This is a genomic window from Leptolyngbya sp. NK1-12 (assembly GCF_032598965.1).
Classification (GTDB): domain Bacteria; phylum Cyanobacteriota; class Cyanobacteriia; order Elainellales; family Elainellaceae; genus Elainella.
In genome coordinates, this window is the sequence record NZ_CP053586.1 from 1,666,103 (window position 1) to 1,723,773 (window position 57,671).

At 52.1% G+C, this 57,671-nt stretch carries 40 protein-coding genes (2 of these 40 running past the window's edge); 22 read left to right on the plus strand and 18 right to left on the minus strand.

Features of this window, described 5'->3' with window-relative positions:
* The 6 genes from HJG54_RS06710 to HJG54_RS06735 form a co-directional block, all read left to right on the plus strand.
* Window positions 1-342, plus strand: the 3' portion of a protein-coding gene (locus HJG54_RS06710) for an SWIM zinc finger family protein (RefSeq protein WP_316434069.1). The gene continues 492 nt to the left of window position 1, outside the view; 342 of the gene's 834 nt are visible here — the last part of the coding sequence; the start codon falls outside the window, past its left edge; it ends in the stop codon at window positions 340-342.
* A 111-nt stretch (window positions 343-453) separates the two neighbouring features.
* On the plus strand, window positions 454-1,011 hold the full coding sequence (locus HJG54_RS06715) for a hypothetical protein (protein ID WP_316434071.1): 558 nt from the start codon (window positions 454-456) through the stop codon (window positions 1,009-1,011).
* A gap of 1,185 nt (window positions 1,012-2,196) precedes the next feature.
* Window positions 2,197-3,642: a lipase/acyltransferase domain-containing protein gene (locus HJG54_RS06720; RefSeq protein ID WP_316434072.1), complete on the plus strand. Its 1,446-nt coding sequence runs from the start codon at window positions 2,197-2,199 to the stop codon at window positions 3,640-3,642.
* A 319-nt stretch (window positions 3,643-3,961) separates the two neighbouring features.
* Window positions 3,962-15,106: a hypothetical protein gene (locus HJG54_RS06725; protein ID WP_316434074.1), complete on the plus strand. Its 11,145-nt coding sequence runs from the start codon at window positions 3,962-3,964 to the stop codon at window positions 15,104-15,106.
* Between the two features lie 21 nt (window positions 15,107-15,127).
* Window positions 15,128-24,475, plus strand: a complete 9,348-nt coding sequence (locus HJG54_RS06730) for a LamG domain-containing protein (protein ID WP_316434075.1) — start codon at window positions 15,128-15,130, stop codon at window positions 24,473-24,475.
* A gap of 67 nt (window positions 24,476-24,542) precedes the next feature.
* Window positions 24,543-25,052 carry a hypothetical protein gene (locus HJG54_RS06735; protein WP_316434076.1) on the plus strand — a complete coding sequence of 170 codons (510 nt, stop codon included), beginning with the start codon at window positions 24,543-24,545 and terminating at the stop codon, window positions 25,050-25,052.
* Window positions 25,053-25,068: 16 nt separating this feature from the next.
* On the opposite strand, the gene argJ is transcribed toward HJG54_RS06735, so the two are convergent.
* From argJ to HJG54_RS06760, 5 genes are all read right to left on the minus strand, one after another.
* Window positions 25,069-26,310 carry a bifunctional ornithine acetyltransferase/N-acetylglutamate synthase gene (gene argJ / locus HJG54_RS06740; protein ID WP_316434078.1) on the minus strand — a complete coding sequence of 414 codons (1,242 nt, stop codon included), beginning with the start codon at window positions 26,308-26,310 and terminating at the stop codon, window positions 25,069-25,071.
* Between the two features lie 83 nt (window positions 26,311-26,393).
* On the minus strand, window positions 26,394-26,876 hold the full coding sequence (locus tag HJG54_RS06745; protein WP_316434079.1) for a peptidylprolyl isomerase: 483 nt from the start codon (window positions 26,874-26,876) through the stop codon (window positions 26,394-26,396).
* Window positions 26,877-27,140: 264 nt separating this feature from the next.
* The gene (locus tag HJG54_RS06750) at window positions 27,141-27,338 is read right to left on the minus strand and encodes a hypothetical protein (protein WP_316434081.1); all 198 of its coding nucleotides are present in this window, start codon (window positions 27,336-27,338) and stop codon (window positions 27,141-27,143) included.
* 209 nt (window positions 27,339-27,547) lie between these two features.
* Entirely contained in the window at window positions 27,548-28,114 is a 567-nt protein-coding gene (locus tag HJG54_RS06755) for a Uma2 family endonuclease (protein ID WP_316434083.1), read from the minus strand.
* A gap of 29 nt (window positions 28,115-28,143) precedes the next feature.
* Window positions 28,144-30,315, minus strand: coding sequence for an NAD(P)/FAD-dependent oxidoreductase (locus HJG54_RS06760; protein WP_316434084.1), 2,172 nt, complete (start codon window positions 30,313-30,315; stop codon window positions 28,144-28,146).
* 187 nt (window positions 30,316-30,502) lie between these two features.
* Between HJG54_RS06760 and HJG54_RS06765 the strand changes: the two genes are divergently transcribed.
* The 5 genes from HJG54_RS06765 to HJG54_RS06785 all read left to right on the plus strand — a co-directional run bounded on the left by HJG54_RS06765 (window position 30,503) and on the right by HJG54_RS06785 (window position 33,027).
* Window positions 30,503-30,736 (plus strand): hypothetical protein, encoded by a 234-nt coding sequence (locus HJG54_RS06765; protein WP_036003098.1) that lies wholly within the window; start codon window positions 30,503-30,505, stop codon window positions 30,734-30,736.
* A 290-nt stretch (window positions 30,737-31,026) separates the two neighbouring features.
* Complete coding sequence (dps, locus tag HJG54_RS06770) at window positions 31,027-31,656, plus strand: DNA starvation/stationary phase protection protein Dps (RefSeq protein ID WP_316434085.1); 630 nt, start codon at window positions 31,027-31,029, stop codon at window positions 31,654-31,656.
* Between the two features lie 134 nt (window positions 31,657-31,790).
* Complete coding sequence (locus HJG54_RS06775; RefSeq protein ID WP_036008479.1) at window positions 31,791-32,018, plus strand: DNA-directed RNA polymerase subunit omega; 228 nt, start codon at window positions 31,791-31,793, stop codon at window positions 32,016-32,018.
* A 35-nt stretch (window positions 32,019-32,053) separates the two neighbouring features.
* Window positions 32,054-32,656: a hypothetical protein gene (locus tag HJG54_RS06780; protein WP_316434087.1), complete on the plus strand. Its 603-nt coding sequence runs from the start codon at window positions 32,054-32,056 to the stop codon at window positions 32,654-32,656.
* Entirely contained in the window at window positions 32,656-33,027 is a 372-nt protein-coding gene (locus tag HJG54_RS06785) for a DUF1818 family protein (RefSeq protein WP_316434089.1), read from the plus strand. The genes HJG54_RS06780 and HJG54_RS06785 overlap by 1 nt, the downstream gene beginning before the upstream one ends.
* A gap of 15 nt (window positions 33,028-33,042) precedes the next feature.
* On the opposite strand, the gene HJG54_RS06790 is transcribed toward HJG54_RS06785, so the two are convergent.
* The 4 genes from HJG54_RS06790 to HJG54_RS06805 all read right to left on the minus strand — a co-directional run bounded on the left by HJG54_RS06790 (window position 33,043) and on the right by HJG54_RS06805 (window position 38,712).
* Window positions 33,043-33,663: an L-threonylcarbamoyladenylate synthase gene (locus HJG54_RS06790; RefSeq protein ID WP_316434090.1), complete on the minus strand. Its 621-nt coding sequence runs from the start codon at window positions 33,661-33,663 to the stop codon at window positions 33,043-33,045.
* 604 nt (window positions 33,664-34,267) lie between these two features.
* Window positions 34,268-36,889, minus strand: a complete 2,622-nt coding sequence (gene clpB, locus HJG54_RS06795; protein WP_316434091.1) for an ATP-dependent chaperone ClpB — start codon at window positions 36,887-36,889, stop codon at window positions 34,268-34,270.
* A 198-nt stretch (window positions 36,890-37,087) separates the two neighbouring features.
* Window positions 37,088-37,789 (minus strand): Uma2 family endonuclease, encoded by a 702-nt coding sequence (locus tag HJG54_RS06800; protein WP_316434092.1) that lies wholly within the window; start codon window positions 37,787-37,789, stop codon window positions 37,088-37,090.
* A 77-nt stretch (window positions 37,790-37,866) separates the two neighbouring features.
* Window positions 37,867-38,712 carry a GNAT family N-acetyltransferase gene (locus HJG54_RS06805; protein ID WP_316434093.1) on the minus strand — a complete coding sequence of 282 codons (846 nt, stop codon included), beginning with the start codon at window positions 38,710-38,712 and terminating at the stop codon, window positions 37,867-37,869.
* A 243-nt stretch (window positions 38,713-38,955) separates the two neighbouring features.
* On the opposite strand from HJG54_RS06805, the gene HJG54_RS06810 reads away from it, so the two are divergent.
* Window positions 38,956-39,759, plus strand: a complete 804-nt coding sequence (locus tag HJG54_RS06810; protein ID WP_316434094.1) for a sulfite exporter TauE/SafE family protein — start codon at window positions 38,956-38,958, stop codon at window positions 39,757-39,759.
* A 78-nt stretch (window positions 39,760-39,837) separates the two neighbouring features.
* Window positions 39,838-40,830: an endonuclease/exonuclease/phosphatase family protein gene (locus HJG54_RS06815; protein ID WP_316434095.1), complete on the plus strand. Its 993-nt coding sequence runs from the start codon at window positions 39,838-39,840 to the stop codon at window positions 40,828-40,830.
* A gap of 333 nt (window positions 40,831-41,163) precedes the next feature.
* Here HJG54_RS06815 and HJG54_RS06820 read toward each other — a convergent pair whose 3' ends face one another.
* Window positions 41,164-42,084 carry a ferritin-like domain-containing protein gene (locus HJG54_RS06820; RefSeq protein WP_316434096.1) on the minus strand — a complete coding sequence of 307 codons (921 nt, stop codon included), beginning with the start codon at window positions 42,082-42,084 and terminating at the stop codon, window positions 41,164-41,166.
* Window positions 42,085-42,391: 307 nt separating this feature from the next.
* Between HJG54_RS06820 and cax (HJG54_RS06825) the strand changes: the two genes are divergently transcribed.
* Together cax (HJG54_RS06825) and cax (HJG54_RS06830) are read left to right on the plus strand one after the other, a co-directional pair.
* Window positions 42,392-43,489: a calcium/proton exchanger gene (gene cax, locus HJG54_RS06825; RefSeq protein ID WP_316434097.1), complete on the plus strand. Its 1,098-nt coding sequence runs from the start codon at window positions 42,392-42,394 to the stop codon at window positions 43,487-43,489.
* An 82-nt stretch (window positions 43,490-43,571) separates the two neighbouring features.
* Window positions 43,572-44,654: a calcium/proton exchanger gene (cax, locus tag HJG54_RS06830; RefSeq protein WP_316434098.1), complete on the plus strand. Its 1,083-nt coding sequence runs from the start codon at window positions 43,572-43,574 to the stop codon at window positions 44,652-44,654.
* Between the two features lie 137 nt (window positions 44,655-44,791).
* Here cax (HJG54_RS06830) and HJG54_RS06835 read toward each other — a convergent pair whose 3' ends face one another.
* The 6 genes from HJG54_RS06835 to HJG54_RS06855 form a co-directional block, all read right to left on the minus strand.
* Window positions 44,792-46,165: a GH1 family beta-glucosidase gene (locus HJG54_RS06835; protein ID WP_316434100.1), complete on the minus strand. Its 1,374-nt coding sequence runs from the start codon at window positions 46,163-46,165 to the stop codon at window positions 44,792-44,794.
* Window positions 46,050-46,361 (minus strand): ISAzo13-like element transposase-related protein, encoded by a 312-nt coding sequence (locus HJG54_RS35405; RefSeq protein WP_420717341.1) that lies wholly within the window; start codon window positions 46,359-46,361, stop codon window positions 46,050-46,052. Before HJG54_RS35405 ends, HJG54_RS06835 begins: the two co-directional genes overlap by 116 nt.
* Window positions 46,362-46,597: 236 nt before the next feature.
* Window positions 46,598-46,816: an ISAzo13-like element transposase-related protein gene (locus HJG54_RS06840; protein WP_316434102.1), complete on the minus strand. Its 219-nt coding sequence runs from the start codon at window positions 46,814-46,816 to the stop codon at window positions 46,598-46,600.
* Window positions 46,817-46,870: 54 nt separating this feature from the next.
* Complete coding sequence (locus HJG54_RS06845; protein ID WP_316434104.1) at window positions 46,871-47,197, minus strand: hypothetical protein; 327 nt, start codon at window positions 47,195-47,197, stop codon at window positions 46,871-46,873.
* Between the two features lie 54 nt (window positions 47,198-47,251).
* Window positions 47,252-49,534: a selenide, water dikinase SelD gene (selD, locus tag HJG54_RS06850; RefSeq protein ID WP_316434106.1), complete on the minus strand. Its 2,283-nt coding sequence runs from the start codon at window positions 49,532-49,534 to the stop codon at window positions 47,252-47,254.
* A 109-nt stretch (window positions 49,535-49,643) separates the two neighbouring features.
* Entirely contained in the window at window positions 49,644-50,072 is a 429-nt protein-coding gene (locus tag HJG54_RS06855; RefSeq protein WP_036004162.1) for an FKBP-type peptidyl-prolyl cis-trans isomerase, read from the minus strand.
* Window positions 50,073-50,497: 425 nt separating this feature from the next.
* Here HJG54_RS06855 and speB point away from each other — a divergent pair, with 425 nt between their 5' ends.
* From speB to HJG54_RS06880, 5 genes are all read left to right on the plus strand, one after another.
* Window positions 50,498-51,412, plus strand: a complete 915-nt coding sequence (gene speB / locus HJG54_RS06860; protein ID WP_316434107.1) for an agmatinase — start codon at window positions 50,498-50,500, stop codon at window positions 51,410-51,412.
* A gap of 115 nt (window positions 51,413-51,527) precedes the next feature.
* Entirely contained in the window at window positions 51,528-52,076 is a 549-nt protein-coding gene (locus tag HJG54_RS06865) for a thioredoxin family protein (protein ID WP_316434109.1), read from the plus strand.
* Between the two features lie 194 nt (window positions 52,077-52,270).
* Window positions 52,271-52,999, plus strand: coding sequence for a UMP kinase (pyrH, locus tag HJG54_RS06870; RefSeq protein ID WP_036004158.1), 729 nt, complete (start codon window positions 52,271-52,273; stop codon window positions 52,997-52,999).
* Between the two features lie 13 nt (window positions 53,000-53,012).
* Window positions 53,013-53,534, plus strand: coding sequence for a ribosome recycling factor (gene frr / locus HJG54_RS06875; RefSeq protein ID WP_420717342.1), 522 nt, complete (start codon window positions 53,013-53,015; stop codon window positions 53,532-53,534).
* Between the two features lie 155 nt (window positions 53,535-53,689).
* Window positions 53,690-54,832, plus strand: coding sequence for a geranylgeranyl reductase family protein (locus HJG54_RS06880; RefSeq protein WP_316434110.1), 1,143 nt, complete (start codon window positions 53,690-53,692; stop codon window positions 54,830-54,832).
* A gap of 114 nt (window positions 54,833-54,946) precedes the next feature.
* Here the strand turns inward: HJG54_RS06880 and accB are convergent, their stop codons facing one another.
* Window positions 54,947-55,447, minus strand: a complete 501-nt coding sequence (gene accB, locus HJG54_RS06885; RefSeq protein WP_316434111.1) for an acetyl-CoA carboxylase biotin carboxyl carrier protein — start codon at window positions 55,445-55,447, stop codon at window positions 54,947-54,949.
* Between the two features lie 50 nt (window positions 55,448-55,497).
* Entirely contained in the window at window positions 55,498-56,055 is a 558-nt protein-coding gene (efp, locus tag HJG54_RS06890; protein ID WP_316434112.1) for an elongation factor P, read from the minus strand.
* Between the two features lie 401 nt (window positions 56,056-56,456).
* On the opposite strand from efp, the gene HJG54_RS06895 reads away from it, so the two are divergent.
* Together HJG54_RS06895 and thiL are read left to right on the plus strand one after the other, a co-directional pair.
* Window positions 56,457-57,584: a peptidylprolyl isomerase gene (locus HJG54_RS06895; RefSeq protein WP_316434113.1), complete on the plus strand. Its 1,128-nt coding sequence runs from the start codon at window positions 56,457-56,459 to the stop codon at window positions 57,582-57,584.
* A gap of 3 nt (window positions 57,585-57,587) precedes the next feature.
* Window positions 57,588-57,671, plus strand: partial view of a thiamine-phosphate kinase gene (gene thiL / locus HJG54_RS06900; RefSeq protein ID WP_316434114.1) — the 5' portion only. Its footprint extends 981 nt past the window's final position; the window shows 84 of its 1,065 coding nt (coding positions 1-84); its start codon is at window positions 57,588-57,590; its stop codon lies beyond the right edge, outside the window.

The following is a 57,671-nucleotide window of genomic DNA, read 5'->3' on the forward strand; positions in this document are numbered from 1 at the left end:
CGCGGTCTATCGTGGGAAGACCTACATCGAGAATTGGCCAAATCGCCGCTGGGGCAAGCCCTGTCTGCCGAACTGCAACGCTCTGAGCAACCGCCTCGATCTGTAGCATCCTACTACACTCGTCCCCAACGGCTGCCAGCCCAACCGCCTGAACACCTGCGCGACTTTTGGCAGGGCGCTAAACGGCTGCCCCAAACGATCGAGCCGCTGCCCGAAATCCCCGTTGCCGCTATCCCAGTCAAAAAGCAGGGCGACTTTCCCGCCTTTTGGCAGCGCGACAACTCATTTATCGAAGCAATAGAAACCCTCTATAACCAGGTGAAAACCAAGGGGCCGCTGTAATCGGGATTCGATATTGATGGGAAGATAAGAAAAATATCCACAGGACAGTCCAGAGGACAGTAAAATCAGCGATATTAAAAGTATCCTTAGGACAGTCCAGAGGACAATAGGATGGGTAGGGGACAGGTCGATCGAATTCCGGTAAATCAGTTGGCAGAGCGCTATCAACTGGCTCGCAGTGCTGTATATAAGCGGATCGAGGATCTGGGCATCAAGACTGAGAAAATTGGCAACAAGGCTTACGTCAACGCCGAGCAGTTGCGCCTGCTGGATGAGGTGCACCAATTTATTAAGTCAGGCGGCACGATGCCAGAATTCCTGGATAGTCGCGGCCTCACCCGGTCAAAGGAGCTGTCCTCTGATTTGTCCTCTGGACTGTCTACAGGACAATCCGATCTGGTGCAGGTGGTGACGGCCATCGCGGCGCAGGTGGTGTCTCGCTTTCAGCCCTCTGCTTCTCCACCAGACCGGCTGGCCTACTTTGACAAACTTGAACAAGCAGCTCGAAACGGCTGGCTGCTGCGCACCTCGGAGATTGCCGATTTGCTGGATTTGTCACCGTCCGAGATTCTGCTCTACGGCAATAGCTTCCGCGAAGCCGGGTTTGTGTTTACCCAAGCGGGATACCGAGCGGGCGGCGAGATAGCCTGGAGAGTCTCAAAGCTTTAAAATGAAAAAGCCAGCCTGGGCTGGCCGATTGTTGATTCGATTGTTGATTCGTTTCGTTGATAGTGAGTTCGACGGTGATGTTGGTGTAAGCGCGGTTTGTGTGAGCACTGGCATCACCTCAGCATTTGCCAATCAGCTTGGGCAATTCGCCGCAGCAAAATTCGCAGCCAAAATGACGGGCTGTTAGCCGCTCTGGCTTTTGTGCGCCAGCGGAAGCGATACCCACCAGTGGGAGCGGTTCTTCCTGGACCCTTCAGCCTTTATTTCTCTCTCTACTATATTAACACATCCTGAGGAATTTCCTCAGGACTGTCCTCAGGACAGTTTATTTGCTACTAGAGAATTCCTCTGTTCGGTCGTTATGTCGCCTTCGTCCCCGGTAAAGGCACCCGTTGAGAATTTGAATCTGGACATTCTCTAGAAAAGAACTCGCCTACTCTCGCCTTGAGAAACAGGGAGAAATTTTATGCGGTTTTATGTATTTATACTTTTTTATCTGTAGCTTAATTTTTGCAAGTCATCACATTAAGTTTTCTAAAACCTCTATCTTTTTATAGGAGAGCACATTATTCTACTTTTAGCTAGTTGACAAACATATCCCCCCTATGTAGTTAGAAAAATAAGAATAATGTCACTTTCTAATTGGTTTCCACAATGGAATCCAGCAATATGCCAAAGCGCAAATTCTATACAAGAGGCGCACACGGCTTACCTAAAGCCAGATCGAAGTAGGCATCGGCTGAAGCATGTGAAGAGGCAAGAACCCCTCATTGTCAAGAGATCCAGGATTAATCAGCTGAGTCTAGCATGGTATTGCAAAGCAGCAGTAGCATTTATTGAACTAATCATTAAACTAATCGTCATCATTGATGAATCGATTGACCGCTTTGATCATAACTGGGTGGTTAGGCAAAGCGGTTTGAAAATGATGGATTGCAGGTGGCAGTTGAAGCTGCGGTACAACGAATAATGGCCGCACTAAAGATAGATTCAACACAGGTAGTCCAATACAGCTAGACTCAACTAAACCAGATATTCAACATCTTTGAACTACCAGCGATCGAACTGCTAGCGATCAGTTTCTGCAACGATCACTGACGTTCTATTTGCCTGTGCAGAAATATGCTTTAGATGGAATTGACACTATTAGTAAAGCAATAAGCTTAACGAAACAAGGGATTGACTATGGAAAAAATGAAAGACATGGTCGTGATCGTACCTGGAATTACAGGCAGCGTACTACAAAAAGATGGGAAAGATGTCTGGGGAGTGTCGCTACAAGCAGTGTGGCAGCTAGCCACAAGCTTTGGGCAATCCCTACAAGATCTAAAAATGGATCACGATGATGATGACCCTGAAATCGCTGATTTAGGCGATGGCATCCGCGCCACTCGACTCGTAGAAGATGCTCATATTGTGCCAGGATTGATCAAGATTGACGGCTACACCCGAACCTCTCGCCTGATTACCGATTATTTTGATGTCACTGTTGGCAATATCTATGACGACCCAGATGACAGAGCTGCCAACTTCTATCATTTTCCCTACGACTGGCGACGCAATAATCGCGTCACGGCCCATCTTCTGCAGCAGTTGATCCACAAACGCCTGAAACGATGGCGGGAAGCCAGCGGTGCTCAAGATGCTAAGGTCATCATTTTGGCCCATAGCATGGGTGGAATCATCTCTCGCTATTACCTGGAAGTCTTAGAGGGGTGGCGGGACTGCCGAGCTTTATTCACCTTTGGTACCCCCTATCGGGGCGCACCCAAAATGGCTCAATATTTGGCCGAAGGCTACAAAAAGCTATTTCTTGACGTGACTAATGTGATCCGATCTTTGCCGTCCGTCTATCAACTGCTGCCGATTTACCCCATGCTAGATATTGATGGCGTCGATGTTCGCATTGCAGAAGCTGAGATACCCAATATCGACAAAACCCGTGCCGAGAAGGCATTGAAATTTCATCACGAAATTCAGGAGCATGTTACTGAAAACCTGAAGAATGAGGACTATCGACGCTTGTTTACAACGGTGCCAATCGTTGGGATCCAGCAACCTACCGAACAATCAGCGATGCTTCAAGACGGAAAGTTCACGGTCAGCAAAAATATATTGCCCAAATCGCTCAAAGCCAGACCTGATCTAGAGGGTGGAGACGGTGCAGTGCCTCTTGTGTCTGCGATTCCGATTGAACTCTCGAATAGCTTTAACAACATGTTCATTGCCGAAACCCACGGCATGTTGCAAAACCAAAGCTTGATTTTAGAAGATGTGCAGCATCGTTTAGGAACCAACCAATTTGACCTAGCATCGATTCGTGCACCCCAATCGGCCATTAGTCTAGCCTTGGATGATCTCTATTTGCCCGATGAACCGATCGTTATGCACTCTAGACTAATTGCAACTCCAGGTGTCATGACTGGCTCTTTGCAAGCTGAAATCGTTTCGGTGACAGGTGATTGTCCTGCACTCAATGTCATATTCGAGCAACAACAGGAACAGGACTGGGCAGTGACGCTCGATGCCTTGCCTGCCGGGAAATACCGGGTCAAGGTGCAAACAGAGATTACGAATGCTCAGACCCCCACTCCTGTTCATGAGCTATTCGAAGTGGTGAAGGCGGAATAGCCAACCTGGTGTTGCTGAATTTAGAATGGTTTCGCCTCCCATTTCCCCAGAATTGGGGGGGCGAAAACTCTACAATAGCTAACCGCAATACAAGTAGGCTTCAAAGAGAATTCAAAGAGAGCCATGATTCAAGTTGATGAGCAAGTTGAGAACACAAATGTGTATCTCTAAGAATCTACTAAATATATGTTCAGAACCAATTAAATCGGGCTTTTGATTTTATCAGACTTCGTCGAGAATATTTTAACAGAGTTATTTAAAAAGCACTTACACAAATATTTCTAACAGTTCTGGCAAACGAAGAGGAGCACATTCTTCTATGGGTAGTAATTTTTCTGTAATCTTTGAGGAAATTGGGACGTTAACTTCCTCTGACATGCCAGACAATCTAGAGGAAATCACAAGCACAGCTACCGAAGAAAAAACTTACGAAGGCAGATTAGAGCAGGCATCTTCCTTAGGCTTGCTGCAGCTAGTTGGCAACTTGGGCGGCTTCACCCTACCAGCGGGCATTCCTGATTTAGTGTTGTCCAAACTAGTGATTCAATTGACAACTGCTCCTGAGATTGGGGTCAAATCGTTTGCATTCACAGGGGAATCATCCCTGGAACTGGGCAAGAAGTTTGACTTGCTGGGCCTAACGGTTCAGCCGCCAGAAGGGGCTATTTTCACCTTTGAGCTTAAACGCACGACCTCAGCCCAGTCGGAAAAACCTCAGAACAATGAAAATGCACCGCTTCAGAAAATTACGGCAGGAATGTTTGCGTTGTCATTGACGATGCCCAAGCAAAGCAGCCTGACGCTCTCCAGTGCTCTAGCTTGGCTCCGAGATGTTCCCGGAATTGATCGTGTACGAGAGTTGCAAAACGATGACGAGAGTGACTCGTCGGAGCTAATTGGTTTAGTTTTGACACCGGATCAGCAGCTACCTGGTGACGATATTCAAATTCAGTTGGTGGAAAAGAGTTTGGGCACCAACAGGGCTGCCGAATATCTATCAAACTTCGACTCTAAAAACTGGAATTTAACGTTTGAATTTTTAGGTGAATCGTTCGAAATCTCGAATGATGAATGGTCTGAACCCAATTCTGGCAATACCAACGGGAATGGAAATGAGAATTACAATCAAAAAAAGCATTTTACCTTTCCGTTCCTGAAATCCTCAGGCAAAGAGGACATCAAACCAGCTCCTAAGCCAGCTCAAGTGCAGTCAGTCACCGGTGGAACTACGCCCCCTGCATCTGGTCCCCGGTCAGCTGATGCGTCTAATGAGCAGCCAGATGCTGCATCCGATTCAGAAGATACCAACGACGCTCAATCTTCCGGCTCAAAGTTAAGTCAGGCGATTTCGTTAGGAGTGCCGACTGTCAAAGGTCCAGAAACAGATGATGACGGCACCTTCATTAGCATTGTCTTTCCAGCCACGATTACAGTCGGCAGCCTCAGATTTAATACCAAGCTGCCAGTGAAGTTTATCTTGGGCAGTTTTGCAATTGCTATTGACCATTCTGAAGGGATCAAAATTCTTTCTCCTGAACCCGAATTAAAACCGATTGGTAGCGATGGCGAACCAAAGGACGGACCGTTTGAATTATTTGGTCTGGAGTGGCGTTTCTTTGGCGCAGAAGTAACGGAAACGGCAGAAACCGAAACAGAGAATACAGAGAATAACGCCGAAACAGATATAGAAGCAGATATAGAAGCAGATGAAGAGGATGCAGGAGCAGAAATAAGAGACGAAACAGCATCAGCAGCTGAGACCGAAACAGACGAGACTGAAACAGACGAGACTGAAACAGACGAGACCGAAACAGACGGTAAAGAATACCATCATTTCACCCTAGTCACCAAAGACTTTAATTATCAAATTCAGCAGGCTCCGGGTGCCCGCATCGAGGTGGCTTATACCAAGGCCAGCCGTGACCCGATTGTGTTTATCGTAGAGGACTTTGTGATTTCGGCTAAGGGCATCAGCATTACCGCAACGGTGAGCGATCGTCCGGCTCAGCTTAACGGCATTGACACCCAATATCGCTTCCACGGCAGTCAGCTCCGGATTGTCGAAAATGAAATTCTCGACTTTACCCTGAGCGGTTCCGGTCCGTTGCCACCTAAGCTAGTTGGCGATGCGATGGCCGACATTTCGCTGCAATTTCAGCAAGTAGAAGGCAGCCTCAAGCTAGTGGCCGGAGCAGCCAAAATTCAAGGCGATAAATTGCTCGACTGTAAAGGTACTCGTTTTCGCTTCTCCGTTGACTCAATGGGGTTGCAGTTCGTTAACGACGATCGATTCCATATTTTCTTTACCATCACTGGCACCGCCCGATTCGTTTTACAAGAAGGTGACGATCGGAAAAACGGCGCACTCTCCATGCTGCCCAACATCCAGATTGATCTGGTGGACTGCCCGCTGACCGGAGATGCCAGCGTCATTGCGAAACACGTTCAGTTCCTGGTTGAGCTACCCAAGCCCGTTTCGTTTCCGTTCCTGGGAGCCTACGAATTCGAGCTACGGGCCATTGGCTTTTTGCCTCAGTTCGACGCCTTTGGGAACGATGTGGCCATGCAGCTCAGTGGTCAGATCAAATTTGCCCAGGGGAAGGGGGATGCGGCGAACGATCAGCCCGATCTACATTCGCTCTATATTGGGCTGCCCGGACCGAAAGATTTCTTCCCTCGGCTTTATATGGATCAGTTACCGCTGGATATCAACGCGGGCGAAGCCTTCAAGCTCAATGGTGTCGTTGAGTTCAAGGATGATGAGACAATTAAGGGCTTTGAAGGAGAGGGTGTCCTGGAGATTCAAGGGATGCCGCCGATGGCTGCCAGCTTCGGCTTCTACCGCGTTCGTAACAGTGAAGATCAACCCTGGGTCAGGGCCTGGTTCATCTATCTAGAAGTTCGCCAGATTAGCTTCCGGATTCCGGTGGTCGAATTCTTCATTCGGGAAGTGGGGCTGGGCTTTGGCTACCGCTACACGCTAGTGGGCATCAGACGGGCCGACGAGGCTGCAAGCCTGACGGAACTGTTAAAAGAACTGAAAGTGTTGTCTCGCACCCAAGGTGATTTATCCAAACGCGATCGCTGGGCCTTGGATGTCGAAGATCCGGGTCAAGATCCACGTTGGACGATTGTGCTGCGAGCCATGATCGCCCAGCTTTCTGCCGCTGCTTCACCGCTGGTTTGGAATGCCGAACGAGAAGAAAAGCTAGCCTGCGTGTATCTATTCGATGCCGTAATTGCCTTCCGCAGCGACCTGACCTTCTTTATGAATGTGCGAGGTTGGATCAACACCAGCTACGGCATGTATGTGAAAGAGCGCAACGAAGGTAACGAGCTAGAGCCACTATTCAGTGGATTTGTCTTCCTTTGGCCTCGCCAGAAGCGATTTCTGGCCCATCTTGCCTCAAATCCCAATGGACATTTAGGGAGTAATCCACCGCTGCCCGACTTTGTGCAATCGGCCATTCGTAGCGCTCAGTTTTCGGCCACGCTGCTGATCGAGCCAGGGTTAACGCATTTTGAGCTGGGCTGGCCCAATATGCTGCGCTGGAGCAACAACATCGGTCCGCTTCAGGCCGACATTCGGGGTGGCTTCATCTTTCGGGTCAGCAGTCGCGAAATGGTAATTGGCATCAGCTTTTTGGCCCGCGCCAGTTTAGAGATTTCGACCAGCATAGACTTGGGGCTGGTAGGGGCTAGTGTGGAAGCGAAGGCGAATGCCGCATTTGGGGCACGCTACATTGGCTTAGTCGAATTTGACACCAACCGCCCGACGCTTTATGGAGCCATTGGCCTAGAGTTGCGGATTCAACTGTTTGTCGCCCTTTGGATTCGGATTCCGCTGCTGTTTAAGACCATTCGACTAACCTATCGTTTTACCCTGACCATCAACTTTACTGCCGGATTAGAGTTTGCCTTCAACGGTGTCAAAGATGCTGGATTACGCGGTTCAGGTACATTGGCAATTTCGGCGATGGGGCACCAATTGCAGTTCAATGTCCGGCTGAGTTCAAACCCAGATGCTGTCACTCAGGCGCGAGCGCGGACCGAAAAATATCTGAACCTGGGGTTGGAAGCCACCGAAGTGGAAGCCACTCTCCCTGGCGTCGAGGCCGCTTCTCGATCGCGGATGGCTTTTGTTGCAGAAGCCGCAGAAACATCTGCATCAATGGAGGTGGAGGCATTGGAGGTGGAAGCATTTACTCGATCGACGGCTCAGCCATCATTTGGTACACCCAATTATTCAGTGTTTGTGATTCGGGATACGCCAGATCGAATTTCGGATACACCGAATGAAGAACCGAATGAAGATACCTATGCCTACTTTGTTCTGTTTCCTCGCTCAATCCGTGATCAGGGAGAAGAGCAAGCAACAGAGCGCCATGCTGGTTTTTTGCCGGTTCCTCCAAATGTACTGGCAGATGTACCAAACAATCAGCTACGCGATTTTCAAATTGTCTTTCCAGAAACCCTCCAACTGCCGCAGGACACTTTAGAGTGGTTTAACCCTCAACCCATCGCAACCGGTGAGGCCGCCGGTCAGTCCATTGGCTTCCGGCCCTTGAGCCAACATGACCCAGACTGGCTGACGCTGACAGACACAATCATGAGTTGGCGTGCCAATTGGGATCAACCCATTTTTGAGAACACAGAAGCGTTTGCTCCTGATAACAAGCCGCTATCTCCAGAATCCATTAAGTTACGAGACTACTTGACCCATGCCTATATCACCGCTGATCAAGCTGGTTTGCCTATACCCATAGCCGATCCAGATCCGTTAGCAACCAAGGAAGAAGTCATCACAGATGAACGGGTTCAGAATCCTTCAGATGATGCGTTTGAAGCGGCAGTGCGGGGAGCAACCGAGCAGTTCCGTAGCTCGCCTTTCTTCAAGCACAATCCCAACTGCCTCTATGAACAGCAGCTAGAAGCAGCCTTTAGGCCAGACACCACCATCTACGCCGATCAAGACCCCGACAAGCCCCAACCCTTGAATGAACACCAGCAAGCCCATCAGGTCCGCAGTATGGTGATTAACGATCTGATGGGCGATCTGCGTAAGTATGTGGACGGAACCGAGCAAGAGCGCAACCAATTGACTCAGCGCTCAGTCGCCTTTCAGATGGGGCTAGTCTTTCGAGTACCGAAGCGTGTTCTGAATACAGATAGTGCTCTAGCTTGGCTAAACTACAACTCACAAACAGCCCCTACTCTCCATCAACGAACTCAGCTCAATAGCCAGCAACCGGACAGCGACCAACGTTGGTTACGTACCTTCAATGTTCTCGCTACCGACTTTTCCAAGTATCCGCCCCAATTCCAGCAGGTACGACACTTTACCGATGCCAATACGATCGCAATCGCCTGGGATCTCCAGCAGGCCAATATTCCAGAGAACGAGAAGAAGCACCTAACTGAGTTGCAACAAGATCCTGAACACAACTTGATGTACTACGAAGTGCGTCGCCGTTCCTTGAATGCCCAAACGCCAGAAGTCGTCTATCAAGTGAAAGGTGCTTCAGTGCTGCATGAAGAGAAAACCGGCTCACAGAAAATCCTGAACATTCTCAAACCGCGTTTTCAGGTGGTCGATCACTTCACGAACGAAAGCCTGGATGATGTGATTCGCCTGCCTGCTACTGGCCTTAGCTATCTTTACACGATTACCCCCTACGACTTTGGTGGCAATGCCGGACATCCGCTCATCCTGGTTGCGACCCGTTATCCTAACGAACCTCCTGCCGTACCTGTGGACAGTCAGTTTACTGTCTCCTATACGATTAGCGATCAGCGCGAAGAACCAGTGGACGATCAGTCCCAACTGCCTCTCGCTGACCTGGAAACACACTGCACCGTCACCTGGACAGAACCCACCGTCAATGGTCCCAGGGTTCCTGTTGATAACTACTACTTGGTTTTCCGGAAAGAAACGACGCTGCCGATTGGGAGCTACGGTCTTGATAGTTCAACCCAGCGTCCTCGCAACAAGCTGTTGCCCACCAGCAACTCCCGCGCCCTGCCCACCGACATCAAAATTCGGCTAGAGGACCCTGGAAAGGTGGAAGGAGAGCCACGCAAGCGCATTGCTAACGTCTCTCTAGACAGTCTACGCCAGAAAGGAATTTTACCCGCCTACTGGCAACCTGAAGCCTGGAAGCTGTTTATTCAGACGGAGTCAGTGAATCGAGTCTGCTCGGCTCTGGCTCCGGTGCAGGTTCTGCTCAAGTTCAAGTCTTCAACCAGTGGCGAAAAGACCGAAGAACGGCAACCTGCCGAACTGGAGTGGCTACCCAAACCGCTTGCTCTGCCGCTGTTACCTCCTGAAGATCAGCGAGCAATTGTCGGTAATGCTCATGTCCCCATGCCAAAACCAGGTAGCTACCAATTGGAGAGCAACACCAGTTCCCTCCGCTATCAGCCCCATCCGGCAGGGATACGCTGCATTCGCTTCCGCTGGAATCAGGGACCAAGTCGGGTTAAGAGTTATCCCTTGGCGCTTACAGCCAGCTACGATTTGCTAGAACTGGATATCGACGCCCACACGACCGCTACGTTTGCCGACCCGGATCGCTTAGCTGATGTTTTGCGCCTGCGGCAAACCGTGCAGATGCTTTCTCCTGCTGACCTGCCGCTCACTCCTGGTGATACCCTTTCCACCAATCAATGGGAAGCCTGGTACCCCAGTCAGGTCGAAAGACGGGCGCTATACCAACCAATTCCGGGTGCTCAAATTAAAGAGAGTTCCTGGTATTCCTGGCGCGAGTCGATTCTGGTATGGCCTGAGTGGCCCGGACTAACCAACGGCAACGGCAACCGAGACACTGCTTTGCATCCCTTCCTGGAAGAGCTAATTCAGGTGCTGCAAGCGCAAACGGCAGACGACAGCACGACTGCCCTGCCCAAATATCGCGTATCTCTACAAACCAGCCCTCCGATTCAACCCCAGACGCTGACCACTTTCTTAAACTCCACTGCTGAGACCGCCGATCCGTATGGTTGGGGTATTTTACAGCGATTCGGCTTGACCACTGCGTTCACGCTGCAAGATGCCAGCACTGGCGATTATATTACGGGGGATGATCTTCTGAAGACGGTTCAGAGTATACTTACTGATCTCAAGCAGAAATACAATGACATATATCCCCATCTCCATATAGAGCTACTGTTCCAAGCGGCAAAGAGCATCGGTCTAGAACCTGGAGCTGTATCTCCTGCAGGAATGTTGGCCCTAATCCAAATCAGCCTCCGACCGACCATTCTCCAACTACAACGATATTATCGGCTGGAAATTAAGGGCGATAGTAACAGCCAGATTAAGCTGCGGTTTGAGTTGAATGCTCCATCGAGTTTAATTGACCAATCTGCGCCCGGCAGCGGTCAAACTGATTTTGATCTAGACGCGAATCAAGTAGCGAATCAGGCAGTGGAATACACCGTTACAGTACCTTTGAATGGAGTCGTGAATCTGCTGCTGCGCACCACTCAGCCACCGATTGTTAAGCAGATCAAAGCATCTGGGGAAGAATCGATTCCTCTCGACGCTGTGCCGATTCACAGTCCGCTCACGGCTTACTTCACGGCTAACCCCGAACAGCTTGCAGTTGACTTTGCCAAACCCGATAGTGAAGATGACCAACCGCTTAACTGGCGACGCTTCAAGCGCTATGCCGAATCTCTCAATAGCAGCATCAAGTCAGATATCAGCATTGAGATACCAACAGAAGCTAAGGCCCTGGCGGCTACGTTGCCTGACATCATGCTCTGGTCGTTGCGCTTCTTCAACGCGGCAGCAGTACCCACAATCACCGACAATTTGGGCAAAACGGCAGATGGGCCTTGGTTGGCAACGGCTTACCCCCGCGTAGATACCCCGGCCCCCACAACCCCCGATGAGAGCGGCAGGCTGACCTACGATCATCTGATCATTGACAAGTGGGCACATACTTACCGCTACTACATTCGTCCCAATCATCGCTATCAGCTGCTGTGGGAAAGTCTGCTCACTTCACCCGTGCTATTTCCAACGCAAACAAACCAGCAACGTGAGGCAATTCGTGCCCAAAGTCAAACGAAGCCTGATCCCAAACAGGGTAGTTTAGATGTGGTACTGGATCGGATTCAGCCAGTGACGATGCCGGTAATTCTTAGCTCTGCTCGGCTTGACCCACCTGCATTACCAGGCCAGTCCGTTCCTCCCGGTCGCACTTGGGAAGTGATTATTGCCCAACACCCAGAACAAACCCTGATAGAGCGCAACCAAACTCTGGCTCGCCAACTCCAGTTCCGGCAGGTAGCCTTTACACTGCTGCGTCGCTTTGCCTACACCACAGCCACGGGTGACGATTGGGTCAAACGGATTAACAAACTGGCTACTCTGGGCCAGATCAAACCTAATCCGCCTGAGTTAAAGCTAAGGCTAAACACAGCAGGTTTTCTGTCAGCGGGGTTGCCAGGGAAAATTACCAGTCCTGACCATCTTGACCTGAAGCGAATTCCAACCAACGACACCGACCTCGATCAGTTAAGTGCCGAAGATATTTTGCAAATCGAAGCGGATGTGCGTAGCCTTGACCTACCGATCCGGTTGGGTAATTTCCAGCAGGGCGCGTTGGTGTTGCAGTGGGATACGCTGCCGTTTTTCTATCAGCATCAGCTATTGGTGATTGCCCAGAGCGACCACCAAGTCTCGGAGATCAATCGCGTGATCCACAAGGATTTTGAGTATCGCTCACCGTTGCCGACCGCCGCAATGTCGGGTCAGACCGTCCCCAATTTGGCGTTACCCAAAAATCAACCGTTTGGAGCGACCATAAACGCTGAGTTAGCGGCTCTGCGGGTTAGCATTCCCCTGAAGTTGCTTTGGGATAGCCTACCCGAAACGGTCAGACAGCAGTGGCCCAGTGAGGCTCCTGTTATGGATTGGGAGGAATCGAAACATTGGCGATCGCCCAGTGCCTTACCTGATCTGGAAGTAGTTTATCAGATCGCCCAGCTTTTTGAAGGCAACCTGGAGGTGCAGGTCGAAACCCTACTGGAGCAGCCCGAAGGTAACCCTGAGCAATACCAACTGCGGCAATTAGGTAAATATTTCCTGGGTAGCTTCGACGCAATTTCACCACCTGCACTTTCAACATCAGAGAAGCAAGGTTCCAGCGACTATGTCTTGAATCTATTTTTGACTCAGGTGAGTACGGTACCGCTGATGCACCGTTATATGTTTTCACGAATGGGCAACCGCCTCTTTTTCGATGCAGAAACACAACAACTGAAATGGCTGGGAGTTTTAAGCGCTGGCGATCGGAATGCTCTACAGCAGGTGATGGCTCAGGACATTGCTGAACTGCGGCTTCTGGAACAGATAGGGATAGTTCCGACAGATCAGGCAGATCAGAACATTTTAGAGCAATGGTATGTCAGCCGTTTGGTGCGAGGGGATGCCAATGCATTTGACGACCAACCTGTGCCGCTGCCCAACATTCCTGGACTGAGCTATGTCAACGTGCCGTTTACGCTGCTGTTGCTTGACACTTCAGAAGGCGTCAATAGCGAGGAGATCACCCATTTTGCAAATCAGTGCGATGCCAAACTGAGGGATGTTTTGCTGGCGTTACTGCCTGGAGCCGCGCCAAGCAATTCAGTCGTCCGTGAAACTGACTTTGCGCTCGGTGCAGCAGCCTTACTCAGCCAATCTGATCTACCCAATTTACCGGCTGCCAAAATCCAAGTTAATCCTCAAACTAATCCTCCAAAGTCCCAACTGACTTGGCTTGGCTCGTTGAATCCCGCACAGGCAGAAACCATGCAGCAATCGTTGTTTGATGCCGCCATTACTCGCCTACGCACTCGGCTACAGGACACTCAGGTCAGTCATCCCTATGCCCCCCCTGTGCCCATAACAGTTCCTCCTGCCCCGCCCAATTCATCGTTTATTACCGTCAATAGTGCTGATGAGTGGACGTTACAGTGGACAGGCGAACTTACGGCTGAGGCAATCCGTGAGATTCACATGTTGGTAGATGATGAACGATATCGAGCGGGTGCAACCGCCCTATTCCGGCAAGTCCTGGCTGGGCAAAAGGCTTACATCGAGCAGTTGCCACGACCAGAAATGCTGCGGTCCCAACTGCAAAGGCTGCAATTTGAGCTGATCAGGATAGACACACGCATTAGAAGCATAGACTTTGGCTTAACGAACCCTCAATTATCATCACCTGATAGAGAACGATTACAGGCTGAACGATCTCAACTAGAGGCTGAAGGAAACCGAGTTAGAGCTGAGGAGAACGCAAAGAGACAAGAGTTACAGAATATTATTGACACTCAAAATCGGCTCAACGCGGCGCTCTCCCAGTTTGAGTCGTTGCCCTCAGCCGGACCAGCCAATGATATTCCTGCCCAACCGGTTGCCAACTTCCCTGCCGCGCCATATCGCAAGACAATTGTTTGGCAAGTGACTGTGCCGTTGCTCCAGAGCCGTCTGCGTAATGCGAATCAACCTACAGCAGCAGACTGGCTGAATCGCCTGACCATTCCCACCGATGCTGGCAACCTGGATTGGCGCAGTCTAGACAGTTTAGATGCCCGTGACCTACAGACGCAGGTGCAGCAAGTGCTCGATGGTGATCGTGACTCGCAGGCAGTCCAAACCTTTTTGGGTGCTTTCAACGGCTTAATCGACGCAATCGAAGCAATGCTGTTCACATTCGACTATCGCCCCCTACAGGCAGATATTCCAGAAGAGTTGCGGCATTATCTGATTATTCGAGGAAAGTTGCTGCACGCCTCCCGATCACTCAACCAAGAGGAGCAAACCCAACTGCTCAATCTCTTTACTGACCGGGCGAGCAAAAACTCATTGCAGCGATTCTTTACCGACTTGCAGGATAAAGCTGCAATTGATCGCCTCTACGAACGCTGGCTGGCCCAGGTGTATGTTCCAACAGAGCTAGACCTGACAGGCATATCCGAACCGCTGCGAGCCAAGCTAAAAACCGTGCCGTTGCTTTCCGCAGATGAGTATGCGCTGATCTGGCAAGGCAGGATGAGTGACAGCGATCGCACTACTATTCGGGAGTGGCGATCGGGACTGACTGACCCTGCCCAAATTGACGTGGTGGGCGAACTGTTACGACAAGTACCGCGGGAAAACGACCCGAACGATCAATCAGAAACGGTGATTTTGGCACGGGGGAGTGCTCCGAACCTCAGCGCCTCAACGCTAGAACCTGTGCGAGCACGGCTCAGACTTGGGAGCGGCACAATTCTGCGCTATCACGGTTTGATGACTCTGGCTGAAGCAGACGAACTCGCACCAAAACTTAACCACAATGCCGTTCTGCAGCAGCTATTCAATGCCAGCCTTACCCAAAGTTTGCAGGGCGGTGAGCTTCGCATCATGACTCGTCGCGGCAGCGCTAAACCCAGTGATTTAGTGCCCATTCTTCCCCATCTGCTCAGCTAATCGTTGCTCAAGGAGTTTGCCATGCCCCGCATTCCCGACACTGCTATGCACAACGTCACCATCACAGGGCCAATGTGGTCGGCCAAAGTCGATATTTTGAAATTGGCCAACCCAGAGCAAGACTGGGCATTTCGCACCCTGTTTGTTGACCTCACCGCCCGCGACCGCCTCGGCCAATCCACCAGTCTGTTACCCGGCACGATGATTGTGCTTGGGGTAGTGCGGCAGGTCACCATTCAACTCGGTAATCAACCCGGCTCAGGCTATGAGTGGCGGCGGTCAGAGCATTTGCCAGTGCCTCCACTGAACGAGCAATCGCAGACGCAGCTAAGAGAGCTAATCACCACAGGTCAATGTTCTCTGCTGCTGGTGCAGGCAGACCCAGACGGCTGGCCCACTCAGTTTCCCCAAAGACAACCCATGCCGTATTTCCCAACCTCGCTGACCTGTTTAGCAGGGGAAATTTTTCTGGGTCTGGGCGGGCTTGAGGCCCAGGGGCAAGCAGTCGAGCACCTGTACGCCAAGTTATCTCTTCAGCTTGCGGTAGCGGCGTTTGAACAGCGGCACGGCAATGACCGAACCACAGTTCAACCCAGTCGCCTGCTCAGTCAAGTGAGTGTTCACGGCAGTGGGGTATCGCTCTATGGTCAGGTGCAGTTACCCTGGCAGGCTGATCAGATTGCAGCGCCTTTTCTGCTGACTCAAGATTTTCCGCAAAGGTACAATCACCCAATCCTGCGGCTACGGCCTGAGAAGAACCGCTTGACTCAGGAAGAGGTAACGAGCTGGGTATCAGCCTGGAATCAGCTTAGTGGCTATCTCAACCCAAACCATCCTCTCAACAAGCAAGTTAGAGCAGATCAGCTTCCTCAGTGGGTTACGCTCGAACTCACTACTCCTAATCAGGTGCCCGACCTCTTCTGGTTATTTCGATCAGAGAATGCGCTCCCAAAGCTGCGGTTTGAACCCGATGAATTCAGCCTGTTGGTTAGCGACCGACCGCCCTACGATGGGCAGAACCCGCCCGATTCGCTGGCTCGAATTGCTCCGGCTTGGGTTGAGATCGATGGCAACAGCGATAGCCTCACCATCAACTTCGACACCCAACCTGAATCAATCGCCACTGCCTCTTCTGCGCCAGAGATCGATCGACTCAGCTACACCTATCAAGTTACCGAATCCGAAACGGGTACTCAAAGCGAAGAGTTCTTCAGCGCCACTGAGTTAAGAACCGCCTTCAGCCCAGTTGAAGTTCCACAGTTTCTACGCAAAATTCAGGGACGACCTGAATCGGATTATGCCTTAGATGACATAACCATTTCTAAACCGCCCCAAGCAACCGCAGCGCAGCAAGGCTCTGATTCAGATGATCAGCAGAATGGCACCATCAACCCCTGGCTGCTTTGGGGATTTATGCCGCTCCAAAACGGTTGGGCGCATCTGCCCTTTCTCAACCTGACCGAACAACTCTATCTGGATCTCGATTTGGATGGGGCTGCCGCATCCTCTGAAGCTACTCAATCGTTGCTTCAAGGTGCAGTTGCTCTGGGCAATGAGACTGTTTTATCCACCTATCTCGATGAGCAGCCGTGGAATCTGACCTTAACGGACGCCGAACGCATCCATGGCAACTGGAAATATGGCCGTCCTAATGCCCAGACCAACGCCCAAACCAATAACAGCTGGGTGCTGCGAGAGATCAAGCTTGACCTTGAAAACCCCACAACCATTTTTAATGGGCTGCTTTGGCTCAGTACTCAGGCTCCCCGCATTATTGACGCTATCCCTGATCTAGACAACTGGGTCGATGGGTTGCGATCCTTTGCGTTGAGAACTGCTCGACCCGATCGCGATCTGTTCCCGTCGCCGATGCTGATGGCCGTCCAGAACTTACAATTGAAAGCTCGTCCTGCCTCTTCCCGCGTTCAGCCATCTGCCGAACTAGCCAATTGGCAACTCAATTATCGTCTCGATCAACGGCCAGTCGCAAAATTTGGTGGATCTACGGTATACGAGCAAATGCAGCAGAAATTCTTGTCCAGAGGATTCCTTGATCAACAACCCCTGATCTGGCAACGCCATGCTCGTCTGCCCATGATTCAGGCATTGCCGTTAACTCAGTTGCAGTCCCCTGCCAATTATCCCAGTTCAAGCCGTCAACTGGTGCCCTACGAAATACCATTCCTTCAAGCCAATTCGACTCTGCCGCAAGGTCTACAGTTTACAGCCACCGGGTCAACGATGTGGCTTCGCTTGGCTGATGCTAACAGAGACGCACTTGCTCCAGCAACCGAGTGGAAATCACAGCCGGACTTACCGCTGGTTGCGCTCTCATTGCCAGGACTACAGCTAGTCCCTTCTCAGTCCAACCAGGAATTGGTCTGCCAGTATCGCTTCGATCTGCCCTATACCGACGAGATTAATGCCTTTGCCCAGCTTCCTGAACCGCCCCAAAGCCCAAAATTTGTATCACCCCTGCCCGAATCGCCCCCCCCTGAACCACCGTACCCTCTCATCCGCGACACCTACGCAACCCACTGGCAACGGCTGAGTGAACGAGCCAGTCTATCTAGTGCGGATGGCACGCTGGCTCTTGATCTGAATGATTCCACCAACGAACAGGGCAAGCCAGATCTGCGCCACCTGATTGAACCCTATGTTTGGTCCGTACAACCCACCTTTCAGCTGGAGAACTATCCGGGCCATTTAAGTTTGGCAAATGGTTCCACTCTTGAACTGAAGGACAATTCAGCTCTAGAGGGAATTTCTGGACAGTTTTCTGTTAGTGGTAGGCAGCTCACCCGGCTTGAGAATTCAGCACCGCATGACAGCGATACCTTTGTCGTCACTGCCGGTAGTTTAGCCGCCAAACTCACGCCCCAGGGACTGCACGATCAGCGGGGGCTAGTGCGGGGGCTGACTCAGATGGATCAGGATGAATTGTGGCTGCACGATCAGCGGGGGCTAGTGCGGGGGCTGACTCAGATGGATCAGGATGAATTGTGGCTACAAACACCAGTCGTGTTTTATGAGACCGCTGAGCAGGAACTTGCCTATGCCCTGACCACCACAGCTAAACCGATTAGCTTGCAGGTCGGAAATCAGCAGTGGCAGATGTGGTTCCGCGATTTACCGCTGCGGCTAGCTCAGGCAACCCAATCGGAAACAGGGCAATTTTTGAGACAGGCGCGTCTGTCTCCCTACGTTCAGGATGTGAATGATCCGGAGGCACGGTCGCGTGATTTTGACTTTCTGTCGGGGTATGAGTGGCGGCTAGCGGCTCCGAATCCTTCTAAAGGCGATCCTTCTAAGAACACATCTCCTTCTAAGAACACATCACTCTCCTATCTGCCGCTGTTCGGTCTGCATTTTTATCCCCTCACTCTGGAACAGGTAGAGTTGCGCCAGGGAAAACCAGAACGAGTGGTTATGATTGGGCGATTGCAGCTTCCTCTGAGAGACATTAAAGAGCTAGAGGATTTTAGCAACGCTGTGCGGCTAGAATTTTCTGTCGAAGGTGGCAATCAAGATCTGAGTTTAAAGGCAGTCACACTTGTCGGTCTCACTGGCGATCAGAACGCGGCTTCAGAAGGCGCAGAAGGCGAATGGCCTTTAGCTTTAAACCAGGGTGAAGCGTTTGATGCTCCTATGTTGGTATGGCGCACGATAGCGTTGCAGCAAGATGACAGTGGCCCTTTCATTGAAATTAAAGATGCGTTTCTCAAATTTGTGTTGTTTGATTATCTCTGGAGCGTTCCACTAAAGCCAGAGGATAATTTGGAAGGACCTGTTTTACGATTTCCCCAAGAACAGACTTCTCAGGGACAAACAAATCGCTCCCACAAATATTCAATTCCAGTATCCGATCAAGCCTTATATCTCTTACCTAAATTATTAACGCTTGAAATCAATCTTCAAACAAGAAACCATACCGTTGAACTAGACCTGGACATTCAATTAGGCTCTACCGATTCTAATCGCAATAGCTTTGAAGCAAAAGTCCAGTTTCCAATTCTGAAAGACGGAAAACCGGCAGATCCAATCTGGCAAGCTGGGCATCTTTTGGGTGTGATACCGCTTACGGTCGCTAATCACCAATTGACCACAAACCATCAGGCGTTTCAGTTTCACTGGGAAACAGCATCTGTGACGAATGCACCTCAACTGCTGCCTGGAATAACGCTGGATACAGAGCCAGATGGCAAGCCCTCATTGCCCGGATTCGTGGCGCTAACGTTCGACTTACGATCCTCCAAGCAGCCGGAATCGTCCACCGATGAGAGTGACATACCGCTGCTAACATTAACCTCTGCGTTTGTTGAGGCTCTATTGTCTTGCAAATGGGGAGAGTTTTTGCAAACTGATGCACCAAACCAAGCTACCCTCAAGCCAACTGCTAGCATTACCCAGGTTTTCGGCTCATCGGCTGGAGATTTAACCTGTAGCTATACGGCTGATCTGCAAATTAAGCCAACTGAGCGCAGCCAATCGGAACCTGTGTTGGTTTGGCAGGAAACTCTGATTTTCAACGGCATGCTCGAAATCAAAAACTTGATCTCGTGGCCAGAGGAACTCAAGCTCGATCCCCAGGCTCCTACAACCACGGTTCTGCTCCCCTCATTGCCAAAACCTCTTGAGCAGCGAAGCCTAAAGCACCGCCGCCATACTCTGCGGATTTTGCTGAATCAGCACAGGCTGCCCCTAGAGCAAATGACCCAAAACCGCAGCCTCAACCGTGACACCATCTTCCATTTGGCTACCAATGCGGCTTGGGAGTTTTTAGCGGTTGTGGAACATCAGCTGATCGATGTCGAGCTGATTGATGTCGAGCTTCAGCCGTCGTCAAACCCATTGGAAACTGCGAAGATTAAGACCGAGATTAAGACCGATCGCCGCTGGACCGTGACGCAACCTGTTCGCTGGCTCACGCTAGCAAACTTCAAAGCACAATTGGAAAAACTGCATGCCATCTCCACACCTGACCCAGCCACTGGAATTGACAAGAGCGGTTCTGGCTTTTTTGATCCAGTGTTTCGGCAAGCTCTGATCAAAGAGTTAGAGCAACTCCTCAAGCAGTCTCCTTCTCTCTTGCTGGTCGAAGCCAGCGGTCACTTCTGGTTGAACCAAACGCCGTTGACCACCCTCAGCCCCACGACACTCCAGTTTCTTCCAAATGGAGCGCAGCTTGGGATCCTCAGTAGCCCCGACCACTACAGCTCCTCCGACCCAATTCACCCCGACTGGCTGTTGCTCACCCTGCCTTGTTTGGGTCGTTTGCAGTTACCTGGCAGCGATGGGCTAGACCAATCCTCAAGCCAGCCCCAGGTAAGCTCACCGCTCCAGGTTGACCCAATTCTATGCCTCAAGCGCCATCCAGAACCCGCCAAGCTAGCTCTGATGCTGACCACCTGGCAGCCCACCACGAGCGATGGCACCCCGATCCGACTGGCGATCTCCAACGTCGATACAGCCACTGGTCGAACCTGGGCCAGATTGGATCCCCTAGCCCTGCAAGAAAGTTGGTTCCGCCTACAACATCCTGTAGCTGAACCTCCTGCCGAACGCCTCCAAAGCGTGATTGCGGCCCAACCCAACTCTCCGGCCCGCCTCAGCCGCTTGGCAGCGCTCAAGCAAAATATTGCCAGCTACCGACAGGCTGTTCCCCCACTTCCAACCAACCCCTCTGGCTCCCAGCCACCAGAACCAGCTCAAGCGATTAAAACAGAGCCGCTGCGCCGTGCTGGGCTGCCAATTCTTGCTCTGCCTCAGGAGGGCGCGTTGCCCGCAGACCTTCAAGTGCTTTACCTATTTCAGGGCGGTTCTGGCAGCAGGGTGATGGACCGGTCTGGTGTGGGTGAACCACTCGACCTCGACCTCATGGAACGCTCTGGCGGTCAGGAACCCCCTTGGCGATGGGAAGGGGACGGCTTGAGGCTGCTGCGTTCGAGCATTCTCATCGCCAATCGACCAGCCACCAAACTGATCAATGCCTGTAGGTCTACGCAGGAACTGACAATCGAAGTGTGGCTTGAGCTAGATGCAAATCAAACCATGGCCACCAGGCTAGCGCCGATTGTCACCCTGTCCAATGACCCCAACAATCGCTATTTCACCCTAGCCCAGGGCGGAAGGGACAATCAATCGGGCGGTGATCTATTTAGCGTTCGACTCCGCACAGATAGCACCACCCACTCGGATGGCACTCGCGCTGCCGCTGGCACCCCCCTCGACCGCACAGCCCCGATCGCCACAGATCCTGGGTCTGCAAAGGCGGGACTGTCCCATATCGTGTTTACCCGTCAATCCAATGGACTGATGAAGGTGTACATTGATGGGCAAGAGCGAGCCAGCAATACGCTTTTGAATGGTCTCTTCCCGGTTTATCGCGGCCAAAATTCTGACCAGACTTTCCGCCTTGGTTTAGGTAATGAGATTTTGAGCAATAGCCCCTGGCTGGGGAAATACTATGGGGTGGCAATCTACAGTCGGGCCTTAACGGTCGCTGAGGTGCAGTCGCAGTTCTCCCAGGGTCATGTAGTCTGGGCAGCTTCAGGATTGCAAATAGCCACTAGTCAACTTGCCCAAGCCCCTGTAACCCTGAGCCGTTATGCGGCTGCTACGCTGCTAACCACTGCACCCCCATCAGCCCAACTTCAGGCTCAAAGCCTTGCGATCAGCCCTTATCTAGGATTGATGTTTCAGCCCGCCGCTAAAGATTACACCCCATCGCTAGTTTCGGCAGAGCTGTTGTGTCTCAACCAGGCCACCAAAACCTTGCGTCCCATCACCAGTCACCTTTGGGAGGTACCTAGCTCATCAACTCCAGAAGAACTCTTGCAAACCAGTATTGACTGGGCTAAAGAGATTCACGCGCGGCTCTGTCCAGAATCGCCGGTGGCGGTGCTGCGGTTCCGCGAGATTCGCCGCTTAGCTGGCGAGACCGATCCATTTGCTGCACCCATTGTCACAAGCTACAGCTATCAAATTATCAGCGACCTGGCTATCACCGAACTGCCTCTAAAGCGCGTGTTCCAACTGCGATCCCAGCTACCCCAGTTGCGGTTTAGTGAAGGCCAATGGGGAGGCACTAGCTTACCGCCCCAGCTCCAGCCGTCTGAGTTAGCGCCGTCCCAAACCATCCAACCGTTTGAGTTAGCGCCACCCCAAACCATTGGAGTGCAACCCATCTACTTGACGGAAAGACCGGGCCAGGGAGCATGGCCGTGGGGACTCAGCAGCTTAAGGGTCAGCGTTCGCCATGCGGCGCAAGGAGTAACGGGTAGGTTAGATGCCACGAGCAATCACACTCTCTGGTGGCAGGCTCCCCAATATACCGTGCAGTACCGTACCAACGCGAATGGAGTAACCGCAGGACTTCCCGATCTGTTCAGAGCCAGAGCTATCAGCAGCCTGCTCCCCACTGCCCTGAAACCCCAACTGCCGGCTATTGATATGACAGAAACTTTCGCAATCAGGACAGAAACAGTTGATCAGAAGACTGTGGTAAAGTCTAAGGCTGAGAATCATTGGCAGGCCGTTTTACCCAGCATGATGCGCTATTTGCTGATCGGCGATCGCCCTGGTGTTTTCTTCAACCTTCGCAATCAACTCTTGCGTCAAGGTGATCTCAATCCTGTCGGCACAACGCCAGATTCTTTACAAAATTCTGCTGAAAATTTCTCAAATCATTCTGTCTTTGTCTCAGGCAGTGTTCCTGTACAGCACCGCATGCCCCGTCCGGTACCTCTGCCTCCTAACCCTGAACAAGGTCGTCCAGGCTCCTTGGCGCTACAGCCCTGGGCCAGCTACTTCCATCCTACGGAAACCGTATGGGGTGAAGCTTCTCCCGCCGATGAAGCCTTCCTTGCAGCAGATTTAATTCAGAACAAACCCGCTCGCGGGTTGCGGCTGCGGCTGACAGAGCCTAGCAGTGGTGCAATTCCTGCCAACTGGGATGGATACCTGAAGTTCAAATTATCCAGCTATCGCGGAGCCGGAACTCAACCAACTCCGCTTGTAGACTGGGAGGTCAGCGAAATGTCTGCGCTGGTTGGGAACCAAACCTTTACCTTCATTTTCATTCCATACGACCTCAAACTTTGGAAAAACAGCGAAGATATACCCCAAACCGGTCAAGCTTCAGTGAACTTAGTCCAATCACCGAATTCAACATCAACCGCTCCCACTTATCAGGTGCGCATCTTCGATGCCAAGGGAGTTAAAATCATTGATAAGGCTAATATTCCGTCACAGGACTTGATCCCGGCACATTTAAAGCAGCTTCTGGAAGACACATTCAGGGAACTAGCCGGAGTCAACAGCGAAGAAATCAGAACAGTCCAGAATAGCAGACTCAGCCCGGCGGTCCAGGAAGAACTCGTACAAACTATCGTGACTCGCCTGAACTGGGAACTGGAATTCAGGATAAGCAATCTGCCAGCCTTAAAAGATCAGTTAGCGCTGCTGGCGGCTGGCTCTCCGCTCTCGATTCAAGCTCGCGTTAGGCCAAAACCTGACACAAATGGTTTAGACGATGGATTCCAACAATCCCTTTCGTTTGCTTTGAGGTTGACCAGCGACCGCACCCTCCCCCTGCCGCTCAAACCTCAGTTTCTTCAGTTTGAAGACCCTGAATATAATCGTCAGCTCGCTTCTCCTACAGCTCACAGTTCTACCCAAGTTACTGTCCCTAGCCCAGGGGGATTGACCCAATTGATCAGCCTGCGGCTTGCCACCGATCGCAGAGAATACAATCCCGACAGCCTGCTGACTTGGCGTTACGACTGGGCAGATACAGAAGCGAGTCCAGCGTCCAATCTTGGACAAATCGATGCTGTGTTTCCAGCCCGAACGTTGCAGATTAAACGCATTCGAGAAGGCGTCGAGGCGTTGTTGTCCCTTCCCAGCGGTTCGCCAACTAACCTGAATACCGGCGTGGTTTATCAGCTTTCCCTATCTCAGTTGACCCAAAGCGATCGGGGAACTACGCCCGTTGCCTCCGCGGTTCTGCAACCAAACGACATCCTCCAACTGACGCTGCAACTTTTTCAAGATGAGGACGCAACGCAACTCAGCCATCTCTTGGTCCTAGCGGTCAACATCGTGGCAAACCCAGTGCAGCCAGTGCCCAATGCTGCCTACGGCCTCCTGCGGCAGAATCTGGATGGGTCAGTGGAATGTGTTCGCTTCGCTTGGGGGGTCATACCCAACCGTGTAGATTTGGTGAACCCGAATGATCTCAAAACGGAGGTCGTTAGACGGCGTGCCCTCTTCCGCTGGATCGATACTAAACGCCCCCAGCACAACGTTAGATACGGAGTTCAAAAGATCACCCAAACTGGTTCAACAGACTGTAAACTATCCTTCTAATGGCTCATTCACTGAGCTGTTCCTGGTGCAACTGCTTAGATCCAGCAAGATTCGCTCATCAAGGCAAATGAACGAAACAACGAGACGATTCCTATTTGTGCTTCTGTTTGCTGTGGTTTGCTTCCAAACTGGAGCGCATATTAGTCAGGCATTTGTCAACTATCCCGCCTGGGAATTCATCAGTGCTGAAAGTTTTCCAGCCTATCATCGGGTGATGACCAGCGGAGCACTCCGAGTCTTGTTGTTGCCCCGGGTGATTGAATTGGCGCTAGCAGTTGTCGTTCTCTGGTTCTGTCCCCGGGTGCTCAAACGCTGGATGCTGGTATTGGCAATTGCACTGGCCCTATGGGCGTTTCTCTCCACTGTCTTCATTCAGCTGCCGATCCATCGCCAGCTTGGTGCGCTAGGCAATCAACCACAGCTGCTGTTCCAACTGAGAGCCACCGATTGGCTGCGCCAGATCCCAGAGTTACTGAGAGCGGCTCTCTACATTTGGATGATGTCTCTTGTCGTCCGCCCACAGATTAAAGCTGGAGTCACAGAGCCTGAGACCTACGACTACAAAGAGATTGCCTAACATTACCTGCCTAACACTACGTCGTATACTCAGCGTTGATCTTGACGTAGTCATAGCTCAGATCACAGCCCCATGCTGCACCGGTTCCAGAGCCATTGCCGACGCTGACTGAAACCCGCACCGTATCCGATTTCAGGTACTCTCCTGCCGCTGCCTGCTTCATGTAGCGGCTAGCTGCCGCCCGATCAAAGGGCAAAGGCTGTCCATTTTCCATCAGCACAAAGTCACCCAACTGCACTCGCAGGTTTTCCTGATCAAACGGGACTCCCGCCCGTCCTGCTGCCGCCGCAATGCGGCCCCAGTTTGGATCTCGTCCAAACACGGCAGCCTTAAACAGAGCAGAACCCGCAATTGTGCGGGCGATTTGACGTGCCGCGGCATCATCACTCGTGCCAGAAACGCGGATTTCTAGCAGACAGGTCGCTCCTTCTCCATCGCGGGCAATTGCCTTTGCCATCCCCATACAAACCTCGGTCAACATCGCTTCCAGCTTGTCGGCCTCTGGACCGGGTTCGGTAATGGCCGGCGTGCGGGATTCCCCATTGGCAAGCGCAATCAGCGAATCGTTGGTGCTGGTATCACCATCAACAGTGATTTGGTTAAAGCTTTTATCAGCCGCACGACTCACCATTTGCTGCCAGAGGTGGGGGGAAATGGCCGCATCGCAGGTGACAAAGGCCAGCATCGTCGCCATGTTGGGATGGATCATGCCGGAACCTTTACAAATCCCACCAATCCGCACCGGGCGACCATCCATTGTGGTTTCTAGCGCAAAGGACTTGGTGACGAGATCGGTGGTAATGATCGCTTTGGCGGCAGCATCGGAGCCGGTTGGAGAAGCAGCGGCGACCAGTTGGGGAATGCCCGTCCGCAGTTGGTCCATCTTGATGCGCTGCCCGATCACACCCGTTGAAGCCACCAACACCAACTCTGGAGAAATGCCCAGCTCGCGGGCCAGCAGTTCGGCGCTTTCATTGGCATCGGCCCAGCCCTGTGCTCCGGTTGCCGCATTTGCCTGTCCAGCATTACAGAGAATGGCACGCGCAACCGATTTGGCTTGCAAGCGTTGGCGACAGTAATCTACACAGGCTGCCTTCACTTGACTGGTGGTGAATACACCCGCTGCAATCGCATCCACATCGGACACAATCAGCGCTAGATCGGGTGCACCCGATGGTTTAAGACCAGCCGCAATCCCCGCTGCCCGATAGCCTTTGGGGGCCGTGACCCCGCCCGTAATCTCCTGCCAATCTGCCATTCTTTCACCTCTTTTGCAATAGCTTGATTCACCCAATCCGTGTTGTTTTTGTCCTGTCTGGATTTTTAAAACAAATGCTGCCTTTATTCTTCAATGGTTACCGATAGGATTTTGTCGCCAATCCGGATGGCTTGAACCACGGTAATATCTTCTGTTTTGCCAAAGGCGGCATACTGGCCGTCCAGAAATGGGGTGGCATCGAGGGTGATAAAGAACTGACTGGTAGCGCTGTTGGGGTCAGAGGTGCGAGCCATCGAAATCACGCCTGCCGCATCGTGCTTGATCATCGGTTTCTGGCCCGGATTGAGCGGACGCCCGACGGTTGGTTCCGGTGCTCCTTCGGCCCAAATCTCTAGCGGAATCCGTTTGTTGGATCCACCCGTGCCGTTGCCACGCGGATCGCCGCCCTGAATCACAAACCCTGGTTCTACCCGATGGAAGGTCAGGTTGTTGTAGAAACCGCTTTTAGACAGTTCAATGAAGTTCTGCACGGTGGCAGGAGCTTTTTCTTCGTCTAGCTCTAGGTGAATCGTGCCCTTGTCGGTCTCCATGATGGCGCGGATCATACTCACTCCTGAATTGCAATTCAACTAACGTACTTCAACAGACGTGAAGCCTAGTTTACGCTAATCTTCCTGCTTCTGGTCACGGAAACCGGTCAGGAGTAGCCATTAAAAAACGCTCTCGCAGCGGAGAGCGTTCTGTGCATGGAGCGTCATGGAAGTTCGTGACTTGAATGCGTGATTGTTTAACCCAAGCAGGACGATGCAATCTGGCCCATTTTCGATCTACTGAGATTAAAAAGTTTGCTGCTAATTGAGCAGTTCAGCCTAGCTAGGAGAAGCATGGCTGCGGTCATAGTCCGCCTGGACATTGGCTGGAAACTTGCCCTGAATCCGATTGTGGTACTCCACATCTCCATCTAGTCCCACCTCTGCAGCGGCCCGACTCAGCATCGATTGCTGCCGATTCTTGATCATCTGGTGGTGGCGCATCATTAAGGCGCGAGCTTGCTCTTGGGTAGACATAGGTTTTCTCCGTGTGATAGGGTCGCAAATTTCTCTCTAAGAATAACTATACACGAAAATTCTGTATCCAAATTTACAAAATGACCTTAAACACAAAAATTTACAGAAGATTTTGGGATCGGAGTCGAGGTAGTCAATTTTGATGGGTCTGATTTGGGCGCAGACTCACCATTCGTCGCCAGCAATGGGTTCCGCGTCTGGCACTCTTGCTAACGTTGCCCCTTTAGCCAGTTGAATACATTGTTGACCGTGAGAACCAAGTCCACACCAGGTAAAACGGGTAAAACTTCGTCTTCCCTGAATTCGGTTGGAAGCTGAGCAGGACGAAAGACCAGAATTATCCGTTCGTCTGGGTCAATCATCCAGCCCAACTGAGCACCGTAGTTGAGGCAGTGCAAAATATTGCGAATCACTCTGGTGGTTTTCTGCTCTGGCGAAAGAATCTCTACTGTCCAGTCAGGCGGTTGGGCAAAGGTATTGGCGATTTCTCCGGCGGCATCAAAGGGAATCCGTTCCCAAACAAACACAGCCGCATCCGGCACGATTGATCTATTTCCAAATGTACAGCGCAGTTCTGGAAAAGCCATTGCGATTTGGGCTGCTTCGGCAACAGCATTGACCGCATCACAAAATTTCCATTGCAAGCGCGAGTGTTTTCCTTGAGGCATGGGCCTCTGTTCAATGCGGCCCTCTACAAATTCACTAGCAGGCTTAGTTTCTGGCCGCTTGAGGAACTCTTCGAGAGTCAGCGTCGGGAAATTCACAGCGCCGGTCATGGGTCCTCCTTCCTGTGGCATCAAGCGGATCAAGACGGAATCGGTGTTTTGATGCTGGGCGACTTGCCGAGTTTGGGCATCAGATCGGGCCGAGGTTTACCGACTCCATAGGTGACGGCATAGCTTTGGGCCAGTAGCCAGAGCCACAGGGCCGGATAGCGGGGTTCTAGCCAGGGTTGAATCGAGCGAGCGAAACCGGGTAGCCAGCTCAGCAACCAGCTCACCAGAGCCGTGAGGGTGAAATTGACATAGCTGCCCAACCAGCGCAGCAGATCTTTGGGTCCCGCCAGTTCCCAGATCCACAGCAGCAGGGCCGGATTGCGCCACGCGGCTTTCAGCGCCATGCGGTTAAACGGCACCCAACCGGCCCGGTCTTTGACAAACTGGTCGGCTACTTCAGGCGGTTCGCTAGCCAAGATGCCAAAAAAGGTGTTGAGCATGGCGTTCACCCGCTCTGGCGGCAGGAACTTGCCCGTCGGCACCATCATGCCCTTCGAGAACAGCCAGGTAACGGCAATATTGCTTTGAAAGGCGCGGATTTGATTCAGGTGCTCGGCTTTGAGCAGGTCATGGCGCAGGGCCGTATCCAGCAAATCGGTGAGACGCGGTAGGTTGCGCACCAGGGAACCAAAGCCAGTAAACACCAGCGGCGACTGAAGCGAGGCTGCATCGCCAATTGCGACCAGCCGGTCAAATGCGACCTGCCGGTCATTGCCTTTAATGCTGAAATGGCCGGGAATGTAGCCAAAGGTTGGTTTCTTCCAGACCAGATGTTCCGGGTCACAGCGGCGGTATTCCGGCAGAATCGTGAAGAAATCTTCGTACATTTCCAGGAGAGAGCCAGGATTCTGAGGATGCACCTGATGGTAGTGAAATAGATAAAACGTTAACTCATTGCCGCGGCCCGGAAACAGCTCCCAAATCAACTGACGACCCCGCGAAATATCCCCATGGCTGTTGAGCACATCGCCATAGTCTGAGTCCCAAACGCCCGCTGCAAAGCCGCCATCAATCACCGCGCCCACCGTGGGGCAAACGCTATCAAAGGCCCGTCCGCCATTGAGCTGCCAAGCAATCGGGGAAGCGGTTCCCATCGCATCGACTAGCAGGCGACCTTGGACGGATTTAGCTGTCTGGGTGGGCAAATAGTTCGCCAAAACCGTCACCTGTGCCTCGCCCACCTCAGCCCGGACAAATTCGGTCTCATCCCAAATTTCGCCGCCCGCCGCCCGCAGTTTTTCACCGCACAGCTTCAGCAGCTTCTCGGCATCGATCGCCACATTCAGTACAGTAGGGGTGTGCAGGATGGGGGCTTTGGCCTGAGGTGGGTTATTGGCATCAAAAAACTTATGAAATCCGTCTTTATATTCGCAGGCAATCAAGCTTTCAAACTCGGCAGGCGTAAACAACCCCAAATCAATCAAGCCTTGAAACTCGGCTCGCGAAATATTCCATTCCCGATTCATTCGCCCAAACGGTAAGCGCTCCATCAGCAGCACCCGGTAGCCCAATCGCGCCATCACTGCCGCATGGATCACGCCCAACGCGCCGCCGATATAAATCAGATCAAACGGACCAAGAGGCTGGGACGACTCCCCCGTTCCCTTGCTCCCGTTCGGCTGATTTTTCTGGCCCCATGGGGGCAGTGCGCTCACGTCGAAGCCCTGTTCCTTCTGTCTGAACACCACCTGCTTCGGCTGCTGCGGATTGCAGACTCCCTCTCGCCACCGCTGTTCCCACCAGTAGGCGCGGGTCAGATGGGCTTCCCCATCTGACATTTTGCTGAAGTAGTGGACGGTTTTGGGATAGTAGGGTGCTAGGGCTGCAAAGATTGAACTCTGCGACAGATCGATAGCTGGTGGCTCCGGGTAGCGTTGGGGAAACTGCTGCCGCAGGTCTTGGGTTAACTGCTGGAGAATTTCAGCCTCCTGGGGCAACGGTCGATCGGCCCAGCGAAAGGCTTTTAGATAGGTGGTCCGCTGCACCGACCAGGTAAACACAACCAACTCCGGAGGCACCGCATTGTTGTCAGGAGTCCCAGAATTGGAAGAAATTGGCAAAAACACTAGCTTAAATCCGTCAGGTGTGCTATACTTTGCAGCCAAATTTGTCGAAATTGGCGGTACGAATTGCTGTTGCAGCCAAGCTTGAACGGCAGCCGTATCGGGTGTGGGGATTTCTATGTAAAGCAGCTCTTTCATCACCAAAATTTTTATCTCCGATAAATCTTTTTGTTTCGATAAATTTCCTGTAAAAGCGGGGTTGACAGCAGCAAGTTTTGCGCTACACTTCCGAATACGCTGTTTTCTTAAAAAACATTTACAGGGTTCTCATTTTTGCCAGACGCTTTTTCAGACTCATGTTCTTGTTCTACTTCTATAGTTAGCAATGCATTATCCCATCCCGGTCAGTCCCCAAGAAATAGTTGACTTACGGCAAAAGCCAGTAAATGAAGAGTTGATCGCGGCAGCCATTGCGGGTGTCGTTCAAGTTGCTCGCTCCAAGGGGCAAACCTTAGACGACCTGACTGCGGAAGTGCTGGCGGATGACCGCTTACTGGATCGAGATTCCCGCCGCTGGCTGAGTGATATTGTGGCCCAAGCTTGGCAAACCCTGCCCTAGTTCAATTTGAACCTGGTTGGTGACTAGGTTGGTGACTCTGTATAGAATTCGATAAGGGTTCGGTAGGGGTTCGTATTAGTCATTAACGCGATCTGCAACGTTTTCCTGGCAAAATGGCGTTTGCCCCATCAGGATTAAAACAGCCCCGGACAGGCAACATGCCTGTAGCTGTCTATCGAATTTGTTACGGTATTCTTACAAAATTGAATTAAACTGCTCCATGCTCGCCATTTTCGACTATGGTGGGGACTAATTGATGTTGTGATTGGATTCCCCTAGGAAGGTGGTATATGGGTAGCAATGGTCGCAGTCAACTTCTGAGCGATACCCGCATAGATATGCCTGCTAACGTTCGCTCGCAGGTCGTTGCGATATTAAACCAAACACTGGCTTCCACATTAGATCTAAAAACTCAAGTGAAGCAAGCCCATTGGAATGTCAAAGGCATGGATTTCTACCAGCTTCATGAGCTATTCGATGAGCTAGCATCCGAGTTGGAAGAATACATCGATATGGTGGCTGAACGGGTGACAGCCTTGGGCGGTGTGGCAATGGGAACCGCTCGCGTTGCAGCCAGCCAGTCTGAATTGCCGGAATATCCGCTTGATATCTTGGACGGCAAAGACCATGTCACTGCCCTGGCAGACCGCTATGCCGCCTACGCCAAATCCCTGCGGGACAATATCGATGCTACCGATGACTTGGGCGATGCCGATACCGCCGACCTCTACACCGAAATTTCGCGCGGCATTGACAAACGACTCTGGTTCCTGGAAGCCCATCTGCACACCTCGATCGAACCCGTGTCGATCAATGGCAGTGGCAAAGGAGCTGCTAAAGCAACCTCTAAGAGTGCAGCCAAAACGGCAGCCACCGGCAAAACGAGCGCGGTAAAAGCGAAGAAAACCAAAGCTAAATAAGGCGCATCAGTTGAGTAATTGACGGCAAAGGAAGCGAAACCCTGTCGATTTCCGGCGACTGTTTCAGAAGCTTGGTACACTGGAACAGTTCGGTTGCTGTGGGAATTGGATTCACTATCCGCATTAAATTTATGATGATAAAGCGCTCTACTCTGGACACAAGCCAACTCATGCGTCGGGCCGAGGAGTTGATCAATGCTGCCTCTAACCGCTACAAAATTACAGTACTGGTAGCCGCAAGGGCGCAGCGCCGTCGCTATGAGGAATTCGACAACATCGACGACCCTAAAATGAAGCCGGTGATCCGTGCCATTATCGAGATGTCAGATGAGCTGACCCAGCCGGAAATTATTGGTGAGTAGTTGGTGAGTCGTTGGTGAGTCGCTGAGTTGCCGTTATGCCAGCCCTGCGTCGATGCGGTCGGTTTTGCGCTATTGCCTTGATCAGAGCGGGGCTGTTGGTTTGTTTTGCCATCCTGCCGGATCTGCCACCAATCCACCCTCCTGCGGCGGTGGCCCAACGAGTTCGGATTGAAGACATCTGGCAGCAGGTTTATCAGCAGATTCCGGATCTGCCTCTAGAAAATCAGTACGTCAACACCGAAACCGGCGAAGTTTCGACCAACAATACGTTAATCAGCCGCCTGATTCGCTATCACGTTTACACCAAAGGCCGGCCCACCAGCTATCGCCTCGACTGGAAGCTGACCCTGGCCGACTATCTGGATGCCAACGAGCGCATGGAACCCGCCACCTATCCCAGCGGCACTGCCCTGCGAACCAATCCAATGGAAGGTGATAAGGCCGCCATCCAAAGCCTAAACCGTGCCCAACGCGCCGCTCTCGTGAATGCCCTAGTTAGCCTATTCAACCCCAACCCCGAACCCGAACCCTCATCTCCCCCACCTTCCCCCGCTCCCTCATCTTCTCCTTCCCCCTCCCCTCCCTCCCGCTTCCCCCGCCAACCCCAACCCGGCGATGCCCAACTTTTGCAGCCCTGATGGAGAAAGTGCGTCAACTGAAATCAGGAAGTGGCTGGCGGTTAGGTTGGGACCCAAATGCCACAGAATTTCGCGGTTTGGTGGGCACTGATGCATGGGCAATCGAACTCACCGAAGCCGAACTCGACGATTTCTGTCGCTTGGCGTTACAACTCAGCCAGACCATGCAGCAAATGCAGTCCGAGCTGATGGATGAAGAGCGGATTAGCTGCGAAGCCGAGAGCGATTTGATTTGGATGGAGGCAGAAGGATTTTCCCATGCCTATCGGTTGCGATTGATTCTGCTCAACGGACGCCGAGCCGAAGCCGAATGGTCAGAAGCCAGCGTGCCCGGTTTGGTGCAGGCGGCTCAGATGCTGAAGGTGTTTTGAAGACTAGACGCAAATTCACTCTAGCCGCACCTCGCCCTGCCGCAGAATCTGCCACCCGGTGCCGGTCCATTTTGCCACTGTAGACGGCAACCCAGAGCTGGTGAGCTGATTGAGCTGAGTCCCATATTTGCGCTCCAGAGCGGCTAATTCATCCGGGTGCAGGGTCAGCACCTCAGGAAATTGGGCGTTGATTTCGGCCATAGTCAGCAAGGGCGGTTCGCCAGAGCGATTGACGCTAGTGGTTGCTAGAGGTTGGGTTAGGGCCAAGATGTGACGGGCAATCGGATGATTGGGAACCCGAATCCCGATTGTGGTGGGATCGGTAGGGTTCATGGCTTTTGGTAAACGCGGGCTGGCGGGCAACACCAGCGTCAGGGCACCCGGCCAGTGACGAGCAGCCACGGTTTGCCAGACGGCGAATTCAGCCTCGCTGCCTTGCACATAATCCCACAAATCAGTAGCCTCGGCAGCCATGAGAATCAAGGGTTTGGTTTCGCTGCGCTGTTTGGCCGCATAGATCAGGCCAGCAGCATCCGGGCGGGCGGCTAGGGCCGGGACGGTGTCGGTAGGAAAGCTGATCAGGGCCTCGCCGGAACGGGCGGCGGTGACAAATTGGTTGAGGGGAATGGGGGGCATGGGAGGTGGGGGTTTATCAGTTTTGAGTTTTGAGTTTTGAGTTTTGAGTTTTGTAGCTTGCTTCTGCGTGTCGCGCAGCGTTGCCGTAGGCAGTAGCAGTGTTTTGGTGGTGGAGCCTGTGCAGTTGGCGATAGCCTGCCGTTAGGCATAGCACGTAGTTTTGTCGCTTGCTTCTGCGGATCGCGTTGCCGGAGGCAGGGATGTTCTGAATGATGAAAGCTGCTTACCGCAATCTGTTAAATGGTGCAATCTGTAGCTTGACTCAAGGGGAATGGGATTAGAGCTTTATTTTATCAGGGGCTGTTTGGTTGATTGGCGATAGGAAGAGTCTCTCCCTTGGATTGCAGACTGGACCAAGGTTCAGTGCACTTCTAGTGTACTCATACCATGTCCCTTTAATCGGGCTACAGATTACAGCATTCGATGGGTTGCGGTATGCAGCTTCCGTAACTCAAAACTCAAAACTCAAAACTAAGAATTAGTATTACTCAACTAACGCGCCATTGATTTGCGGGCGGAACCGTAGCACTAACCCCAAAAAAGACGACCGCTGCATTGAACGATCGTCTGTGAAATAGCCTATATGAAGTTAATGCCGTGCGGCTTACATCGTCACTAGCTCAGCCGGGAGGCGCTTGAAGGCGAGGCGTTCGTTTTCCACATCGACAAAAATCGTGTCGCCGTCGTGGAATTCGCTGCGCAGAATTGCCTTAGCAATCTGCGTTTCCAGTTCGCGCTGGATGGCTCGCTTCAGTGGACGGGCACCATAGACCGGGTCGTAGCCCACCTCGGCCAGGAAATCAAGGGCTGCATCGGAGAGGCGCAGCGCCATTTTGCGGTCGGCTAAACGCTCGGCTAGGCGTTTGACCTGAAGCTGGACAATTTGCCGCAGTTCGGACTTCTGGAGGCTGTGGAAGATGATGATTTCGTCTACCCGATTGAGGAATTCAGGGCGGAAGCTGGTCCGCATCGCCTCCATCACTCGCGATCTCATCTCTTCGTAGCGCTGATCGTCTCCAGCAATATCCAGGATGTATTGCGATCCGATGTTGCTGGTCATGATGATCACCGTATTCTTAAAGTCCACCGTGCGACCTTGAGAATCGGTAACGCGACCATCATCGAGAATTTGCAGCATGATGTTGAACACATCCGGATGGGCCTTCTCGATCTCGTCGAACAGAATCACCGCATAGGGACGCCGCCGAATCGACTCGGTGAGCTGACCGCCTTCCTCGTATCCCACATAGCCCGGAGGCGCACCAATCAACCGCGAAACCGCGTGCTTCTCCATGTACTCGGACATATCGATCCGCACCATCGCGTCTTCGGTGTCGAACAGGTAGGCGGCTAGGGCTTTAGCCAGCTCGGTTTTACCCACGCCAGTCGGACCGAGGAAGATGAAGCTGGCAATCGGGCGGTTGGGGTCTGCTAGGCCAGCCCGCGAGCGCTGAATTGCGTCGGCCACGGCAGTAACGGCTTCCTCTTGGCCCACAACTCGCCGGTGCAATTCTTCTTCGAGATGCAGCAGCTTTTCCATCTCCGACTCGACCAGCTTGCTAACCGGAATGCCGGTCCACTTCGAGATGATTTCGGCAATATCCGCCTCGGTGACTTCTTCCCGCAGCAGCGACTTACCGCTGGTTTGGGTTTGGGTCAGCTTGGCTTCGGCCTCGTGCAGTTTGCGCTGCAAATCGGTGAGTTTGCCGTACTTCAGCTCAGCGGCCCGGTTGAGGTCATAGTCGCGCTCGGCCTGCTGGATCTCGATGTTGACGCGGTCGATTTCTTCCTTCAGCTTTTGGGTGTGGACGATTACGTCTTTTTCCGCCTGCCACTGAGCATTAAGGCTGCTCTGGATTTCCTTCAGGTCAGCCAACTCTTTCTCTAGCCGCTCCAAGCGCTCCCGCGAGCCAACGCTACTTTCTTTTTGCAGCGACAGCCGCTCCATTTCGAGCTGAAGGATCTTGCGGTCCACTTCGTCTAGCTCTTCCGGCTTGGAGGTGATTTCCATCTTCAGCTTGGCGGCGGCTTCGTCTACCAGGTCAATCGCCTTGTCGGGTAGGAAGCGGTCGCTGATGTAGCGGTTCGACAGGGTGGCAGCGGCAACCAAGGCACTGTCGGAAATGTTTACCCCGTGGTGCAGCTCATAGCGCTCTTTCAAACCGCGCAGAATCGAAATCGTGTCCTCCACGCTGGGCTGATCGACATACACCTGCTGGAAGCGCCGCTCTAGGGCTGCATCTTTTTCCAAGTATTTGCGGTACTCATCTAGCGTCGTGGCCCCGATACAGCGCAGCTCACCTCTAGCCAGCATCGGCTTCAGCAGGTTGCCGGCATCCATCGCGCCTTGGGTAGCACCCGCGCCCACCACAGTATGAATCTCATCGATGAACAGGATAATCTGCCCCTTGGAATCAGTGACTTCTTTCAGCACCGCCTTTAACCGCTCCTCAAACTCACCGCGATATTTGGCCCCGGCAATCAGGGCACCCATATCGAGGGCGATCAGCTTGCGATCCTTGAGGGATTGGGGCACATCGCCGCTGACGATCCGCTGAGCCAGACCTTCGGCAATTGCGGTTTTACCCACACCGGGTTCACCAATCAGCACGGGGTTGTTCTTCGTCCGGCGGGACAGGATCTGAATCGTGCGGCGAATTTCGTCATCCCGGCCAATCACCGGATCGAGTTTACCTTGCCGAGCCGACTCGGTCAGGTCGCGGCCATATTTCTCCAGAGCTTCGTACTTGCCTTCTGGATTTTGATCGGTAACTTTTTGACTACCTCTGACTTGTTCCACTGCGTCCTTTAGTTTATTGGCATCGAGTTTAAATTCTTGCAGCAAGGCTCTCCCAAATCGATCGTCCTTGGGATAGCCCAGCAATAAATGTTCTACCGAAATAAAATCATCGCCCATCTCTTTGCGAGAGGCTTCAGCTCGGTCTAGTAGCGTATCGAGCGAGCGACCTAGGTACACCGAACTGCCTGCACCCGATACCTTGGGCTGGCGCTGCATGAACTGTTCCGTGTAGTCGCGCACGCCCTGTACGTTCACCCCCAGCTTATTCAGGATGCTGGTCGCCAAACCCTCTGGCTGCTCCAACAGGGCCAACATCAGGTGCTCGGATTCAATTTGCTGGTGCTGAGCTTGCTTAGCAATATCAGTGGTGCGGACAATCGCTTCCCAGGCTTTTTCGGTAAATTGGTTGGGATTAGTTGGTTGCATAAGCCACTTAATAGAAGTTCTAAGTTTTAAGTGTTGAGTTTTGAGTTTAAAGCCACTAATTCAAAACTTAAAACTTAGCACTCAAAACTCTTTTAGGGATTGCCTTTATTGTATTGAGTTTGGATGCCTTGCCGAGATCGGTGTTCACGCCTTTGGGATACGCTTCCCCGAAAATTCCAGATGTAGGCAGCCTAGTCGCTATACCGAGTTAGGATCAATTCCTAGTTCCCGTAACCGGGCTGCTAGCCGTTCTGCTTTATCTTCTGCGGCTTGTCGGGCAGCTTCTGCGGCTTGTCGGGCAGCTTCTGCTTCCGCATGGGTCAACAGTTTCTCATCCGTTGCCGGATTGTAGAAACGCAGTTCTCCTTGTTCTAGATGCAGTTCTAGCCCCAAAACTGTACTAGTAATAGATAAATCACCATTCGGTAAAGTGGTTGTGGGCAACGGGAAGTAATTTCCATCAACGAGTTGGTAACCCTGTAGTGGTGGATCTAGATAATCAGCGCTGGGATCATATTGAAAATATTCCGATACGCCCCAGAAGGCATACAGACCCCGTTTAATACCCTGATCTTCAGTAACCGTAGATTTAGACGTAATTTCTAAAATGAAGTCAGGATACTGATTGTTCTCTTGCCAAACTTTGTAAGATCGACGTTTGCCCTTAGGTCGATTGAGAACCACGAATACATCCGGAGACACGCTGGCCTTAGGGTTGCCTTCTTCGTAGTAAATCAGGATATTGCCGGAGACATAAACATTAGGCTGATCGGCGAAGTAGATATTTAGAATTTCAGTGCCATAGGCTATGTAAGGACGTTGGTAATCGCTTTCAGCCATCGGCTTACCATCAGATTCAGGATAGTCAATATCTGTGTTTAGGTAGGCAGCACTCGTCATGACAGCCTCTCTCCAGCATGCGCCAAATTCAATTTAGCATGGGAACTGCAATTCCGTTTCGCAGCCGAAATGCGGACTCACATCTCTGAGTGAAAGGCAAAGTCATGCCAGTCACAAACGGGACGATAGCCAATTTGTTGATAAATATGGTTCGAGGTTGGATTCGCCAAGTCTGTAAACAGGAAACAGTGCTCGCATCCCTGATCAAGAAGTTTTTGGCTCAGCGCTGCAACACAAGCCGTAGCATAGCCTTTGCGCCGATACTGCGGCGGTGTATAAACTGGACCAATCCGCGCGGCGGTCGGTAAAGATTGGCTGCCGCTAGCCCATGAGACAGGCATACCATCGTCCCAGAGGTAAATACTTTGCCGTTTCAACCCGCCATCCACCATTTTTTCGGGCACATCAATCACGACCTCCCCGATCTCAGAGGCAAAGGCAGTACACCACTCTACCAGCAAGGAACGATCGGCTTCTGTGGCGAGCCGCAAATGACCACCAGCCGTCGCAACCGATTCGACCTGAGTTAACTGATGAATTCGCATTTCCATCACTCGCCGATAGGATTGCCCAGTCAGCGCCTGCCATGCCTGCAAAAATACGGCCACCTCGGCCACCAACCCACTCACGCCAGGAAGTGACTCTCCAAGGTCCTGCAAATTCTGAGCAATCAACTGGATTGCAGCTAGATTCAGCGCTTTCGACAATACGAGCTTGTAGGGAGGCGTGCGGATTGCCACAGCCAAAATCTTGCCACTAGTTTCGACCACTGCCAGATAGGGCAGCTCCGGATAACGCTCTGGATAATGTAGAAGAGTATGCAAAATGCCAAGCAATAAATTATGCTCTGCTTCAGATTGCAGCAAGTAATCTTGAACAATGGAATGAAATGCTTTGATATTATCAAATCGACGCAATCGCATGGTTGATCTCCTGAGTTCACCCTTCTTCTAAAGTCGCCCCATCCTCGATTTACCTAGGGAAAAATACTTGACCGCTCCTCCGAGTTGCAAAATGCGCATACTACAATATACTACAAGTGCAATTAGATGATTCCAGGATCCTAGCCGAGCTACTTCAGCTGCTATAAAGACTTTTCAAGTATTAAAACCCAGCTAAAGATATATTGGACATCTATAAATCCAGTTTTTACCGTAGAGGAAGCATTGTTTCTTCTCAACATGGTGGAGTTTGTGGATTCTGGCTTCTCTCTCGTTTTGTTGTTTGGAGTAGCGCTACTGGGTGGCGTGATCAACGGTGTGGCGGGTGGTGGCGGTTTGATTGTGTTCCCCACGCTGCTGTTTACCGGCATGCCTGCAATCGAAGCCAATGCCACGAATACCGCTTCGCTTTGGGTAGGCACCGTAGCCAGCACGGTTGCCTATCGAAAAGAGCTGATCAGTTTACGACGAGAACTGCTGCTGCTGACCATCACCAGCGTTACCGGCGGCATTTTGGGAGCACAGATCCTGCTGCATACGCCTCAGGCTACCTTTACCGCGCTGCTTCCCTACCTGATGCTGACGGCCACTGTCGTGTTTGCCTTTGGTCAACCCCTGATTCGCTGGCTGCGTCGTCATTCCTCGGCTCGTTCGTCCACTCAAACAGAGTATCATTTGCCCTTGGTTCTAGCCCTGCTGCTGCAATTTGGGATAGCAATTTACATTGGTTTTTTTGGCGGTGGTGCTGGCATCGTGATTTTGGCAATTTTGGAGTTGATGGGATTGAGAAACATCCATACAATGAACGCGATGAAAACCTGGCTAGCTGCCTGCACCAATGGAGTCGCAGTGATTACCTTTATTGCGGCTCATGCCGTGCTTTGGTGGCAGGCAACGCTGATGGCTAGTGCAGCTCTGATTGGCGGCTACAGTAGTGCTCGTTTTGCACAGCGGCTGCATCCAATCTGGGTCCGGAGTTTTGTGATTAGTGTAGGATGTGCGATTACTATCTACTTTTTTGTTCATTAGTTGTTTGAAGAGCAGCAGACGTTGCTTCATCGCGTAGCTCCGCTTAAAGTAATAGCGGTTTGTTTTTGCAATGACACTATGAGCCGTAGAACCATCCGGATTGGTACCTTCAACCTGCTGAATCTTGCCCTGCCGAATCGCGTGTTTTATCATCACGAGTACTACAGTCCCGATACCTACGCTAAAAAGATTCGCTGGATCGGCGGCCAATTAGACCGAATACGGCCAGACCTGATTGGGTTTCAGGAAGTTTTCCACCACGAGGCATTACAGCAAGCATTACAGCAGAGCGATTCCTGTCGAGACTTCCATTTAGTTGCCATTTCACCTACCGGAGACACACCAGCAGTGGCGCTGGCCTCCCGCTTTCCCATTCTGTACCACCGCTATATTCAAGACTTTCCAATTAGCGCCCAACTCGACATTCAAGGTGCCGCCATTCCGCTGACTCATTTTTCACGACCCGTACTGTCAGTACAGGTGCAGATCAGTGATACGGTGGAGTGTACGGTATTTGTGGTTCACCTCAAGTCGAAACGGGCGATTATTCCGGATCACGTAGATCGTCAAGATCCGATTGAACAGGCCAAAGGGCAGGTACGGTCTCTGATGCTGCGGGCAGCTGAATCAATTGCGCTCAGGGTATTGCTGATGCAGGTGTTGCAGAACCGCAACTATCCGGTCATTGTGCTTGGCGATATGAACGATGGTGGAGCTGCCGTTACCTCACAAATTATTTCAGGAGAAGTGCCGCACCGCAAACTCGATTCAAAACGCAAACGTGAACTTTGGGATATACTGCTTTATCACGTCAAAGATATTCAAGCGCGACAGAGCTACGGCGATTTCTATTACACCCACATTCACAATGGTCATTATGAAAGTCTAGATCACATTATGGTAAGTCAGGAATTTGTGGTGCAAAACCCAGACCGAATTGGACGAGTAGTATACGTATCAGTCTTTAACGACCATCTGATCGACGAAACGCTCACCACTGAAGAAATTCCAAACTGGCAGTCAGATCACGGGCAAGTTGTGGCGTCAATAGAGCTAGAGCGTTCGCGTTAGGATTCAGCGATTACCAAGCAGCATTATACCAATTCTTAGTTTTAAGTTTTGGCTTCCGGTGAGTCAGCCGAACCGAGTTTTGAATTACGGAAGCTGCATACCGCAACCCATCGAATGCTGTAATCTGTAGCCCGATTAAAGGGACATGGTATTACTCACAATTACAATCTTATGTGTTTCTTGACAGATCGTTCGCAAGCAAAAGAGGAGCAGAAAAGGGCTATGCCCTCTGCTCCTGCTAAACAGAATCTCCAATTTCCATTCAGGCGGCTGAATAACAGGGTCGGCTGTCAGCTGTCATTGGTAGTTGGGTAACTCCTGACTCCTGACTCCTCAAGCCTTTGTCCCCCCTTCCGGCTTAGACAGCTTAGTTTGGTTGCGGGTTAAGCCACTGAGGAACATCGGCACAAACCGTTCCATAAAGGCTTGCGGATCCCGTTGCCAAGCTCGTTGCACCGCCGTGATTCGAGTTTGCTGCAAATCGGGAGCTAACAGAGTTTGCGGTAGGCGCTCTAGCAGGTATTGTGGGCGTTGCCAAAGGGGAAGCGTGTCGGCAATATCGAGCAGATTGCCAACGCGGCGCAGTTCGGCTCCCAGCGTAATGTCCATCCCGGATACAAAGGCAGCCTGTTCAATCGCGGCGTACTTGCGCTTGGCCTGATCTACTTTCTGCGCATGTTCCGGGCTTTTGCGGGCCAGTCCGGCTAGCCAACGGTTGCCCCAGCGCACATGGCCCGCTTCTTCCGGCAAAATGCGTTCAATGGTTTCGCGAATTTTGATATTTTCTTCGGTTTGGGGCGCTTGCTTGAGGGCATAAATATGCGCCGAGAAGTATTCACAGCCACGCTTTTCGGTCACATTGATTGCCGCTAACGTCGAAATCAGGAAATCATCCAGGCTTTCGTCCGGATTGGCATATTCTCGATCTAGCAGGCGTTCAAACTCATCGATGTAGGAAGAACCCATCGGCGTTCCCACGTTGGCTCCCAACTCTACTAACAAATCCGTTAACCACATGGCATGGCGAGCTTCGTCAGAAATATGGCGAGACAGGTCTCTAACTAGCTCTGGAGATTTGCCATTCAACTGTTCAATTAGTTCGGTCAGGTCTTTGCAGCTCCGCTGCTCACTATAGCGATAGCGGTTGAGCGTCATCAAATGAATCTCACGGTCGCGTACCACTTGCTTTAGCACATCACGAGCGCTTAGGGTGCCAAAGGAGCTTTCCAGTTTGCGAGGATATACAACGGTCATAGGTTCTGCTCAATCAAAACGTTTGGGTCAGGGAAAACGAGCTTTCTCTAGCGATAGACAGGATCACTGTAGGAAGAATCAGAATCTGTTAATTAGTGTAACGAAGAACGATAGACTTGTCTGACCGGCGACAGGGAATACTGACATCGCCGATTTGGATTGATAGACAGGTTGATAAACCAAGTTGATAGACAACGTTGATAGACAAAACCCTAACCTAACAAGATGCGCTTGACTGAAGGAGGGAGTTGGCAATTGAAATGACCGCCCGAGAGGCGTTCACCCATCCAGTAAATTAAAAGGAAACATGTCAAGAAACTTACCGATCAAAGACCTGATTTTTGCCGCATTGCTCATCTTTGTGCCGATTTCGCTGCTGGCAGAAGGGTTGCACTGGGGCGCATTGACCGTCTTCATTACAGCCTGTTTAGCTGTACTGCCACTGGCCGCCTGGATGGGAACGGCAACTGAAGAAATTGCGATTGTGGTGGGTCCCTCCTTGGGTGGATTGCTCAACGCCACCTTTGGCAACGCGACTGAATTGATTATTGCCCTGGTGGCCCTGAAGGCAGGGGCTGTGAATGTGGTCAAAGCCAGTCTCGCAGGTTCGATTATCGGCAATCTGCTGCTGGTGTTGGGGTTTTCCATGTTTCTAGGCGGATTGCGGTACAAGGAGCAGGAATTTCAGCCAACGGTGGCCCGCATCAATGCCTCGACGATGAATTTGGCCGTGATTGCGATTCTGATGCCAACGGCAGTCAACTATACCTCCACCGGCGTCGATGAACCGATTATGCAGCGTTTGTCTCTAGTTGTAGCAGCGGTACTGATTGGGGTTTACCTGCTGACCTTGTTTTTCTCGATGAAAACCCACAGTTATCTCTATGATGTGGGCGTCGAGGCAGAGCAGGGAGGCGGCTTCACCGAAGCAGGCGAGAAACCGAATCTCTGGCTCTGGGTAGGGGTGTTGTTGATGGTGACACTGCTGGTAGCAATTGAGTCGGAACTACTGGTAGGAGCGCTAGAAGAAGCAACTCAACAACTCGGTCTAACAAAACTGTTCACTGGGGTAATTTTGCTGCCGATTATTGGCAACGCGGCAGAGCACGCGACGGCAGTGGTAGTAGCCATGAAAGACAAAATGGATTTGTCAGTATCGGTGGCGCTGGGGTCGAGTCTGCAAATCGCTCTATTTGTTGCGCCTGTATTGGTGATTGCTGGCTGGTTTTTTGATCAGCCAATGGACTTGAACTTTAACCCGTTTGAGTTTGTCGCTGTATCGGTGGCGGTTTTAATTGCTAACTCGGTCAGCTCTGATGGCCGCTCGAACTGGCTAGAAGGCACGCTGCTGCTGGCGACCTATGTGGTGATTGGGGCCGCGTTCTTTTTTCATCCGGCAATTTAAAATTCAGCCGAGAATTGTCTCCTCGCGGTCCTATCCAGACAATTCCAGACAATAATGAAAACGGTTCCATCTCTATTTGTCTATGTCAATCAAAAAATTACTTTCCATTGGTCTGCTGATCTTCATTCCGATTTCGATTGCCGCTGAGCGGTTGGAATGGGGAGCGTTGACCGTATTCATCACTGCTGCCATCGCAATTGTGCCGTTGGCAATCTGGCTCAGTACGGCAACCGAAGAAGTCGCGGTGATTACTGGCCCCTCGGTTGGGGGATTGCTGAATGCAGTGTTTGGCAATGCCACTGAGCTGATCATTGCGCTGGCGGCTTTGCGGGCAGGGTTAGTCGATATTGTCAAGGCCAGCATTACCGGCACGGTGGTGAGCAATTTGCTGTTGGTGATGGGCTTGTCGATGTTTTTGGGCGGCCTCCGCTACAAGGAGCAGGAATTCCAACCGGTTGTGGCGCGGGTGAATGGCTCGACGATGACGCTGGCCGTAACGGCAATTGTGTTGCCGGCCTTGGTGGTTTCCACTTCCGGTGGCGTGAATGAGCCGGAGATTGCCCAACTGTCGCGGGCGGCGGCAATTATTCTAATGGTTGTCTATGCCCTGACGCTGGTGTTTTCTTTGAAGACCCACAGCTATCTCTATGACGTTGGCGTGGTGGAACTAGAAGAGGAAGCAGCGGCTGAGGAGGACCATAAACCCAATCTCTGGTTGTGGCTGGGCGTGTTGATCGTTTCCACGGTTGCTGTGGCCTACGAATCAGAAATTTTCGTCGGGGCGGTCGAAGAAGCCACCAAAGGGCTGGGGCTGTCGCCACTATTTACCGGGGTGATCCTGCTGCCGTTAGTGGGTGGGGCAGCGGAATATGTCACGGCAGTGAGTGTGGCCTTAAAAAACAATATGGATTTGTCGGTGTCGGTGGCGATGGGATCTAGTTTGCTGGTGGCGCTGTTTGTGGCTCCGCTGCTGGTGCTGATCGGGCAGGCACTTGGGCAGCCAATGGACCTGAATTTTAATCTATTTGAGGTGGTGGCGGTGACCGCTGCTGTGGCGCTAGCAAACCTGATCAGTCTAGACGGACGCTCCAATTGGCTAGAAGGGGCGTTGCTGCTGGCCACCTATGCGGTGCTAGGGGCGGCGTTCTATTTCCATCCGGCTTGATATGGGTAAGGGCGTTATTTCCTAGGGAAGGGCTACACCGATGCCCGGCTTGCTTTTGGTTTGCTTTCTCGTAAGGAGTAACGCCTGACCAAGCCTACAGTTCATTAATAGTTGATTAATAGTTTCATTAACGGTTACTAAACCACCCGATTCTGTCGAATACATTCCGCATACCAATGGGCGCTAGCTTTGGGCAAGCGTTGCTGAGTCGCGTAATCGACATAGTTGATCCCAAATCGCCGATCGTAACCCCAAGCCCATTCAAAATTATCTAATAGACTCCAAACAAAGTAGCCCTTGAGCGGATAGCCTTCCTGAATAGCGCGATGGGCCGAACGCAGGTAATGCCGCAGAAATAAAATCCGATCCGTGTCGATCACTTCGTTGTTAGCTGTCAACACATCCTCCACAGCACAGCCGTTTTCGGTAATGTAGATAGGCAAATCGGGTTGGCCCAGGGTTTCGCTGATGTGGCGAATACCCCAGTAGGTTGAGTCGGGGGTAAAGAAAAGCCAGGGCATGTGCAGTTTGGGATAACTGATGGGAAACTCAAGAAACTGATAGCCAGGAGCTTGGTCAATCGCCCGCACATAGACGGCAAAGTAGTTATTGAAGCCAAAGGCATCTAAGGGCTGGTGAATGATTTTGAGATCGCCCTCTTGAATCTCGGGTGCATCTTCGCCTAATTGGTCTAGTAATGCTGTACTGTATGCGCCGGTAAGTGCAGGTTCGATAATGCCGCCATTAGTTGTATGTACATGAAATGCCTGTTGAGCTGCGGCAATATGCTGTGGTGATTCGGCAATCGGCACGGTAGGAACAAAGTTATCCACAAGGGCAACGGAGCAGGGAACTGGTGAAGCAGCGCGAATCGCCTGGCAGGCCATGCCGTGGGCCAGTAAAGCATGATGCGAGGTTTGCCATACATCTTTGAGGCGGTTGACCACTGTTCCGGGTGCGTGAGGTGGAACCTGATTCACACCATAGCCGATGTGGGTAAAGCAGTGAATTTCGTTAATCGTCATCCAGTGGGTGATGCGGTCGCCCAATCGACTCACGACGGCAGTAGCATAGTCGGCAAAATCCTTTGCCATTTCTCGGCTGCGCCAGGATCCATAGAGGTCTTCTAGGGCTTGGGGGCTATCCCAGTGAAACAGGGTGGCGTGGGGCGTAATGCCGTGCTCCAGCAAACAATCCACTAACCGACGGTAAAAATCCACTCCAGCTTCGTTGACGGTGCCGCGTCCGTCGGGCAGAATCCGCGTCCAGGCAATACTGAAGCGATAGTGGCGGATGCCCAAATCGGCCATGAGTTGCACATCGTCTTTGTAGCGGTGGTAGTGATCGCAAGCTATGGCACCCGTATCGCCGTTGAGAGTGCGTCCGGGGGTGGCGCTAAAGGTATCCCAAACGCTGGGTTTGCGGTCTGCTTCTGTGACGGCTCCTTCGATTTGGTAGGCGGCAGTGGCGGCTCCCCAGGCAAAGTCGGATGGAAATTGATAGCTTGTCATGTTGCATTCTCCGGATCAAGGATTGAATAATCTGTAATTCTGGTTTGGCCGTGTAGTTCCACTGAGGCAAGAACTCGTCAAAGATAATCTTCACATTGGATTTGAAGTCTTTAGCAACTTTTTGACCAGTTTGATATGGTTTGTCGAGAATCGTCGTGAATACCTTGAGACCTGTACGAATTGTCGCCTTTTCCATCAATTCTTTTAGGGGATAGCGTGCTTTACTATAGGTGTTCCACCAGTAGCGACTTGAGTCACAGGCAAACTCACTGGTATCATGACTCGTGCCGATCTAGATGTAGCCGATATTATCGGTCAAGTCGTACAGTCCGTGGGGAATGGCTACGCCTTCTAACGATGCCCAATCATGGTCAAACCCTTCGACTTCCTGCCCCTGAGTGTACAGTTATCCTGCTCGAAACAACTTGCCAATTAATTCTCTTTGTTTGTATCCAGACTCATGACAAGATTGCCAGCAGTTTGATAGGTGCCTTTCAACTGCTCAATGGTTTCAAATTGTTCATTGCGATGTTCACTCTCCCCAGTTGCCAGCGTTTTTACCGCTTTGCGTTTGCGAGAGTTGTGCTTCTCCAACAACTGATCAACAACCGTCACACTCACCTCAATCCCTCCGTCTTTCAACAAAGTCACAATCTCATGGCGCTTTATACCTATTCTTAGTTTTAAGTTTTGGCTTCCGGTGAGTCAGCCGAACCGAGTTTTGAGTTTTGAATTACGGAAGCTGCATACCGCAACCCATCGAATGCTGTAATCTGTAGCCCGATTAAAGGGACATGGTATTAGATTGGTCCACTTCAGCGTTTCATCGGTGGGTGACCCCGCTGTGTGCTGCTCCAACACACGCAAAAATGCCTTATCTAGTCCATCGATGGTCTCAAGTGCTGACTTCCGTCCACCCCCCACTTGCCGAATCCGTTCCTGTTCGAGGGCCGTTTCATCGTCCAACTCTGCCATTCCCAATGCTAGAGGGGCTTTGCCCCGCCGTAGGCGTACAGCGTCGGGAGTAATCACCCAGGATGAGTGAATGCCGCCTCCGATGGCGATGCCAGCAATGCCGTAGAACCCTTAACCCCGCAGAGATAACTGGGCGGTTCCCGACGGCCCAACTTGCTCAATCACAGTTCCCACAATCTGTGCATCCGCATAGCCTAGCTGCTGTAAGGCAGCTACGCAGGCATCTGCCTGACTTGCTGGTAGCGAGGCCAGTAATCCGCCGGAGGTTTGGGGGTCAAACAAAATTGGGAATAGGGGATGGGTTTGCCAATGCTCAGAGGTGGCAATTTGCTGGGCGGCTCGCAGGTTTTGAGCCTGTAGAGAACTGACAATGCCTTGTTGCAGGGTTTCTTTGGCTCCCGGCAGGATTGGGACCGCATCGAGATGCAAGTCTACCGACACCTGAGAGGCCCGCATCAATTCCAGCAGATGACCGGCCAGCCCAAAGCCTGTTACATCGGTGCAGGCTGTGGTGCCAAACTGCCGTAAACAGCTGGCCGCCGCTTGATTGGAACAAACCATCGACTCGATAGCAGCTTCGATCCAGCGACCTTTGGCTTGGAGCTGCATATCAGCGGCAAATAGGGTGCCCGTCCCCAGAGCTTTGGTTAAAATCAAGGCTTGACCGGGCTGCATGCCACTTTTGCGCCAGAGCTGAGCTGGATCGGCTAACCCATTACAGGTGAGGCCAAAGGCGAGTTCGGCTCCTTCGGTGGTGTGGCCGCCGACCAAGGCTGCATTGGCGGCTGCTAGTCCCGTTGCTGCGCCTGATAGAAGCTGATAGAGCGTTTCCGCCAGTTTTGAGTCAGTGGCATAAGGTAGGGTGACAATCGCCAAGGCACTCTGTGGCGTAGCTCCCATTGCAAATAAATCGCTGAGGCAGTGGTTGGCAGCAATCTGACCGAATACGAACGGATCGCTGAGCAAGCTGCGAAAATAATCCACGGTTTGTACCATTACCTGATTGGCAGGCACCTGGAGCACAGCCGCATCGTCAGCCGCGTCTAGCCCGATCAAAATATCCGGTCGCTTCACCCAATGCTCTTGCTGAATTCGAGCCAGCACCTGTTCCAGCACCGTACTGCCCACTTTGGAGCCACAGCCTGCACAATGCATGATCGGCGGATTCGGAAGGTGCTCTCCAGTGGGTTTGGCAGAAGTCTGAGGCAGAACTGCCATACCCTGAAGATCGGTGAATTGGGCCATGAATTTGCGGTCAATATAATCTTTCCAGCGCCACAGCAGCGGATGAGGACCAAAGCCCCACGCACCACGGGACGCTAGCGCTGCGCGATCGCCAGTGCCGATGAGAATCAGAAATTCTTTCTGGGGTACAAAGGGCCGTAATGCTTGACCCGTCAAGGCACGCCGTAGATTTTGCAGCAGGGGTTTACCTTGCCGAACGGCGAACACGCCCGCTTTGGGACGGGGGTGGTTTTGCATCGTGGCGACATCGCCAGTGGCAAACACTTGGGGATGAGAGATCGATTGTAGGCAATCATTCACCAGCACAAACCCACGTTCGGTCGTTGCTAGCCCAGAGGTAGCTAACCATTCCGCTGCGGCTGCCTGGGTCACCCAAAAGATGCGGTCACATGCCAGCGTCAGCCCCGACTCGCAGCTAATTTTTTTAGCAGAATCGCTAGCAGAAATCGCGGCAACGGTTTCGTTGAGGTGAATGCTAACGCCGCGCTGCTGCAAAATTTGGCCTAACCGTTCACCTACCCAAGTTGATCGCTCTGGCACCAATCGCCCGCCTCGGTGCAGCAAATGCATGTCTAACAAATCGGTTGATTGTCCTAGATCGCAATAAAGCTGAGCTAGACGAGCCTGTACTGCTAAGGTCAACTCCACCCCGCCCGCCCCACCGCCCACCACTGCCACCCGTAACCGGCCAGGATGATTGGTCAACTCGGCCACCAGCTGATCCCAGTAGGTGAGAAATTGGGAAATTGGCTTGACTGGAATCGCATGGTCTGCGGCACCAGGAACGGTCGAGGTTGCAGGCGTACTGCCCAGATCCAGCGACAGCAGATCGAAGCCAATCGGAGGATGGTTTGCTAACAGAATGCGATTCTGCTGCAAATCTAGCCCAACGGCTCGGTCCAAGATGAGGTTGGCTTTGGCAAACTGACTCAGCGGTCGCAGATCAATATGGCAATCGTCATAGTCGTACAGTCCTGCCACATAGGCGGGCAGCATCCCCGAATAGGGAGTGTGCGACACGTCGCTAATCAGCGTTACCCGAACGCCTGCCAGGAGCTGCATTCCCCACTGTTTCAGTGCAATCGCATGACTATGACCACCGCCAATCAGCACCAAATCTTTAACAATCGGCTGTGGGAAAGACTGCATTGGGTGTAAATGGGCAGGAGTAAATCGAGGGAAGGAGAAGTCGGGAGTCGGGAGTCAGGCTTCTCTTGCGGAGCGCGTTCCACGAACGAAGCCTGACTCCTGCCCACATTCAACTAATCGCAACCAATCGAATCTCAAACGTCAAATCTTCTCCAGCCAGCGGATGGTTGGCATCTAGGGTAACTTGCCCGTCGGTGATGTCGGTAATCACGACTGGGATCACCATGCCGCCCTGCTGCTGAATTTGCAATTGGGCACCAATATCAATGGGTAAATCTGCCGGAATTTGCTGCCGATCCACGACGAGGACTCGCTCTTCGTAATAGGGACCATAGGCTTCATCGGACGGAATTTTAGCAGTTTTGGTATCTCCCGGACTCATGCCGATCACCGCTTCTTCAAACCCCGGAATCACATTCCCTGAGCCAATTGCAAACTCTAGTGGCATTCCTCCTTCTGAGGAATCAAACACCGTCCCGTCTTCCAGCTTGCCGGTGTAATGTACAGCAACGGTGTCGCCAGCTTTTGCTTGTGCCATATCTCAATTCGCTCCTGTCATTCTTCAGGTTATTGCATGAGGTCACCAGACCGACCCGACTTCACAAGACTGGATTCAGAATGGTGTACGTCCATCTTAAAGACTTTCACCCGTTTCGTTTTGGAACTCTCTCTTAAGATTGAACCGCCGTTTCGGCTGTCCTGCTGGCAGAATCGCTGCTCCTCATGCCGGTCTTCCGCTGAAACTCAGGCCCGAACTGATCTCAACCTGACTGCGTTGAGCTGCTTCAAGCCTATACAAAACTTAAACCCTACTGGATGCTGCATAACCAGCGCAGCTAGGTTTTGTTGGTATGGCGCGGTTAGCAGTGTCAATATTCTCCCCAAACCGCTGCCACTTTGCCGATTTCTAAGAGAATGTGGCAGGATCAGGTGTTACTTTCGATTGCTGAAGCTGACTGCCCTATGCTGACCCAAATTGTTACTGCCGATCTACCCTTTTTGGGACCAGATGTGGCCGCCTCCTACGATAAAGCCCATGTGGTAATTTTGCCGATTCCGTTTGAAGCTACCACCACTTACCGCCGCGGCTGTGAAAATGGGCCGAGCGCGATTCTGACCGCTTCTCAGCAGGTGGAATATTACGACGAAGAGCTAGAGCAAGAACTCTGGCCGGTGGGCATCTATACCCATGACCCGATTGCCGACACGCGCAGCGATCACCCGGTCAGTTCGGAGGCTATGTTGGCCGTGACGGAACAAACGGTACGCCAGTTGATTGCCGACGGCAAGTTTGTGATTGGATTGGGCGGCGAGCACAGTATCACTACTGGCCTGGTAGAAGCCTACCGTAAGGCCAATCCAGACGAAGCTTTTACGGTGGTGCAAATCGACGCCCACGGCGACCTGCGCCACGAATACGAAGGGTCAATTCACAACCACGCCTGCGTGATGCGCCGGATTGTCGATATGGGTTTACCCACGGTGCAAATCGGCATTCGCAGCATTTGTAAAGAAGAGGCCGATCTGATTAAATCCAAGCCTCTGGCCGTATTCCGCGCCCGCGAAATTGCCCTCCAGCCCGACTGGATGGAACGCGCCTTAGCCAGCATCCAAACGCCCAAAGTCTTCTTCACGATTGACCTGGATGGCATTGACCCAACCCTGATTCCGGGCGTGGGTACACCAGAACCGGGTGGCCTCAACTGGTACTCGCTCACCACCTTCCTGCGCCGCGTATTCGAGTCCCATGATGTGATTGGCTGCGATGTCATGGAACTAGCGCCGATTGTGGATTCAGTGGTGTCTGAGTTCACGGCAGCCAAGCTGGTTTACAAGCTGATTGGTTATCAGGCGATGGCAAAACAGTGGTTGGGCTAGGGGCTTCCAGGCGAGCGAAAACTGCGCTACTGTGGAGGGCGGAAACCTTTGCAGATGGCAGTTTTCCTCAGCTTTGTCTCCTCTGGTTTCCCTAGTTCTTCCGAATTAAAACGGTATGGGCATAAGCGGAACAACGATTGGTAGCTACGCGCCTGACTTTGAAATTCCCGGCATCGATGGTGCGGTGCATCATTTGGCTCGTTACCTGGAACGCTTTCGGGCCGTGGGTGTGATCGTCATGTGTAATCACTGTCCCTACGTGCAGATGTATCTAGCTCGCTTGGCGCAGATCCAGGTCGAGTTTGCGGAGCAAGGCTTCACCCTAATCGGAATTAATGCGAACGACGAGAGCCAGTTTCCTGCGGACAGCTTTGAGCAGATGAAGAGTTTTGCCGTGGAGCAGCGGTTGAACTTTCCCTATTTGCGGGATGTCACCCAGGATGTGGCGCGTAGCTTTGGAGCGGAATGCACTCCTCAAGCTTTCTTGATCGACCAGACGGGCGTGCTGCGCTACAGCGGTGCCATCGATGACAATCCTCAGCATCCAGGTGCAGTGAAGCACTCCTATCTGCGAGATGCAATTACTCAACTGCTTTCAGGTAACGAAATTGTTACAACACTCACAACGCCGGTGGGTTGTTCGGTGAAGTGGCGGTTGGCTTGATTGCTTCAGTAACCAGAGCGGCTTGGGCAGGGTGATTGGATATGCCGCTTGTCTGACGTCAACCAGAGTTTTACCCAGCCCTTGACCATTCCTTAACCAGTAATGAAATGTTACAGATCAACAACAGATTACAGAAGGCATGGCAACTGCTATCTTAGGTTGGAAACATTCAAGATAGGAAAAGTCGTCATCGCATGGGATTAACATACCAGCGGGTTCTGCTGAAGCTAAGCGGCGAAGCACTCATGGGCAATTTGGCTTACGGAATTGACCCGGCCGTGGTGCAAAGTATTGCGCAAGAGATTACCGATATTGTGGCAGAAGGGGTGCAGACGGCAATTGTGGTCGGTGGTGGCAACATTTTTCGAGGCGTGAAGGGCGCAGCCGCCGGCATGGATCGGGCTACAGCCGACTATATTGGCATGATCGCTACTGTGATGAATGCGATGACGTTGCAGGATGCCCTAGAGCAAAATGGCGTCCCGACCCGCGTTTTAACCGCGATTGAAATGCAGGAGGTGGCCGAGCCATACATCCGTCGTCGCGCGATTCGCCATCTGGAAAAGGGTCGGGTGGTGATTTTTGGAGCGGGTTCAGGCAATCCCTTTTTCACAACCGATACCACCGCAGCTCTGCGAGCGGCTGAAATCAATGCCGAAGTTGTGTTTAAGGCCACCAAAGTCGATGGGGTCTATGATGCGGACCCCACTACTAATCCCAACGCACGCCGGTTTCAAAGCCTCACCTATGGCCATGTTCTGACTCAAGACTTACGGGTGATGGATACGACTGCGATCGCCCTGTGCAAAGATAACAATATCCCTATCATTGTGTTCGATCTATCGGTACCGGGAAATATCCGGCGAGCCGTGATGGGGGAAGCGATTGGAACAATTGTCGGAGGGTCTTGTGAAATTAGCTGATGTTGAAAGCCACATGCAAAAGACGATTGAGGCCACTCAACGCTCTTTGAATACGATTCGCACCGGGCGAGCCAATGCTTCGCTGCTGGACCGGATCACGGTTGAATACTATGGTACGGCCACGCCACTCAAGTCTCTGGCTGGAATTAGCACGCCAGACGCGACTACGATTATGATTCAGCCCTATGACCGCAATACGCTGAATTTAATTGAGAAGGCGATTTCCATGTCGGACATTGGCTTGACGCCCAACAATGACGGCACGGTGATTCGATTAAACATTCCTCCCCTGACCAGCGACCGGCGGAAAGAACTGGTGAAAACAGCGGCCAAGCTAGCTGAAGAAGGCAAGGTGGCGATTCGCAATGTCCGCCGCGATGCAATCGATTCGGTCCGCAAGCAGGAAAAGTCTGGCGAGGTTTCGGAGGATGAGTCCCGCGACTTGCAGGACAACATTCAAAAACTAACCGACAAATATACCCAGAAGGTCGAGCAATTGCTGCAAGAAAAAGAAGCAGACATCATGACGATCTAGTCCAGTGGAAAAGTCCAGTGGCGACAGTTTGACACGACAGCTTTGACAACAGTGAAGCAACGACTCGGTTGTCTTCATGTGGATGATTCGCTGGTGACACTCTAACGGGGTGGGCCTTTCGCCCACGATTTGGCAAGGAAACTTAAGCGCTGTGTATGACGGCTATGTATGATTGCATTATTGTCGGGGCGGGGCCAGCAGGCGGCACGGCGGCCTATCATCTGGCTAAACGCGGACGGTCAGTTTTGATTCTGGAGAAGGAAGCGCTGCCTCGCTACAAGCCCTGTGGAGGTGGGGTGTCTCCCCAAGTGGCCGAGTGGTTTGACTTTGATTTCACACCTGCGATTTCCCTTAAAACCAATGCCCTGCGTTTCACCTGGAAGCTGGAGGATCCGGTCGAGGCTCAGCTAGACAAAACCGAGCCGATCTGGATGGTACGCCGCGATCTGTTTGACCATTTCCTGGTGCAGCAGGCCCAAACCCAAGGAGCCGAACTGCGCGACCGCACCGAGGTTAGCGGCATCGAGTTCAAGAGCGATCACTGGCAGGTGAATACGGCAACTGGACCCGTGGCTGGACGCTACCTGATTGCTGCCGATGGGGCTAAAGGTTCAATGGCTAAGTGGCTTGGCTTTAAGGATCGCAAACGTCGATTAGCCGGTGCTCTAGAGGCCGAAGCCGCAGCCCAAGTCACCAGCCCTCAGGTGCATTTTGAATTCGGCATGGTGAAGAACGGCTATATCTGGAATTTTCCCAAGGCAGATGGCTACTCGATTGGGATTGGCACCTTCCGGGGCGGCGAACCGCAGGACTTCAAGAGTATCCTGACTGAGTATGCTGCCTCCTTTGGCATCGACCTGAAGACTACTCGGCAATACGGTCATCCAATCGCGCTGTGGGACGGTGATCAGCCTCTACATACCCAAAATGCCCTCTTAGCTGGGGAGGCGGCCTGCGTTGTGGATCCGATGACCGCGGAAGGGATTCGACCTTCGATTTTTAGCGGCATGAAGGCGGCAGAAGCGATTGATCAAGCACTGAGCGGCAATGGCAATGCATTAGAGCACTACACAGAAATCATTGCCAAAGAATGGGGCAGCGAAATGCTTTGGGCACAGCGGCTGGCTAGCGTGTTCTATCGCATTCCTGGAATTGGCTATAAGGTTGGCGTTAAGCGACCTACTGCTCCCGAACGCATGGGCCAAATTCTCTGCGGCGAGTTGCGCTATAGCGATGTGGCAACCCGTGCTCTCAAGCGGCTCAGCGGCGGACTGATTGGCGGACCCAGCGGTTCATAGGAGTGCGGGCATCTTGCCCGCTGTCAAGAAAATTCAATTGCTGTCAAGCAGATTCAATTGAAGTGCAGGCTTTGGGTGCAGGCATCTTACCGCTCTAGAAGAAATGCCGCGCCATTAGGCTGGATTAACGCGCATCAACACCTGCCCAAATTCGACCGGCTCACCGTTGTCCACCAAAATTTCGACAACTTCACCGCTCACCTCCGCTTCCAGCTCGTTCATTAGCTTCATGGCTTCAATGATGCAGACGGTTTGACCGTTGCGAATCCGGTCGCCCACATTCACAAAAGGCGGCTCGTCGGGGGCAGGTGCCCGATAGAACGTACCCACCATCGGAGAGATAATATCCACCAAGCGGTCATTGGCACGGGGCATAGGCGCAGGTGGATTGGCCGCAGGCAAGGGAGTGGTTACTACTGTAGGCAACGGTGCAGCGGGGGCAGCATTCGCAGCTGGAAGTGGGGCGCTGCTGGCCACGGTTGGTAAAGATTCACCATTCTGGCTACTTTTGCGCACAACCAGTTCAAAATCCCCGCTTTTTAAGGTGAATTCGGCAATGTCCGTCTGGTTGATGACGGTTAAAAGGTCGCGGAGCTCGTTAAAATCCAATTCCACAATTCCTATTGCTCAATGAACATAAAGCTTGCAAAGGTAAATCGAGGCTTTTATTCTCGTCCCAAATAGCTGTCGGTACGGGTATCAACTTTGATTCGCTCGCCGATCGAAATGAACAGCGGCACCATCACCTGAGCGCCCGTTTCTACAATTGCTGGCTTAGTACCGCCAGTAGCCGTATCTCCCTTGACACCTGGATCGGTTTGCACCACTTCCAGCACTACCGAGTTGGGTAGCTCTACCTCTAGCACCTGAGTATTCCAACGCACCACATTGACTTCCATCCCTTCTTTGAGGTACTTGACGCGATCCCCAATTTGGTCGGCAGTCAGACGGCCTTCTTCATAGGTTTCCATATCCATGAAGACAAATTCATCGCCCTCTTTGTAGGTATGCTGCATCGTGCTTTTCTCAATCACTGCCTGCGGCACCGTCTCACCTGCCCGGAAGGTCCGTTCAACCACGTTTCCCGTCTGCATATTTTTCAGCTTGGTGCGGACGAAGGCAGATCCTTTCCCCGGCTTGACATGGAGAAACTCCACCACGCGCCAGACGGATCCGTCTAACTCAATGCTGACACCGGGACGAAAATCGTTACTGGAAATCATGAATCTTGCTGTTGTAAGGGAGTAACAATCGGCAACTCATTTTACCGCTCTCCGGGGGACGTTGTGAGGGATGAGTTTTAAGTTTTGAGTTTTGAGTTTTGAATTGGGGGGGTGAGTTTCGAATAATGAGTACCAACATTTTGCCTACTGCAAGTGAGATGGCCCATCCTACTCTGCACAGACGATGCCACCAAATTCAAAACTCACCCCTTACCCCTCACCCCTCACCCCCCCAATTCAAAACTCAAAACTCAAAACTCAAAACTCAAAACTCAAAACTCAAAACTCAAAACTTGATACCCCGTGGGAAGATGTGAATGGGATTTGCCTGCTGCCTCTGTGGACGATCGCGCAAACCTATTTAGGAACTTAAGGACGCAAATCTGTTTAGGAAAAAAATCATGGCTGTCGCTACATCCAACCTTCAATTCGCTAACGCTAGAGCGGTGCTCAAGTCGATGCTGCGCTTCGGCTGCATGGTGCTGCTGTTGATCGGCTGCTGGGGCTTGAGTGCGTTGAATAGCCCGGTAGCTAATGCGCTACCCCCCGGCAATGCTATCACCGATGGTAAAGCCCTGCTGCGATATGCCCTGCCAATTGACAACAAACCGATTCGCGAAATCCAGGCCGATTTAGAAAATCTGTCGGATGCGCTGCGGGCACGCCGAATTGCTGGAGTAACGCGAGGAATTGACGCGGCTGACAAAGTCCTGACTCGCAAAGAAGCCGAAATTTTGGCCAGTATTCCACCGGAACGTCAGGCTGAAGCCAGCGACCTGATTGCCCAGTTAAAAACTGGGTTGGATGAAGTCCGCACTGAAGCGGCCAATGGCAACAAAGAGGCGGTTTGGGCCAAGCGGTCCCAGCTGTTGGATCGGGTGGGTGAGCTGGAAGCGCTGATGGTGAATAAGTTTCCGTTTGAGGTGCCCGAAGAGTACGCCAACCTGCCCCAGCTCAAGGGCCGAGCTACGGTCGAAGTGGAAACCAACAAAGGCACGATGACGCTGGTAGTGGACGGCTACAACGCGCCGATCACGGCTGGCAATTTTGTCGATCTGGTGCAGCGTGGCTTCTATGACGGGTTGGAATTCACCCGCGCTGAAGACAACTATGTGCTGCAAATTGGCGATCCGCCCGGCAAAGAAGTTGGTTTTATTGACCCCAAGACCAACAAATATCGGGCGATTCCCCTAGAGGTGATGGTGCAGGGAGACAAAAAGCCGCTCTATGGCATTACCCTAGAGGATGCGGGTCGGTATCTGGATCAGCCCGTGTTGCCCTTCTCGGCCTTTGGTGCCTTGGGGATGGCGCGTCCGGGAGATGATGTTAACGGCGGCTCCTCCCAGTTTTTCTTTTTCCTGTTTGAACCAGAGCTAACCCCGGCGGGCCTGAACCTGCTGGATGGTCGCTATGCGGTATTCGGCTATGTCACCGAAAACAAGGATGTGCTGGAAAAACTAAAGCAGGGTGACAAAATCATCTCGGCTCGCGTGGTAGACGGGTTAGAAAATCTGGTGGAACCGTCCTAATTCATGCAGGTGCATCAGCTAGGCGAACAAGGGCTGCTAAAACGACTGCAAGAGTTCTGTCCGATTGATTTGATTGGGGATGATGCA

Excerpts from the sequence above, each read along its gene's own strand:
- HJG54_RS06715 (WP_316434071.1), top strand. The coding sequence starts at position 454 with ATGGGTAGGGGACAGGTCGATCGAATTCCGGTAAATCAGTTGGCAGAG.
- HJG54_RS06720 (WP_316434072.1), top strand. The coding sequence starts at position 2,197 with ATGGAAAAAATGAAAGACATGGTCGTGATCGTACCTGGAATTACAGGC.
- HJG54_RS06725 (WP_316434074.1), top strand. The coding sequence starts at position 3,962 with ATGGGTAGTAATTTTTCTGTAATCTTTGAGGAAATTGGGACGTTAACT.
- HJG54_RS06730 (WP_316434075.1), top strand. The coding sequence starts at position 15,128 with ATGCCCCGCATTCCCGACACTGCTATGCACAACGTCACCATCACAGGG.
- HJG54_RS06735 (WP_316434076.1), top strand. The coding sequence starts at position 24,543 with ATGAACGAAACAACGAGACGATTCCTATTTGTGCTTCTGTTTGCTGTG.
- argJ (WP_316434078.1), bottom strand. The coding sequence starts at position 26,310 with ATGGCAGATTGGCAGGAGATTACGGGCGGGGTCACGGCCCCCAAAGGC.
- HJG54_RS06745 (WP_316434079.1), bottom strand. The coding sequence starts at position 26,876 with ATGATCCGCGCCATCATGGAGACCGACAAGGGCACGATTCACCTAGAG.
- HJG54_RS06750 (WP_316434081.1), bottom strand. The coding sequence starts at position 27,338 with ATGTCTACCCAAGAGCAAGCTCGCGCCTTAATGATGCGCCACCACCAG.
- HJG54_RS06755 (WP_316434083.1), bottom strand. The coding sequence starts at position 28,114 with ATGACCGGCGCTGTGAATTTCCCGACGCTGACTCTCGAAGAGTTCCTC.
- HJG54_RS06760 (WP_316434084.1), bottom strand. The coding sequence starts at position 30,315 with ATGAAAGAGCTGCTTTACATAGAAATCCCCACACCCGATACGGCTGCC.
- HJG54_RS06765 (WP_036003098.1), top strand. The coding sequence starts at position 30,503 with ATGCATTATCCCATCCCGGTCAGTCCCCAAGAAATAGTTGACTTACGG.
- dps (WP_316434085.1), top strand. The coding sequence starts at position 31,027 with ATGGGTAGCAATGGTCGCAGTCAACTTCTGAGCGATACCCGCATAGAT.
- HJG54_RS06775 (WP_036008479.1), top strand. The coding sequence starts at position 31,791 with ATGATAAAGCGCTCTACTCTGGACACAAGCCAACTCATGCGTCGGGCC.
- HJG54_RS06780 (WP_316434087.1), top strand. The coding sequence starts at position 32,054 with ATGCCAGCCCTGCGTCGATGCGGTCGGTTTTGCGCTATTGCCTTGATC.
- HJG54_RS06785 (WP_316434089.1), top strand. The coding sequence starts at position 32,656 with ATGGAGAAAGTGCGTCAACTGAAATCAGGAAGTGGCTGGCGGTTAGGT.
- HJG54_RS06790 (WP_316434090.1), bottom strand. The coding sequence starts at position 33,663 with ATGCCCCCCATTCCCCTCAACCAATTTGTCACCGCCGCCCGTTCCGGC.
- clpB (WP_316434091.1), bottom strand. The coding sequence starts at position 36,889 with ATGCAACCAACTAATCCCAACCAATTTACCGAAAAAGCCTGGGAAGCG.
- HJG54_RS06800 (WP_316434092.1), bottom strand. The coding sequence starts at position 37,789 with ATGACGAGTGCTGCCTACCTAAACACAGATATTGACTATCCTGAATCT.
- HJG54_RS06805 (WP_316434093.1), bottom strand. The coding sequence starts at position 38,712 with ATGCGATTGCGTCGATTTGATAATATCAAAGCATTTCATTCCATTGTT.
- HJG54_RS06815 (WP_316434095.1), top strand. The coding sequence starts at position 39,838 with ATGAGCCGTAGAACCATCCGGATTGGTACCTTCAACCTGCTGAATCTT.
- HJG54_RS06820 (WP_316434096.1), bottom strand. The coding sequence starts at position 42,084 with ATGACCGTTGTATATCCTCGCAAACTGGAAAGCTCCTTTGGCACCCTA.
- cax (WP_316434097.1), top strand. The coding sequence starts at position 42,392 with ATGTCAAGAAACTTACCGATCAAAGACCTGATTTTTGCCGCATTGCTC.
- cax (WP_316434098.1), top strand. The coding sequence starts at position 43,572 with ATGTCAATCAAAAAATTACTTTCCATTGGTCTGCTGATCTTCATTCCG.
- HJG54_RS06835 (WP_316434100.1), bottom strand. The coding sequence starts at position 46,165 with ATGACAAGCTATCAATTTCCATCCGACTTTGCCTGGGGAGCCGCCACT.
- HJG54_RS35405 (WP_420717341.1), bottom strand. The coding sequence starts at position 46,361 with ATGGAAAAGGCGACAATTCGTACAGGTCTCAAGGTATTCACGACGATT.
- selD (WP_316434106.1), bottom strand. The coding sequence starts at position 49,534 with ATGCAGTCTTTCCCACAGCCGATTGTTAAAGATTTGGTGCTGATTGGC.
- HJG54_RS06855 (WP_036004162.1), bottom strand. The coding sequence starts at position 50,072 with ATGGCACAAGCAAAAGCTGGCGACACCGTTGCTGTACATTACACCGGC.
- speB (WP_316434107.1), top strand. The coding sequence starts at position 50,498 with ATGCTGACCCAAATTGTTACTGCCGATCTACCCTTTTTGGGACCAGAT.
- HJG54_RS06865 (WP_316434109.1), top strand. The coding sequence starts at position 51,528 with ATGGGCATAAGCGGAACAACGATTGGTAGCTACGCGCCTGACTTTGAA.
- pyrH (WP_036004158.1), top strand. The coding sequence starts at position 52,271 with ATGGGATTAACATACCAGCGGGTTCTGCTGAAGCTAAGCGGCGAAGCA.
- frr (WP_420717342.1), top strand. The coding sequence starts at position 53,013 with ATGCAAAAGACGATTGAGGCCACTCAACGCTCTTTGAATACGATTCGC.
- HJG54_RS06880 (WP_316434110.1), top strand. The coding sequence starts at position 53,690 with ATGACGGCTATGTATGATTGCATTATTGTCGGGGCGGGGCCAGCAGGC.
- efp (WP_316434112.1), bottom strand. The coding sequence starts at position 56,055 with ATGATTTCCAGTAACGATTTTCGTCCCGGTGTCAGCATTGAGTTAGAC.
- HJG54_RS06895 (WP_316434113.1), top strand. The coding sequence starts at position 56,457 with ATGGCTGTCGCTACATCCAACCTTCAATTCGCTAACGCTAGAGCGGTG.